The following is a 57,671-nucleotide window of genomic DNA, read 5'->3' as shown; positions in this document are numbered from 1 at the left end:
CCCAAGCAAACTACATTCCCTACTAATGACCGCAAGTCTATAATCACTTAAGATTTGAGCTTGAAAATCATCAAAAGAAATATCTGTGCTTGTCTTAGGGTCAGTTTTCATGAAGTGAATTAGATTTTGTGCAAAAGTACAAAAAACGAAGCTTTTATACTAGTCCTTAAAATTTGTTTTATTAATAAAACCACAAAAAAATGTTATAAATAAAAAGAATATATAAAAAAAATGATGTGAACAGCGATTTATTTTGTTGATTCAATAATTAAAACCATCTACGTGTAAACAGTCCGGTAAGAGTTCTTGGACTGATGGTAACGACAAAACGAATGGTATTAGCATAGTTAGGTTGGGCTACTTCCCATCCATTATTGGAATAAATAGGAAAGTATAACTCGAAGTAATCAGTGACCAAGTTTAGGCGTACCCCCGAATCATAAACAAAACGTGCATTTTCACTTCTATCCCCAATAAAACCAATATCGCCATAAAGTTCGACCCAACGCCAAAGATTAAAACTTGCATTGGTTGTAGCAATCCAATCACTTCCGAATTGGTCTTCAAATTGCGATTTGAACCCCCCCTCGGCAATGATAATTTGTTGACTGGTTAAACCACTATCTTCTGAACGTCCTAAATAGCCTAGATCAAACATATAGTCTGTAGGTCTATCTAAAGCAAAACTGAAAAAATCAGAATTCGTTTTATTTCTTAAAAACTTACCTGCATAAAACCTCAAATTTAGTTGGCGGTTACTCTCGTAAAGTTTTCTATACTCCAACTCTAACGACAATTTGGTAAACTCACTAGAATGCTGAAAATCTAAAAGTGAAGATTTATAATTTATAATGTTATTGTCAAAATTTCTATAGCGAATATTAAAAACGCTATAATCAGGATTGTTTGCCAAATCTAAATCAATACTCTGATCTGCCAAGACGCCCTCATCGATAGTTCTAAATACATTTCGATGTCTGAATAATAGGGATTGCCTTCTGTTAGAACGTAAATCATTAGGTCTCCATCCAAAACTTATGGCGGGAGTAATGGTAGTAAAACGAGAGTTTTCTTGAAAATGTGATGTGCTTCCTCCAATAGAATAATTTGAAACGTAAAGCCCACTTTTTCCATGGTACTTTCGATATCGAACACTTGCACTGCCCACAAGGGTACGCTCTAAAAAAGAGTAGGTCGGAGAAATATCGTAATTGAACTGTCGCTCTAAAAAAGTTTTATTATAAATACGCATACCTGGGGTAATGCCGTCGTAAATATTGAAGTTAACTATTGGAACATAAAATACTTGGGTATAATATGGGTCTTCAGTATCCTTAAAAAACCGAAATTGAAGCTTTTTATTACTTGAAAAAAAACCGTTCAAGGTTTTCCAATTATCTCTTTGATTGAATTCAGGAATTTTTTGGTCATAATTTAATACCAGTCTGTCTTCTCCAGAACGCGGTATGGTATAGGTTTTTGAGCTGTCAATATCTGAAAACCAGTATTTGGAGACCACACTATCTTTCTGAAGTCCAAATAAAGAAATAGGCACATTGGTACCTCTTTTATTTTTTAAAGTAAACGTAATGGAATCTTCAGTCTTTTCAATTTTTTTGATTTTAAAGTCTATTTTTTTCCTAGTCCCAACATACTCGTCAAAAAACCAGTCAATTTCATCATCAGCGCACTGTTTTAAGACCTCTCTGAAATCAGATACATTAGTCTTTGGAACTAATTTTTGGACATTATAAAAATCAATAATAGTACTGTCAACCCTTTCTTTACCTATATAATCAGCCAAATAGGCCAATCCAAGTCCAGCTTTATATCGATTAGCGATTTTTTGATTAAAAATTATCAAAGAGTCATTGGGTGTGTTTAGTGATTGATCAATATTTCTTCTAGCGGAAAGCATCTGTAAAAGATAGTATTGCTCATTGAAATCCATCTTCGCTAAATGAAATCCACGCACACCCCAAACATTAGAAAGTTTGCCAATTAATTTTTGCTCAGGATAATTTTTTTCCACATAATTAATCATCAAATAGTTAGCTATGGCATCGTTTACCCAACGTTCTTTACGAGGATCTAGAAAGAGGGTCTCTTGTAGAAAGCTATTCAAGGCTGTTTTTAAGAACATCATTTCAAATTGAAACTGTTCTTCATAAGGCCGAACAAAAGAAGGTAACTGATTAAGCCCATAGAGAGGACTTTTATTATAATCTAAGGCACTTACCAACAAATTTCGGTGCGGATAGCTTCCCAAATTTTCATTTAAGAATTTAGTTACCCTATTAATGGATATTCCTTGTGAAATATCATCATACTTTGAAGCATTTATATCGGTAGTTACTGTTAATTGGCTCGTAATATGTTTGGTGAACTGTTTTTGCGGAGTAATAATGATTTGACAACTTTTACGATTTTCACCTTTGAGAGTCATGCGCTGTCCTCCTGGAAATGTGGAAACGTTTGAATAGTCGAAGTTTGATGCTGCAAACAAACCCCTTGGAAAAATTAAATTGATATCGGTCTTGGCAATATCAGTATAAAGATCATCTAACCCTTTATTGGAATATAATAACCATTCACTTTTGAAAACAACTGGTGTTAAGTACCAATCTTTTAAATAAAACCCACCATCAGCCTTGTGCCCATATTTTGTGAATTTATCATTGGGTAACTGCAGTGTGTAGGTCAAAAAAAGCTCTACAGATTCATTAGGTGCTAAAGGCTTGCTGAGCTCTATTTTGATTATATCCTGACCAGATGTTCTTTCCCAATTTAATCCGCCATAAGAGTCATCAACAATACTGGTAATTATGGTAAACCCACGTTCTTTATTTTTAGCTAAATGTAAGCTTCGATTAAAATCTTCTCCAAAGCGTTTTGAAAGTGGAGTAGTATTGTTTGAATAAGCATTGTTCCAGTCGTAAAAGTAAAGAGAATTTAGGGTCGTTTTAGAGTTATTGACATAAACGAAACGCTGCTTTATTTCAATCTGATTTGATTCCCCATCAAGACTGGCAGTTAATTCATTTACGTGTTGGGCATGCAATGAAAAAGCAAACAAAAAGAACGTAATCTTTATAAGTAATCTTAAATGTCGGGCTTTTTCCAAAGAATTGAAATTAAAAATTAGGACTCATACTATGACCTTTGTAAAAAGCATCAATAATCGCGACTACTTCATTGCCGCTATCAACTAGCTTTATTAAGTCAAGATCTTTAGCGCTAATAGTACCGGCTTCTAGCATGGTGTTCTTTATCCAATCAAACAATCCGCCCCAAAAATCAGAGCCTACCAAAATGATAGGAAACGTACCGATTTTATTTGTTTGAATCAATGTGATAGCTTCAAAAAGTTCATCTAAAGTTCCAAACCCTCCGGGCATAACCACAAATCCTTGTGAGTATTTTACGAACATGACCTTACGTACAAAGAAGTAATCAAAATCCAAACTTTTATCTGGGTCGATATATGGGTTGTCATGCTGCTCAAAGGGCAAGTCTATATTTAAACCTACGGAAGTTCCGCCTGCAAGGTTTGCACCTTTATTACCTGCTTCCATAATTCCAGGACCACCACCAGTAATAACACCATAACCAGCTTTTGCAATTGCTTCAGCAACTTCAACAGCCATTTCGTAATATTGCTCTCCTGGTTTTGTTCTTGCAGAACCAAAAATAGAAACACATGGCCCAATTTGACTCATACGCTCAAAACCATTTACAAATTCTCCCATTATTTTAAAAATGGCCCAAGAATCGTTCGTTTTAATTTCGTTCCAGCCTTTGTGATGTTGTTCTTTTCGCATATAACTACTATTTAAACAGCGTTTTTAAGTTGCTTATTACCTGCTTCTAGTTCTTTTTTCAAAAACTTTGCAGTATAACTTTTAGAATCTTTTGCCACCAATTCTGGAGTGCCTTGAGCAACGATCATGCCCCCACCACGGCCACCTTCATAACCAACATCAATAATATGGTCAACCATTTTAATAACATCCATATTGTGTTCAATTACTAGAACGGTATTGCCTTTGTCAACCAATTTATTCAAAACTTCCATTAAAACTCGTATATCTTCAAAATGAAGACCGGTTGTGGGTTCGTCCAAGATATAAAAGGTATTTCCAGTATCACGTTTTGATAGTTCTGTTGCCAGTTTCACCCGTTGTGCTTCTCCGCCAGATAAAGTTGTTGACTGCTGCCCTAATGATATATAGCCCAGACCGACATCAACTATTGTTTTAAGCTTTCTGTGGATTTTTGGAATGTTTTCAAAGAAATCAACGGCTTCGTTCATCGTCATTTCCAACACATCAGCAATAGATTTTCCTTTATATCTGATTTCCAAGGTTTCTCTATTAAAACGTTTGCCATTACAGGTTTCACATTCCACATAAACATCAGGTAAAAAGTTCATTTCAATGACTTTAAGTCCACCACCCATGCAGGTTTCACAACGACCGCCTTGTACATTGAAACTAAAACGTCCTGGTTTATAACCTCGGATTGTGGCTTCAGTTGTCTTTGCAAACAATGAACGAATTTCACTAAAAGTTCCGGTGTAGGTCGCTGGATTTGATCTAGGAGTCCGTCCAATAGGAGATTGATTAATATCGATGACCTTATCAATATGTGTTAACCCTTTAATCTTTTTATAGGGCATTGGTCTTTTGACCCCATTGAAATAATGAGCATTCATAATAGGGTAGAGGGTTTCATTGATTAAGGTGGACTTACCACTACCAGATACGCCCGTTACGCCAATCATTTTACCCAACGGGAATTCAACGGTCACGTTTTTTAAATTATTACCAGTGCATCCAGATAATACTAATTTTTTACCGGTACCTTTTCTTCTCTTTTCAGGAACTTCAATCGCTTTATGCCCAGTAATGTAATCAGCAGTAAGCGTGTCGTAGTCTTTCAAAAGGGAGGGTGGTCCCTCAGAAATTATGGTTCCACCGTGTTTTCCAGCTTTAGGGCCTATATCAATGACATGATCTGCGGCCTCAATCATATCGCGATCATGTTCTACCACGATGACTGAATTACCAATATCGCGAAGTGATGCCAAAGAATTGATCAAGCGCTTATTGTCTCGCTGATGCAGCCCAATACTGGGTTCATCTAAAATATATAGAACCCCCACCAATTGTGAACCAATTTGTGTGGCCAAACGAATTCGTTGTGCCTCACCACCTGATAAAGATTTTGAACTTCTATTAAGAGAAAGGTAATCTAGACCAACGTCTAGTAGAAAACGTATTCTAGTCCGAATTTCTTTTACGATTTCTTCCGCAATCTTTTTTTGGTTGCCTTCTAGCTTTGCATCGAGATTATCAAAAAAATCAGCTAGTTCTGCAATATCCAAATGCGCGAGCTCTGCAATGTTTTTTTCATCAATTTTAAAGTAGAGCGATTCTTTTCTTAAACGCGAACCATCACAGGTAGGGCATTCAATTTTATTCATGTAATCCTTTGCCCAACGTTTTATTGATGTAGAATTCGCCTCATCAAACTGCGATTTGATAAAGTTGGAAATCCCTTCATAATCAATACGGTACTCACGTTTTACCCCAAGAGACTTAGAATCAACGGTAAAACTGTCTTTACCGCCTTGCAAGATAACGCTCATCGCCTCTTCAGAAATCTTTTCAATGGGGGTTTCCATGTCAAAATCGTAGCGCTGCCCTATGGTTTCCAATTGTTTAAAAGCCCAAGATTTTTTGTATTCACCAAGGGGGGCAATACCACCAGCCTTGATTGATAGTTTTTTATTCGGGAATATTTTCGATTCGTTAACCTCATAAACATGCCCTAAGCCATTGCAATGCGGACACATTCCCTTAGGAGAATTGAATGAAAATGTATTTGGTTCAGAGGTGGGATAGGAGATTCCTGAAGAGGGACACATTAAGTCACGACTAAAATAACGTGGGATTTTTTCGCCCTCTTCTAAAACCATTAATACATTATTACCGCTATACATGGCCGTATTTATGGTTTCAGAAAGGCGTTTGTCAAAATCATCACCTGCGCCCACTTTTAAACGGTCTATAACAATTTCAATATCATGGGTTTTATACCGGTCGACTTTCATTCCCTTGGTGATATCTACAATTACACCATCAACTCGAACTTTCACAAAACCTTGTTTCCCAATTTGCTCAAAAAGTTCTCTATAATGCCCTTTTCTTGATTTAATGATGGGGGCAAGCACATTAATTTTCTTACCAATGTAAGATTCAATGATTAGCTGCTTGATTTGCTCATCACTATAGCTGACCATTTTTTCGCCTGTATTATAGCTATAGGCATCACCAGCACGTGCAAAGAGCAATCGTAAAAAATCATAAACCTCGGTAATGGTGCCTACCGTTGACCGTGGGGATTTTGAAGTAGTTTTTTGTTCAATAGCAATAACGGGAGAAAGTCCGTCTATTTTATCTACATCAGGTCTTTCTAGACCTCCTAGAAATTGCCTAGCGTAAGCAGAAAAGGTTTCTATGTATCGGCGTTGTCCTTCAGCATAGATTGTGTCAAAAGCCAATGACGATTTACCACTACCCGATAAGCCCGTAATAACAACAAGTTTTTCTCTAGGTATAGTGACATCAATATCTTTGAGGTTGTGAACGCGAGCACCCCGTACCTCAATATTTTCTTCGTAGTTAATCATAGCACAAGCTGCTAAAGTACGCAATTGGACTTTAAAAATGAAGCAAGGTTTAGTTGCATTTTTGTTAAGTGATACGTTATTTTTGAAATTATTATTATCAATTAAATATATCATGAAAATACTAGGTATCGGTTCGCGAATTAATCATTCAGAATATGGAAAAGGTGTGATTACCAATCTCTCATCCATTCATTATTGGGTAACCTTTATGGATAAGGGCTTAGAAACTATTGCCATTGATTCTGAATTCGAAGTAATTGAGGCCCTAGAAGATGATGTAGATTCCGTTAGTTTTTTTGATGTGGAAAGTTCTTTGGTCAAGATTTTAGAAAAGTGGAGTGATACCCATGAAAAAGTGGCTATCGCAGACAAATGGCGCAAAGGAAAGTTAGTTTTGGAATCTGGTGATACTACAGCGAGCAAAGAAATGCCCATTGACACTTTCTTTCATAAAATTGTAATGGTTCGTGACCGTATCCGTGTGATGGAACAAAAAATCAATAGTAGTAAGAATCTTGACGACCAAGAGAAGATTGATCTGCAGCAATACATCACGCGTATTTATGGTTCTTTGACCAGTTTTAATGTGCTTTTTAAGACTAAGAGTGATCATTTTGTTGGGGAGCGAGGGAAGCAAAACTTCTAGTTTTAAGAACTCTCCTTTTATCACTTAAATACTTCCTTACATTTAGGTACATGCCAGGGACAACTTTCTATTGACTTGTAATTTGTATCGCCCAATCATCATTGGCCTTTAATAAGTTTCGAATCGCATGTTTAATAATCCACTTTCGTTGTTTAGTAGCATTGACCGACCAATTTTCAATAAGTTCTTTACCCGTTTCCAGGTTATCTTTTAAAATATCGTTGATACAGTTTGCAACAGATTTTTGCACATACTTACTAGAATCATCCTTTAAATTTTCTAAAATCGGTAGGATAGGGGTAGGGTCCTTAATGAACAAATCTAATTTAGAGGCCCAAGGCAACCTTGGACGAACTCCTTCACTGGATAACCTACGTACATGTTTATTGGAATTCTTTGACCATCCTTCCATTATGGCAAAGGTTTGTTCAGGATACTTTTCCAAATATGGTCTTATGGTAAATTCGCCCGTGTTTCTTTTTGTAATTTCATAAATGGCATTCATAGAAGTTTCAAAATGCGCTAAGCCATATTTCTCTACATATTTGGCTATGGGCATTACCCAATAGTATTCTTTGAACATGCCAGTTTCTTTCTCATTCTCTGGGCCTAGAATTGGTATCAATTGCTGTATGGCAACGGCATAATCCTCATCAAGGTATGTTCGTAGTCCATCTGCAATAAATTCTACACGATCTTTTAACTCCAATGCACCGACACCATTTTCAACCAAGGCAACAAAGGCTTTTCTATCGAATTGTACGTTGTTTGCCAACAACTTAGTGGAAAGCTTTATTGCCAAATCTTTATCAAACCAAAGTTTTAACTGTTTGTGTGCCATTTTAAAAAATTAAACCGCTTGCTTTTTCTCACTAAGATACTTCCAATACCGTTTGGGTACATGTTGTGTGTGTAGTTTTCTATTGATGCGCGATTTGATATTGGTGCTTTGAAAATAGTTGTTCCAAAGCTCTTGGTAATCATATTCCCCTTCCGTAAAAGCTTTACTCTTTCTGGTGCGGTTAAAATGTATTTCTGATAGGTCTAAAGAAACCAGTTCTACACTATCTAAATTATAAAAGATACCATAGTTGCGTTTTACATCATAAATCAGCCATTGCTGGTCAGCATAACGGTTACGAAAATGCTTTGAGATAAGGGGAAGTACATCATAATCTGGTTCGATATTCGCAAAGTAGATGTCATCTTTGGTCAGTTGAAATCGCACAAAAGCTTCCATGCGATGTTTTTCACGCCCTACCTTACGCGCCAATTGCGAAATGTACAAGACTGTTTCATCAGAGAAGTCAGCTTGTTTTTTATCCTTGGTCGCCATCAGCTTTTTAATGTAATTAAATAGCATGGGTTCAATGCCCTCTGCTTCACTCAAAAAAGCAAAATAAATATTGGTAATGGCATTATGGCTTTTTGCCCGTACACCGTTCCATACCCGTTTGGCTTTGTTCACATTGGTGAAAATGGTTTCCGTTTCTGAGAACAATCCATTTTGGGCATGACCATTCTTTTGAACGTCAGCTACTTCAATTTTTTCTTCAAAAGCTATAAAAACTGCAGTTAGAAAGCCATTAAAGCTTCCGTCATAAATAAGGGTTTTTGATTTTTTCATTGTTATATTTTTTAGTGTCGGTTTGAGTGATTCGATGGAATCTAGATTTCTCAGTCGTAAACTTCTTCGAAATGACCTACGTTTTTTTGTATAATTTTTTTTAGTGTTCGTAACGATTTTTTTGATCTGCTTCTAAATTTGACATACTCATACCCCAAGTTTAAAATGGCTTGACGTTTGCGTTCTAGATAGTTTTGTTTTTCTAGTGTTTTTTCCATGCTCCTTAATTTATGTTATTAGTTCGAGTAATTCCTAACATTTAGGAATCGTATCGAGAACAAACTTTTCTTAAGATTATATTCTCAACACAATTTTCTATGCCTCGACTTCGCTCAGCATTGCGAAAACCAATCGAATTGACAAATCTTTCCATATTAGTTAAACAATGACAATTGTTGACTGTACTGATTCCTGAACTTACCACTTGAAGTCTGTAGAATCATTCCTTTGATTTTCTCCGCATCCAAATCACGGCTTTCCCAATTGCGGGAGTCACAAACCATAAAATACTTGGCACGGTTGAGGGCCACCCCAATCTTTTTAAGATGGTCCCAGTTCAGTTTTCTAAATCTTCGAGCCTGTAAAATCTTGCCTACTGATAACATGCCCAAACCTGGTATTCTGGCCAACATTTGTTTATCCGCTTTGTTGACGTCTACGGGAAAATGGCTCATATTTCGAAGGGCCCATGAGAGTTTGGGGTCAATATCAACATCAAGGTTTGGGTGGTCGTCGTTTACAATTTCGTTTACGGCAAAACCGTAAAAACGCAATAACCAGTCGGTTTGATACAATCTATTTTCCCGCAACATGGGTACTTGAGATCCAATGGAAGGTAATCGGCTATCTTCGGCCACGGGTACATAGCCCGAATAATACACCCTTTTCATGTGATACTTTTTGTAATAGTAGGTAGCTGAATACATGATGTCTTTGTCACTTTCGCCTGTAGCACCAATAATCATTTGGGTACTTTGTCCAGCTGGAGCGTATTTGGGAGTGCTTTTGATTATTTTACGTTCATTTTTGTAACGTAACAGCTCATTCTTCACCTTTAGCATAGGCTTGGTAAAGTCTTCATGTTTTTTATCAGGAGCCAATAATTTGAGGCCAGATACGGTGGGGACTTCTATGTTGACCGAAAGACGGTCTGCATACAATCCGGCCTCATACATTAACTCATCACTACATCCAGGGATAGACTTTAAGTGGATATAACCATTAAAATTTTCTTCGTCGCGCAGCTTTTTTGCTACAGCGATCAAGCGTTCCATGGTATGGTCAGGGCTTTTGAATATTCCTGAGCTTAAAAAAAGCCCTTCAATATAGTTTCTACGATAAAAATTGATTGTCAAATCAACAACCTCTTGAATTTTAAAAGCGGCACGCTTTACATCATTACTTTTTCTAGTGACACAATAGGCGCAATCAAAAATGCAATGATTGGTCAAAAGGATTTTTAACAGAGAAACACATCTGCCATCTTCCGTATAACTATGGCAAATGCCCATTTTTGAAGCATCTCCTAAGCCCTTGTTCTTGTTTTTACGATTACTACCACTACTAGAGCATGAGACATCGTATTTAGCGGCGTCTGCAAGGATATTCAGTTTTTCTTTTACTCTTTCAAAATTCATGATTGGAATTATTCCATTCAAAAATATGGAAATATTCCAATTATTGGAAATATTCCATAAAATATTTTGGAAATAATCCAAATTAGTTATATTTGAGTATGGAAAATGAGCTTACATTAAAAAGATTTATTGAAGTTCGGCGCGATTTGGGCCATACACAGGCAGAGTTTGCCAAACTATTGGGTATTTCTAGTACTACCGCCGATATTGAACGTGGGCGTACCAAACTTTCAGGTAAAGTTGTCGCCGAACTATTGCGTCAATTTAAAATAAACCCGCTATGGTTATTTGGCGAAAATGAGGCAAAGCATTTAGAAACTTCTCATACTAACGTGATTCCTAAAGTGGTAACAGTAGATAGTGCCGAACAAGATAATATGGTTTTGGTAAATGCTAAGGCGGCGGCTGGTTATCCGCAAAATATAGCAGATACAAGCTGGTACCAACAATTGCCTGCATTTGATTTGCCCATTCCTGAGTTTCGAAATGCGACCTATAGAGGTTTTCAGGTAGAAGGTGATAGTATGTTACCCAATTTGCACCCTGGAGAATGGGTGCTCGCTAGGGCAGTTGAACATGTTGACCATGTAAGTGCCAATAAAATGTACGTGGTGGTGCTACAAGATTCAGTTATGGTCAAGAAGATTGAAAAACGTCCAAACTCCAATAATATTACTTTGGTATCTTTGAACGAAACCTTTCCACCATATGATATCAAGCCCTTTCAAGTTCAAGAAATATGGGAAGTAAGCAGTAAATTGACTTTTAATGTAGATGCGACCACAGAGACCGGATTGTTACGTCAGCTTCAGGCATCTATGGAGGAATTAAAAAGACAGGTAGGGCAGGTCAAAAATTAAGAGCTATGGGTTATCTTTAAGACTTAAACCAACCCTTTACCGAAAATGTCAAGACTATTACCACTAGTCCTAATTTTGTTGAGCTTTCAACAGCACTTCTCTCAGGTTTCTGCCGACACCCTTAGAGTTGGTTTTACCAAAGCACCACCTTTTATTATTCAAGAAGATGGTTTATTGGAAGGAATTAACATTTGGCTGTGGAAACAGGTGGCCGATGACCTCAATTTAAATTATGAATTAGTACAATTGGATTTTGCCGATATGCTCGATTCCTTAAAACAAGGAAAATTAGATGTTAGCATTAATCCCTTGACAATAACTGGCGAGCGGAGCAAAGAAATGGAATTCACCCATTCTTTTTTTGCTTCTCATTCCACAATTGCCGTCGCACAAAAATCATCATTACAGCGCGTAAAACATTTTTTTGGCGCTTTTTTCCATATTAATTTTTTACGCGGGTTTTTACTATTGCTCATAATGTTATTGTTTTTTGGTCTAATTACGTGGTTGGCCGAACATAAAGGAAATCCTGAACACTTTCGACCAGGTTGGCGCGGCATATGGGATGGTCTTTGGTGGTCAATGGTCACGTTATCGACCGTTGGGTATGGGGATAAAGCGCCGAAAACACGAATGGGAAAAATTGCTGCTTTAGGACTGATGTTCAGTGGTTTATTGTTTGTTTCTGGCTTAACGGCTAGTATCGCTTCAAGCTTAACCGTTAACCAATTGGCCAATAGTACGGAAGATTTTAGTTCCTTCAAAAAAAGACGCGTTGGAACTGTCAAAAGATCTGAGGCAGATGCTTTTTTAAAGAGCCATTTTTTTAGAGATGTTAGTTTATATAAAGGCGTTTTACCTGGCTTGCAAGATTTAAGTGACCATAAAATCGATGGTTTTATTTATGATGAACCTATTTTACAATATCGGATTCGAAAAGACTCTTCCTTGAATAAAGTAGAATTATTGCCAATGAAATTTGATGTTCAGTTTTATGCCTTTGGGATTAAAAAGGATTCTGTTTTATTAGAACAAGCGATTTCACAGCGTATTCTTGAAATTATAGAAACCCAAGAATGGGAGGTAGTGTTATCAGAATTTGGATTAACTGAATTATAAATGCTTTCGGAATAGTAATAATCCCTCCTTAGCTCTAGTGATTTTTTCCTGACTTAGGAATCCTATCTTTTTTAAAAGATTAATAGAGGCTTTATTGCCTTCTGCTGTAATGGCTTCAACACTTTGAATTTGTAGATTTTTCTTTGCGTGCTTTAATATGGCATTTGAAGCCTCTAGGGTAAAGCCTTTTTTTGCAAATTCAGGAAGAATGGCAAACCCTAAATCTGGATGTTTTAAATAGTCACGCTGTAACAGTCCGCAAATACCAATGGGTTCGCGGTTATCTTTTAGAATCATTTTATACAAACCAAAACCATGCCTGGTATAGGAAGGAAGAATATTGTTTAAAATATAATTTTCTGCATCTTCTTCATTTTTGATGCCACGATTACCAATGAATTCAAGCCAACCAGCACTATTCATTAACCTAAACATAAATTGCGCATCACCTTTGCGAAGCTCTTTTATATTGAGTCTTTTAGTTTCTATATTTTCCATAAAAAGTTAAGGGTCAGTATTAGTGGAATATTATATGGCAAAGCAATAATGAAAGTAACAACCCGAAACCAAACCATTTTACTTGCTTACTGCCAAATTGCACATATTCATGTATTGGTTTAAATCCATTCTTGGCCATTGTGGGCACGGCAACCAATAAAATTCCAATACAGATGATTATTAGCGCTCGTATCAAATAATTCATATCTGGGTATAGCCATCTTGTAATTAAATTGACCGGAAGCGTAGCCATAAAGCCAATTAATGCCAACTTCTTTTTAGGGAAAACTAGAAACACTGCCACACAAATAATGACAACAAAGCCTGTATTAAAAATGTAGCGTAAGTCATTTAATGCATGGGTGAAGGCGGATTCTGCATTAGATATTTTATAGGATATTAAAAAAACAGCAGTTATGATACCAGTGAATAAACCCACTAAAATGGTTTTTCTGCCTGTAGCCACCACTTGCTGATCCGTGGCATCTTTTTTCAAGATACCTTTATAAATATCAATAGAAAATAGGGTTGCCAACGAATTAAATACAGAATCAATGGTACTCATTAAAGATGCGAAAATTGCACAAAGCATGATTCCTCGTAATCCAGTCGGTAAAAAATTCGTAACGATATAAGAAAACGCTTGATCAGGTTCATTTGCAAGCGCCTCTGGGCCTAGGATTCCTGCCAGCGCAATACCAGGAATTATTACGATCAATGCCATTAAATATTTCATGACCCCGCCGATCATCAGTCCGGTTTGAGCATCTTTTAAACTTCGGGCGGCTAAACTGCGCTGAATTACGGATTGATTGGCACACCAGTAATTTATATTTAAAAAGAACAAACCCAACATTCCAAGCCACGGTAGCTGTGGATGGTCAATAGGCAGATGAAGATGCATTAAATCAGGCGTTTTTTCATAGAGTTGTTCAAAGCCACCTAGTCTTTTGATGGAAACCCATAGAATCATAATTCCGCCCAAGGTCAAAATCCCAAATTGCAAAATATCGGTTCGTACTACAGCGGCCAAACCTCCAAAATAGGTATAGATAGCCGAGAAAACACCAAGAAAAATAATAAGGACAATCAATCGGGTCAACCTATTTGAGCTAATGAAGAGCAACTCATCTTGAAATACCAATTCAGCAACATAAGCTCCCCACATTAATGCAATACCTATTCCTAAAAAGGCGAACATCACTATGTTGGCGATAGAGTAGGTAAGAGAGACAGTTTTACCTAATTTGTTTTTAATGAATTGCGAAATGGTAACAACCTTATCTTTTAAATAGAGCGGCACAAAAATAAATGCAGCCATCCAGAGCCCTTGTATCGCGTTGATTTCAAAATTGGCCTGGGCTAAACCGAATAAGTAGGCAGATCCCATCATACCTAAAAATTGATAGCCATGAACGTTAGTGGCAATAGTTGAAAATGCTATCGAATACCACCTTAAATTCCGAGAGCCGAGAAAGTAATCGTCAATAGTGGCATCTTTATCTTGACGGCCTCTGAGTGCAATCACCATTACAAGAACAAAATAGATACCAACTACGACTAAATCCATAATTAACTCGATAATCGAGATTTAAATATTCCGACACTTGTGTCGAAATCTTAATTAAAGTTCCTTTCAATGCCTCAAGGGTTTGACCCGAGGCAGTTTATTTTCTTTTTCCATTTGCCAAGGGCGTTGAAGGAGCAGTTTTCGGTCTTCTACCATAGGCCTCAGGCAAGGAAACAGTTTTTAACCTAGGCAAAACATGTTTAGCGAATAGTCGACATTCTTCATAATGCGGATAACCTGAGAAGATAAAGCTCCGTATACCCATAGCAATATATCCTTGAATTTTTTCATATATCTGATCAGGATTACCGACCAAAGCAGCCCCACAACCAGAACGAGCTTTACCAATGCCTGTCCATAAATTGGGTTCTATAAATCCATCCATGTCCGCCGAGTTACGCATTTCAGCTTGTCTAGCGACACCTAAGGACTTTGAGTCCAAAGCTCTATCACGGATTTTATCACCTGATTGTGAATCAATTTTTGACATGATTTTTTTGGCATGTGCTTTGGCCTCTTCTTCGGTTTCTCTAACAATCATATGAATACGCAAGCCAAAATCTACAGTACGCCCTTTTTCAGCTGCTTTATCGCTCATATTTTGCATGAGCTCTTGAAGCCTTGACTTGCTTTCGGGCCACATTAAATAGACATCGCAATATTCTGCACAAAGTGTAACACCTGCAGGAGAGTACCCTCCAAAATAGAGTAGTGGCCCTCCGTTCTGCTGATAGGGTTTAATGGGATCGGTTTTTAAGCCATTAAGACTGTAAAAATCACCTTCGAAATTAATTTCTTCTTGAGTCCAGGCTTGTTTTAAAATTTGAATTACTTCTTTTGAGCGCTGGTATCTATTGGTCGAATCTAAATCTTCACCAGGTAAATTGGAAGAAATAATGTTAATGGTCAAACGGCCTTCAAGAATATGATCTAAGGTTGCAATGGCTCGCGCAAGCATTGGTGGATAGACTTCGCCACAGCGTATGGCAGCTAACAGGTTAATATTTTTAGTTTTAGGTGCTATTGCAGAAGCGAAAGTCATGGTGTCTTGCCCAACTTGATACGAACTTGGGCATAGCATATTCCGATACCCTAATTTATCAGCTGTTTTGACAATGGCAGAAGTGTTTTTCCAATTGCTTTTTAAATGGTCATCAAACTGACCCATATATTCAAAGTCTCCATTGCATATCGGAGCAAACCATGAAATTTCAGTACCCTCTAAGTCTTCTGAAGTAATTTTAATTTTACTCATTGTATCCTTTTACCTGACCCATTTCCAATTTTATAGGTCCAAATTCATGTGATTTTGGTAGAAAAGCACCACTTTCCACTACTACCCAATCATCCCAGCTCGCCTCAATACCGCCGATAGGAATTGTAGAAACCCACATTTTATAACTGTTCGGAAATCCATTTTCATTTAAAATCCATAGATAACTATCTCCGGGAGTATCACCACCTGAGGTATAGGTGACCAACAAGCCTTTGCTACCATCCTCTAAATCAACTATACTTCTCTCCGTTCCTTTATCAAAGACCTTATATGGTGCTACCAACCAAAAAGAATCATTATTAAAATATTTTAGGGCTTTTTTAATGATGTTCTTCTTTTTATTTTTTGTCAATACTGAGCCATTTTTGAACACTTTGCTTTTGTTGGGACTATTTAGATTAAAGCTACCTCATAACCATCCCATTTAACCTTGCAAATTCCCAAGACCTTATCCCAAAAAAAATGGTTTGCGCCACTTCTAAAGGTCCATTCTAGAAAGCGCGTGTTTTTATAGCGTTCCATATTAATGGTGGCAAGCATTTTTTGAGCAAGCGCATCAGCTTCTGGACCCTTATTTCCTTCAGGTAAAGGTTCGCTTTTGACCCATGCAAATAGGAGAAAGAACAGTATCCCTAAACCCAATACTAAGCTCGTAATTTTTAAGAACCTCTTCATGCAAACAACTTTTCCTTAATGCACATGGCAAATATGTTGACAGCTTTAGGGTACAATCTAAACCATAACTCTGGTTCAAAAATTTCTAATTCGGCTAATGCAAGATTTTCTTCATTGTCCTTGAAAATATCAACTCGCGCATAGATGGGTTTTTCTGGACAAGCGTTGACGACTGATTCCGCAAAATCAATTTGTTCTTTAGTAGATTGGTACAGCGCAACGGTACCACCGTAATCGTCTTGAACCCTAAAATCACCTTTTTTTGCTTTTTTGATAACCGCATGAGTGAACTGACCATTAAAAAGCATCATGGAAATTTCACCTTGATCAACAATGTTTTTTTGAAATTCTTGAAGCATTATGGTTTCTTTAGAAATGAGTTCTTGAAAAATAGCATCATGTTTTTTCCATTCAGAATAATGGAATTTGTAGGTATGTCTCGCCCCAGCAGCAATGCAGGGTTTTAACACGAATTCATCAGAATTGAATTCAAATTCTTCCATAGCTTTTTGAATGGCCTGTAAAAGACTTAGCTTTTCATCAGGTTCAACGAACAGTGTTTTTGGAATGTGAATACCTTTAGCCCTTAATTCCTGAAGATAGTGCTTGTCAATATTCCAACCAATTAATGACTTTGAATTAATAAAAGTGGTTTGTTGGGAAGTTTTTTCTACCCAATTATTAAACTTATCATAGTGTTCAAAATAATCCCAAGTAGTTCTGAAAAGGGCGTATTTTGTAGAAGTCCAATCAAAATAGGGGTCATTCCAAGCTACACGAATTACCCTTAAACCTATTATCTTAAAGGCATCTTCTAACAATTTGTCTTCTAGAAGTATATTGCGATTATAAGCATTAATTTCTTCAGGATTAATATACTTAGATTCTGTAAGAATTGTAATATCGAACATTGAATTGGAAACTATATTGGTGAAGATGGCTTAGTATCCGACTGCTTTGTCATCTCCTCTTTTATCAGCACCGCCTTCTAAACGACCATCAGGTAATACTTTTATAGCATCTACTTTGCCACCAATACGTGCTGGGCCTTCAAAAATATTATACCCTTTTTGCTTTAAGGTGGTCTTAAGCTCATCAGAAAAACCAACAGTTTCGAACATGATGATGTCAGGTAGCCATTGATGGTGAAAACGTGGGGCATTGACCGCATCTTGCATGCTCAAATCAAACTCGTGTACATTTAGTATGGTTTGGGCCACAAAATTTATAATCGTAGAACCCCCAGGAGTACCTACAACCATATAAAGTGAACCATCTTTTTCGACAATTGTCGGTGTCATAGAGCTCAACATTCTTTTTTCTGGTTCGATACTATTGGCCTCAGCACCAATTAGTCCGAACATATTGGGAACACCGGCTTTAGCGCTAAAATCATCCATTTCGTTGTTTAAAAAGATGCCTAATTCTTCGGAATACAGTTTTGAGCCGTAACCGCCATTCAGCGTGGTTGTAGCAGAAACGGCATTTCCTTTGCTATCAACAATAGAGTAGTGGGTGGTTTCCGTACTTTCCACGATTTCCACATTACCATTTGAAACGCTATCTGAAGAAGTCGCTTTATCAAAAGAAAAATCGGAAAAACGCTCCTCCAAATACGATTGGTTCAATAGCTCATCTAGGGGTATATCGGTAAAATCAGGATCTCCTAAGAAATAATTTCTATCCGCGTAGGCTCTTCTTGCCGCTTCGGTAAAAAGTTGGATAGCCTCGGCAGAGTTATGATCATATTGACCAATGTCATGTGATTCCATCATTTTAAACATTTGATTCATGGTCACACCACCACTGCTTGGAGGGCTCATAGAAATAATCTTCAAATCTTTATACGTAAAGGTGACGGGTTCACGCCATTTTGCTTTATACTTTTCTAGATCTTCTTCTGTTATAAAGCCTCCTTTTTCTTGAATGAATGAAGCCAATTTTTGAGCAGTTTCGCCTTTATAAAAGCCATCACGTCCCTCATTCATTATTTTGGTAAGCGTTTTTGCCAATTCTGGATACTTTATGGTGTCACCAGGTTGAAACCCTTGTGCAAATTTAGTGCTATCCCCGTTGACCTCAATAAAACGTTCTTTGTAACTCTCTATGCGCTTGGCCTGTTTTTCTGTGACTATAACGCCTTTGTTCGCCAAATCTATAACGGGCTGTAAAATTTCTTCCAAGGTCAAGGAACCGTGTTTTTTATGGACTTCGATTATTCCTGCAACTGTACCTGGCACCCCTATTGCGGTAGCGCCAACGGTACTCATATTCGGAATTACTTCACCTAAAGAATCTAAATACATATCTCTATGTGCTGATAAAGGGGCTTTTTCACGATAATCTAGCCCACCAATAGCACCATCCGCTTTACGATAAACTATAAAACCACCACCACCTAAATTACCTGCAAAAGGAAATGCCACAGCTAGTGCCATTTCAGTGGCAACCATTGCATCAAAGGCATTTCCTCCTTTTTGCATGATTTCAACGCCAATTTTAGAAGCTTCTTCCCTTGCGGAAACTACCATAGCCTTTTCGGCTATTTCTCCGGTTGGAATTACGGGAGCCTTTTTACAATTGATAAAGGGAATTAAAAATAAAAATAGTATTAGTTTTCGCATAGTGAGTTATATTTATGTTTGGAAAAGGTAATTAATTCTTCAAAAAAAGCGGTAAACTCGTTCTCAAAATCTGAATAGTGCTCTTCTAAGTCAACAATGGCAAAATTCATTTTTGATTTGTTTTTTGTTCTGCGGTTCATTCCATCCAGCACTCTTGAAATACCGGCTAAGTTTGCGTAATTGTACAACCAATTATCGGCAATCATATAGGGCATCATACGTTTCGTTCCTAATGGAAGGATTTCATAATTATCTTCCAATAAATCGTAAAAAGCGTCAACATAGTTGTCTAAAGGCACGTTAGAGTATCTGTTCCAATTTTTGGCTAAGAAATGGTCGTAGAAAATATCAACAATAACACGACTGTAATGGCTATAGTTCTTATGCAATCGTTTACTACTCTTTTTAGGAATAGAATGGGCATCGGTATAAGTGTCAATCTCACGATGCAATAGAATGCCCTTTTGAACGGTATCCGGTAAATGTTTGTATTTATTACCTCTTATGTGGTCGGCAAAAAAATTACCAAGCGTAATCTCAGGATTATCAAATGAGAGATAAATATGAGCCAAAAAATTCATTGACTCAATTTACAAATTCGAAACACGAATTAAGAACCATCAATCTATATTTGCAAAAACTTTTTAAACAATATGGCACTAATAAAATCAATTTCAGGAATCCGAGGAACTATTGGAGGCACTACTGGCAATAACCTAACACCCATTGATGCAGTGAAGTTTGCGGCATCTTACGGCACTTGGCTTAAAGGCTACGCGAATAAAGACAAACTAACTGTAGTTATTGGTCGTGATGCTAGATTATCTGGCGAAATGATTCAAAATTTAGTAGTTTCTACTTTTATTGGATTAGGAATTGATATTATTGATTTGGGACTTTCGACCACGCCCACCGTGGAGATTGCTGTTCCTTTAGAAAAAGCTGATGGTGGAATTATCTTGACCGCAAGCCATAATCCAAAACAATGGAACGCTCTAAAGTTATTGAATGAAAAAGGGGAATTTTTAGATGCGGCTCAAGGAGCAATTATTTTAGAGTTGGCCGAGAAGGAAGATTTTGATTTTGCAGAAGTTGATGATTTGGGCATTATTACTAAAAACGATGCTTATATAGATGTTCATATTGATGAGGTATTAGACTTGTCATTAGTAAATGCAGATGTCATTCGTGAAAAGAAATTCAAAGTGGTGGTTGATGGTGTCAATTCTACAGGGGGAATTGCTATTCCTAAATTACTAAAAGAACTAGGTGTTGAGGTCGTAGAACTCTATTGTGAACCAACAGGGCATTTTCCGCATAATCCAGAGCCTTTAAAGGAACATTTAGGTGATATATGTGATTTAGTCGTTAAAGAAAACGCTGATTTTGGTATCGTCGTAGATCCTGACGTGGACCGATTGGCTTTTATTAGTAATGATGGCGAAATGTTTGGCGAAGAATATACACTTGTTGCTTGTGCTGATTATGTCTTAGGAAAAACAAAAGGGGACACTGTTTCTAACTTATCTTCTTCGAGAGCACTTAGGGATATTACCCAAAAGCACGGCGGCACTTATGAAGCTGCTGCGGTAGGTGAGGTAAATGTGGTGACCAAAATGAAAGCTAACAATGCCGTAATTGGAGGTGAAGGAAATGGCGGTATTATTTACCCTGAAAGTCATTATGGCCGTGATTCTTTGGTAGGAACAGCCTTGTTTTTAATGCTGATGGCAGAAAATGGAGGTACCGTTGCAGATTTGCGTGCGAGCTACCCTAGTTACTTTATGAGCAAAAAGAAAATTCAATTAACTCCGGAATTGGATGTTGACGGAATTCTTACTGCAATGGCTAAAAAGTATGAAAATGAAGATCTTTCAACCATTGATGGAGTAAAAATAGATTTTGCGGAAAATTGGGTGCATTTGCGTAAATCAAACACAGAGCCTATTATTAGAATTTATACCGAAGCAAAGAGTCAACAAGAAGCTGATGGATTGGCAGATGCGATTATTGGAGAGATCAATGCGGTTGCAGGAATATAAATTATTTGCCCAAGCGATAAACAATTTTCTGGTTTTCGAATTCATTCTTGGAAATGTCGATTCTTTTATCGACATCAAGAAACAACTTCCATGTACCATCAATTTTCCTCAATCCTATATTAAATTTCCCGTAACCTCTTACTACTAAATTTTCGTCATTTTTGTTTTTACTGCTAAACTCATAATAACCAGTTTGATAGACTAAATCCCCAATATCGTTAATGGCAGTTGTCAATAGGGAGAAGGCAATACCTAACTGCCCACCATCTTTTTCAACTTGGTTCAAGAACCCACCGAATTCATCAAGATAAGGCAGACCAGATTTAACCGTGTTGTTGTCGGTGGTTACCCTAAAAATATCTGTGGTATGGATGGATTTCAGTTTTTCTGAATCCAATTCTGCATATGATTCCATAAAAGGAATCCAAACATCCACCTTAATGGAATCAACAAGAGTTTTCGATATTTCTCGCTTTTGCGATTGCAAAATCAAAGATATTGGGAGAAGTACAAGGAATAAAAATGTTCTCATGATAGTGATTTAATTACACTCTTTTCAGAGATTTAGAATAATCCGCTAATTACCCCATTTTCATCAATATCGATATTTTCAGATGCAGGATGAGCTGGTAAGCCAGGCATCCGCATAATGTTTCCCGTGATTGGGACTAGAAAACCTGCTCCAGCCGCGATTTCAATTTCGCGAACCGTAATGATAAAGTCTTTCGGTCTTCCTAATAATTTGGGGTTGTCTGAAAGTGATTTTTGTGTCTTGGCAATACAAATGGCCAAGTGTTCAAGGCCTAAGTCATTGATCTTTTTAAGGTCTCTTTTGGCCTGAACCGAATAATCCACATGTTTTGCACCATAGATTTTGGTGGCAATAGTTTCAATTTTCTCTTTTACCGATGATTTCCATTCATACATGGGAGTAAAATCTTCTGATGCGTTTTCTGCAATATCGATGACTTTTTTAGCTAACTCTAGAGCACCTTCTCCGCCTTTTTCCCAAACATTTGCAATGGCCACGTCAACCTCAAGCCTTTTTGCGACATCTTGGATAATTTTAATTTCTTCATCCGCATCGGTAAGAAACCTGTTAATTGAAATTACGGGCCTTACATTAAATTGCTTAATGTTTTCAACATGTTTCTCTAAGTTAGGAATGCCTTTTAACAGGGCTTGAGTATCGACAGTCTTTAAATCACTCAAAGGCGAACCACCATGATATTTTAAAGCACGAATCGTAGTCGTTAAGACCACAGCTTTTGGCGATAACCCAGCACTTTGGCATTTGATGTCAAAGAATTTTTCTGCGCCTAGGTCAAATCCAAAACCGGCTTCAGTGACCACATAATCTGAAAATGTCATACCCATACGGGTGGCAATCACAGAATTTGTCCCTTGTGCAATGTTTGCAAAGGGCCCACCATGAATTATCGCTGGATTACCTTCAATGGTCTGAACTAGATTCGGTTGTACTGCATCTTTTAATAGAGCGGTCATTGCTCCTTCAGCTTTTAAATCTCTTGCGTAGATAGGGGATTTATCGAAAGTATAGCCAATGAAAATGTTGCCCAGTCGTTTTTTTAAGTCCATGAGGTCTTCTGCTAAACACAAAATTGCCATAATTTCAGATGCTGCTGTGATATCAAATCCAGTCTCCCTGGGAATTCCATAGCCGGTTCCGCCAAGGCCAACGATTATTTGCCTGAGCGATCTATCGTTCATATCTACCACGCGCTTCCATGAAATTGTTCTCGGGTCAAGATTCAAAGAATTGGTTTTGCTCTGAATATTATTGTCTATTAGGGCAGAAAGTAAGTTGTGAGCTTTTTCAATGGCTGCAAAATCACCAGTAAAATGAAGATTGATATCTTCCATGGGCAATACTTGAGAGTAACCTCCACCTGTGGCACCGCCCTTTATACCAAATACAGGGCCTAAAGACGGTTCTCTTAAAACAACGGTTGTTTTTTTGCCTAATCGGTTTAAGCCTTCAGTCAATCCAATAGACATGGTCGTCTTTCCTTCTCCGGCTGGAGTGGGGGAGATTGCAGAAACTAAAATGAGATTAGCCCTGTTTGCTTTTTTCTTATCAATTAGTGATAGTGGTAGTTTGGCTTTGTATTTTCCGTAAGGTTCTAAAGCCTCTTCTCTAATATCAAGTTTTTTGGCAATTTTGGTAATAGGTTTTAGAGCAACTCTACGCGCTATTTGAAGGTCATTCATGGTATAAAGAATAGAATGGTCAATGTACAAAATATCATCCTATTGTTTGTTGGAAAAGAGGTATTGTCTTAATCTTTTAGCAGCCATTCCAATAAGGTTTTCTTAATGAGTTTTTCCCTATCCCAGACAATAAAGTGTCTCTCATTTTCAAGACTTATGGTCTCAATAGAATTTACATTAGTAAACTCATTTTGCATGAAATCGACATTTTGATAAGGTACTAGTTTATCGGCGGCACCATGTATAATCATGACATTTTGCGAAAGAGAAGCTAATTCGGGTTTCATTGCCATTAAGTCATCCTTCAACATCCAAAGCTCATCATTTGATGGCTTTAATGCGCCTGGGACCAAATACTTTAAAGGCACCCATGTCAAAGGTTTTCTCCATTTTTCTGGTTTTTCAGCTGCGGGGTCCAACGCACCTGCCAAAATCATTAAATTTTCATACAAAGTTGGTTGTTTCAATCCCATTTTTACAATCAATGGTCCACCGTATGAATGCCCAATTAGCGTAATGGGTTGGCCATTATCTATTTTTTTTACTAGTGAATTCAGTAGGTCAGCTTGTGGTTCAAGAGCCAAACTTGATCTAAAATCACTATGCCCAAACCCGGGCCTATCAACGGCAACCATTCTAAAGTTTTGCAATAAAATTGAATCTGTCAAATAGGCTTTCCAAGCATCCCAACTTCCTGGTGAACCATGTACAAAAACCAATGTTTGCTTTGAATCTTGTCCAGTTTTTATGTAATGAAGATTATCATCTTGTAGGTTAACAGTTTTGTTTTCATAGACAACTTCTTTTTCAGAAAAATATTCTTCAGTTTTTTTAACTGAAGTACGCATTGTCATACATGAATGGGCAAATATCAGATAGCTTATTAGAAAAAAATAAATGAAATAACGCTTTTTAAACTTCATTTAGCAGCTGTGCTTTTATACTCAGTCGGAACATCATTTCGATGCTTCCATCTTCTATGCGTCCAGAAATAATATTCTGGAGCCTCCCTTATTGATTTTTCGGTTTCTCGTAAAAAAGCATCCGTTATATGATAATTAGGAGTGTTATTAATATCTTCAGCGAGTAATTTAAACGTGGCCTCATAATAGCCACGTTTTACTTTTTTGACTTTTAAATAGAGCGGTGCTAAATTGTGTTGCTTGGCCAGTTCTTCTCCGCCAATGTGAACAGGTACCATGATGCCCATGAACTTTGCCCAATGTCGCGCCCGATTTAACATCGGGGACTGATCGCTAATGATGCCGACTGAAAATAATGATTTTTTTGCCTTGGCGTCTTTAATGATTTTTCGACTTTCATTGGTTACTATTAAAGTGGTTCCGAACTTACTTCTAATATCACGCACTAGTTTGTCGAAGTATTTGTTTTGTATTTTCAGGTAAATTCCATATCCTTTGGAATTGTTCTGCGCGTTTAATGAAAAAACCCATTCCCAACTTGCATAATGCGGAAGCATTATAATTGTATTCTTATTTTCCTTTTCTAATCTGTGATAGAGTTCAATGTTGGTAAAAACATATCTTTTACTGACTTCGCTGTTTGTTATCCCGATTGTTTTAATCATTTCCAAAAACATATCGCACAGGTGTCGATAAAATTTCTTTTGGATATTGATTAGCTCCAATTCTGTTTTTTCTGGGAAAACCAAAGCCAGATTATTGTAGACTACTTTTTTCCGATAACCAATTATATAATACAAAAGGTAATAAACACCATCTGCAATAAGATATAAGAGTCGAAAAGGAAGTTTAGAAATGACCCAAAGAAGGGGATAAACCAATAGGTAAACTAGCAACTGCATGTAAAAATCGTATGCACAAATATAGCTATATTTGAAACCAAACTTACTCTTGTATGTACAATTTACATGTCGCTACAATTGCCATAATTGCTGCCAATATTTTGGTTTCTTTACGTGGGTTTAGTGACACCACTTTTTTTGAGCGGTATAAGTTTAGTATTGGTGGAATTAAAGCAGGTCAAAGAGAACGCACAATAACATCAGGCTTCTTGCATGTTGATTTTTCACACTTGCTCTTTAACATGTTCACTTTATACTTTTTTGCCGATGTAGTAATTTCTTGGTTTGGTCCCTCTAAATTCTTGATTTTATATTTGATAAGTTTACTAGCTGGAAGTTTATTGGCCTTATTTTTTCATAAAGATGAACCCTACTATAGTGCTGTAGGTGCAAGTGGCGCAGTTACTGGGGTTTTGTATTCTGCAATTTTATTAAACCCTAATATGACCTTAGCCTTATTCTTTATTCCAATTCCTTTACCTGCTTATGTATTAGGTATTGGGTATCTCTTATATTCAATTTATGGAATGAAAAAGCGACTGGGAAATATTGGACATACGGCCCACTTTGGTGGTGCCATTGGCGGTTATGCGGTAACACTTTTATTTATGCCAAGTTTATTGAGTACAGATACCTTGGTAGTTGTGTTACTAGCTGTTCCAATTATAATTCTTTTCATTTTAGAAAAATTAGGGAAAATCTAAAATCATTAACATATTTTGTAAGAATATTCTTATTTATTTAGAATATTTCAATGAATTGATGTATTTCATCGAATTTATAGTACTATTCATATAAGATGTAGGTTTTTACGTCGTTTAACCAAAACCAAACTAATTAAAGACCTACCCCCATGAAAAGAATTTTACTTTATTCCCTTCTCATTTCGTTATTTATTTTTTCATGTTCAGATAGCACTACAATATTTGAAGAAGAATCTACTAATTTTGATAATGAAATCGATGCTTCAGTTTTGACCAACAGTATTGTTTACGATAAAAGTGGCGTGATGGAAATATATGAAGATGCTAGAGAAGGAGCAATTCAAGGTCGATTCGTAAATGAACAGGCAGGGGATTATCCTTTATCATTGGTCGCACAGGTTTCTCCGCCTTCTTTTAGAGGAGGAGAGAATTTAACTGCTACAGATGTGCATTTAGATGGTGATTTTGCATACATCTCATACAATACTCCTGGAGCGGATTATAAAGGAGCAGTCGATGTGGTAAACATTAGCGATCCGGCTTCCCCTCGTCTTACAGGTAGAGCATATTCTTATGACAAAGACTTAAATGCTATCCATTATGATAACGGTTATGGATATATCGTAGGAGGTATGGATGCTGAAAAATCAGCTCTGGCGACAGCAAACTCTGTAATAATTAAAGTAGCCATAAATAACGGTCGATTTAATACTTCTGATTTGGCCTACAATTATCAAGAAGGTTTTAATGCAAACGATGCTCTTGTCAGCGGTAACAGCTTGTTTGTAACAAGCGGTAAAGATGGTTATGTCACCGAATTTGATAAAAACAGTCTTGAGATTATCAATGAAGCACCTTTTGAAGATTTACGTTCAGTAGTCATTAAAGATGGTAAATATTTGGTTTTAGATGCGAGTATCGGTGTACGTATTCTGAATGCACAACTGGAAGAAACTTCACAAATACAAATAGATTCAGATTTTAGAGTTGCCGATAAAAGAACATTGGACCTTATGGGTGATAAAGTTGTTGTCTCTGAAGGAGAGAATGGGGCTGGAATTTATGATATTGCCACGGGGACTTTTCAAGAATATATTCCGATAACGGTAAACCCTGCAAATGTCGCTGAAAGTGATATTGTAACTAATGCAACCGCATTTAATGAAGGAGCGATTTTGATGGCCAATGGCGGAGGTGGTTTATGTCTATCAGAAGATAATAATGGCACTTTAAGTACAGTTGGTGTAATAGAATTGGATGGCTCTATTAATTATGTAGCCTCTAGAGGCGATTATATTTTTGCAGCGTCAGGTCGTGAAGGACTTCAAATCATTAAAATGAACAAGCCATCTGAGGACTTAGCAGCTAAGTGTTCAGGAACACCAACTTATTCTGGGAGTAACACTCTAAATGTAACGGCATCTCAAACGCTTGCCTATAGTGGATCTAAGCGTTTTAGAACTATTGATGTTGCTGGTGAGTTGTTGTTATGTGGTACTTGGACGGTGAACCTAGAAGTTGATGTTTTTGACAATGCTCTTTTCGAAATGCGAGGTACGTTTATTGTTGCTAGAAACAATAGAAGAAGAAATCTTACTGTTGGAGAAAACGCAACTTTACGAATCGAAGGAAACCTTACCGTTTACGGTGATTTAATCCTTGAAGACAATGCTACTATAGAGTTTGTTGGCGAGAACTCTCGTGTAAATATTTTTGGAGATGTCGATAGTGCAGCCAGTGCTAATGTACTTGGAAGCTTTGATGATATTCAGGATAAATTTTAGATAAAATATATAAAACACTCAGCTTAATTAAGTAATTCAGATACTTTCTGCTCCAAAGCTGGTCCTCTTAGGTCTTTGGCAACAATTACCCCATTTTCATCCAAAAGAAATGCCGCTGGTATAGCGTTTATATTGTACAATTGTGCAATTGGTCCCTTAAAATACTGCAGGTTACTAATATGGTTCCATTCTAAGCCATCGGCTTCAATTGCTTTAAGCCAATCTTCTTCTTTTCGGTCCAATGAAACACTTACCACATTCAATCCCTTGTCTTTATATTTTTCGTAAACGGAGACAATATTTGGGTTTTCAGCACGACAAGGCTTGCACCATGCAGCCCAAAAATCAATGAGGGTCAGTTTTCCTTTAACATCATTCAATGCCAATAGTTCACCGCTAGGGGTTGGTCCTGAAAATTCAGGTGCTTGAGATCCAATAGCGGTTCCCTTAGCTTTTTTTAATTCTTCTTCAACACGTTTTCCTGGTTCTGTAGCCTTTATCTCTGGCGCCAATGCACCATAAAGTGATTCTACTTCATTTAAAGGCAATGTTTTAGTGGCTATTATGCGCTCTAGAATCAAGACTGCGATTAGTGCGCTTGGATTCTCTTCTATAAAGTCGATTTCATAAGACTTCGCCTCTTCCTGAAAATCAAGGTATTCTGCCCTTAAAGCCTCCATATTAGCTGTATCTTTTGCCATCCTGGCTTTTGAAAATTCGTCGTTCATGGATTTTGACATAGATCTCAGCCTTCTTGATTCCACTAAAAACTCCATGAACATATCATTTTGTGCAGTTCCTTTTACTTTTGAAAAAGCTAGACTGTCTTTTTGAGCTTTAAAGGATATTGTGCCATTTTCTAAAATCAGTGGCGCATTACCTTGAACCCCATCAAAAAACAAGTAATGAACCCCTAATTCATCTATTTCACCAGTAAAGGTAAATTGATTGTTTTCAATAGTAGTTGTATCAATATCGATTAATCCTCTTGCAAGAGAATCCGTTGTTTTTAAAAATACTTGAGTGCCATTTTCCAGTTCACCTCTAAGTTCTCCATCAATAGTATAGCCACTTGGATTTGAATTACATGCGACTATTAGAAGTGCGAACAATGAAAAAATTGATAACTTTCTTATCATGAAATTAATTTTTCCCAAAGGTAGCGATATTGATGAGCAAAAAAAAAGTGCTTGAAAGTTCAAACACTTTTTAAATTGAAATTTTGTGATTTTTAGAATTGATAGCGCAAACCTAGAGCGATATCAAATAAGAAATCATTATCAAACTCATTAAAACCCAAGAGGCCTATTTCTGGTCTAATATCCAATGAAATTAATAATGGAATATCAAAGTCATATTCAATTCCTAAATTACCAGCTGCAAAGACAAACAAACCATCATCGCGATCTCTGTTGGGTACTGGTTCAAAATCAGAATTGCCTACTCCACCTCCGAAACCATAATACCAATTGAATCCGCCATCAATATTGCGTACCCATTGATATACTCCCGCAAGTTTAAAAGCGTCAAATTCTCGACTATCTCTCCAACCAAGATTGAACTCTGCCCTATTATATCTCCCAATGGATTTTTGATACGATATTTCAGCTCCAAAACCATCACTATCGCCTAAACGAAGACCTAAGGTGTGTTCAGAAATACTCTGAGCTGTAACACCCATTGTTGCAAATACTAAAAGACAGGTAAAAATTGTGGTAATCTTCATAAGTTGTTCTTTAAATTGAAAATTAAGAATAGCTTTGTTATAACTATTGTATTTTAACTCTACTTGGTAGTCAAAAATTGTTCCAAATTGGATAAATCTTCACTTTTAAACCTAAATAGACAACTAGAAGGCGAGTTATTCTTTGACGATTTAACAAGGGCACTATATGCCACTGATGCTTCTGTATATAGAAAAACTCCCTTGGCAATTGCATACCCAAAACATGCTGATGATCTTAAATTTTTAATTGATTTTGCTACAAAACACAGTATTGGATTGGTGCCCAGAACTGCTGGAACATCTTTAGCAGGACAATGCGTGGGGGAGGGCATCATAGTCGATACATCCAGACATTTTACAAAGATTTTACATCTTGACGAGAAAAAAGGACAGGTTGTTGTGCAACCGGGTGTTATACGCGATGAGCTCAATCGATATTTAAAACCGTACGGTCTTTTTTTTGGGCCTAATACTTCAACATCCAACCGCTGTATGATTGGTGGAATGGTCGGTAACAATTCCTCTGGGACAACTTCAATTCAATATGGTGTAACCAGAGACAAGGTTGTTGCCATAAAAACGATACTTTCAGATGGTAGTGAGGTTCATTTTGGCGATATTTCTAAAGCAACATTCGAGTCAAAGACCAAAGAACCTTCATTAGAAGGCAAACTTTATTCAGCTTTAAAGAAAGAACTGTCTAATGTTGAAATTCAACAAGATATTTTAAAGGAGTTCCCTAAAGAAAATATTCATAGAAGAAATACGGGCTACGCTGTTGACGAACTCTTAAAAAATCAAGTTTTTGGTATTGATGAACCAGCATTCAATATGTGCAAGCTTCTTAGTGGAAGTGAAGGTACTTTGGCTTTTTCAACTGAACTCACCCTACAATTAGATGTGTTACCACCCGAACATGCTGCTATGGTGGCTACACACTACAAAAACCTTCAAGATTGCCTAAGCGATGTCGCTCCAGTTATGAAACATAATTTACATCTATGTGAAATGATGGATAAGGTGATTTTAGACTGTACTAAAAACAATCGACAGCAATTGGCTAATCGGTTTTTTGTAAAAGATGACCCTGCGGCCATTTTAATGTTAGAAGTGAAAGCTGAAAGTGAATCAAAACTTGAAAAAGAGATTAATGCTTTACAAAAGACTATTTCAAAATCAGGTCTTAGCTATGCAAGTCCTGTTTTATATGGTGATGATATAAAAAAAGCAATCGAATTGCGAAAAGCTGGACTTGGGCTTTTAGGCAATATGGTTGGCGATAAAAAGGCAGTTGCGTGTATTGAAGATACTGCCGTCGCTTTAGAAGATTTAAAGGATTTTATTGGTGAGTTTACTGAGATTATGGATGGTTATCAACAGAATGCTGTCTATTATGCCCATGCCGGAGCAGGGGAACTGCATTTACGGCCTATTTTAAATCTTAAAAAATCAGAAGATGTCAAACTTTTTAGGAAGATTACTACTGATGTTGCCAAATTGACTAAAAAATACAAAGGTAGTTTTAGTGGAGAGCATGGTGATGGTATCGTACGAGCCGAGTTTATCCCACTCATGATTGGGGATAAGAACTATGAACTTCTTAAACGAATAAAAACCTATTTTGATCCTAATAACATTTTTAATCCGGGTAAAATAGTCGACGCGTATCCAATGGATGAATCATTGCGCTATGTTATCGATGGAAAAGAACCTAAAATAAAGACCTTACTAAATTTTTCTGATAGCGAGGGGATTTTAAAAGCTGCTGAAAAGTGCAATGGCAGTGGCGATTGCAGAAAAACGCATCACATGCCAGGAGGTATGTGCCCAAGTTACCATGCAACCAGAAATGAAAAAGATACTACCCGAGGACGTGCAAATGCGCTTCGTGAATTTCTGACAAATTCTGATAAAACGAATCAGTTTGATCATAAAGAACTGAAAGATGTTTTTGATTTGTGTTTAAGCTGTAAGGCATGCGCTAGTGAATGTCCAAGCAATGTTGATGTTGCCACTTTAAAAGCAGAATTTCAATACCAATATCAAGAGATAAACGGGTATTCCACCAGGAGCAAGCTATTTGCTTACAATACCAAAATAAATGCCCTTGCTAGCAAAGTATCGAAACTCACTAATATCGTATACGATTCTTCTTTGGGAAGTTTGCTAAAAAAAGCGTCAGGTGTGGCTGCAGATAGAAGCTTACCTAAAGTATATGACTTTAATTTTAAGAAATATCTAAAAGAAGACACGACTTCAACACCTACAAAAAGAAAAGTTGTTCTTTATATCGATGAGTTTACAAAATATTTGGATGTTGAAGTTGGAAAAGATGCTATCACCCTTTTAAAAGGATTAGGATATGATGTAGAATTGTACTTTGGAGAAAGTGGGCGCACCTATCTTTCCAAAGGTTTCCTAAAGCAAGCAAGGGCCTTAGCCAACAAAAACATGCCTTTCCTAGAAGAGTTCACTCGTAAAGGATTGCCCATTATAGGATTAGAGCCTTCAGCTATCTTATCTTTCAGGGACGAATATAAAAGACTTCTTGATAATCAAAAGAGTGCAGATAAAATTGCGCAAAATTGTTTTTTAATTGAAGAATTTCTTTCTCAAGAGATAGCAAATGGGATTATTGATTCTAGTCTATTTACTTCAGATAAAAAACAAGTTAAAATTCATAACCACTGCCACCAAAAGGCACTTTCAAACCAAAAGGTGACTTTTGATGTACTAAACCTTCCAAAAAATTATGAAGTCACAATTATTGCTTCTGGGTGTTGTGGTATGGCCGGTTCTTTCGGATATGAGAAGGAGCATTACAAAACAAGTATGGAGATTGGAGAGTTAAAATTGTTCCCTGCTGTACGCAAAGCATCTGACCAGACTCTAATTGCTGCCAACGGAACCAGTTGTCGACATCAAATTTTTGATGGAACAAAAAGGAAAGCGTTACATCCCGTCAGTATCTTGAGACAGGCCTTGCTTATCAACTGATGAAGGATTTTCTTCTTCTGACGTTTGTACCTCAATATCACCAATATCATTTTTATCAGTTATGGAGGCTATCAATTCATTCATGTCCATTTCTTTTAAATCTTCATCCATAAAGAAAGGCGACAGCTTATCATGGTTGTATTGATATATTTTCCAACGTTTGAAAGAATATTCCAGTGCTGTTAGATTTTCTACCCAGTCCCCTGAATTTAAATACATGGTTTTACCATGTTTATTTTCATAGAGTTCTTTTTTTGGTTGGTGGATGTGGCCGCAAATGACATAGTCATAATTGTTTTCTATAGCTAAATCCCCTGCTGTTTCTTCAAAATCATTAATGTATTTGATAGCACCCTTAACACTATTCTTAATTTTTTTGGAAAGTGAATACTTTTCTCGGCCCAACTTAGTTAAGCACCAATTCACAAAACTGTTTATCAAAATAAGAAGGTCATAACCATATCCGCCTAGTTTTGCCAACCACTTTGCATTTTGGATAGAAACATCAAATACATCCCCATGAAATATCCAGGCCTTTTTGCCATCTAAGTTTAGTACAAGTTTATTGGCAATTTTAAAGTTGCCCATAGAAGTGTAAGCGAATTTTCGTAACATTTCATCATGGTTCCCCGTAATATAGAAAACCTCCGTGCCTTTTGAGGCCATTCCAATAATCTTCTTTAGTACCTTTAGATGTGATGGCGGAAAGTAACGTTTTTTAAACTGCCATATGTCAATAATATCACCGTTTAATACCAACTTTTTTGGCTGTATACTGTTCAAATAGGTCATCAACTCATCTGCATGGCAGCCGTATGTTCCAAGATGAACATCTGAAATTACGGCTAACTCTATCTTCCTCTTCTTCAATACAAAATAGTTTAATTGCAAAGTAAGGGTGTAGGAATAAACTTAAACTTAATTTGAAGTCAAGTATTTATGAGGTAATTGTTAAAAAAACATTACGGTATATTTTTTTTGTTTCAAAATCATTAAGTAACTAAGTTTCTTTTTTTAAATATATTTTAAAATTACCTTTGATTTCTACCTAAAACCAACATATGGCTGGCAACTCTTTCGGTACTTTATTTAGTTTAACAACGTTTGGCGAATCCCATGGTAGGGCTTTAGGCGGGGTTTTAGATGGATGCCCGGCGGGAATAGAACTTGATATTGAGGCGATTCAACACGAAATGAATCGCCGTAAACCAGGGCAATCAGCTATAGTCACACAGCGTAAAGAGCCCGATATCATTGAAATATATTCTGGTGTCTTTGAAGGTAAGACCACAGGAACACCCATTGGTTTTGCCATTCATAACACCAATCAGAAATCAAAGGATTATTCTCATATTAAAGATTCATACCGTCCATCACATGCGGATTATGTGTATGACAAAAAATATGGATTTCGTGATTACCGTGGCGGAGGTCGAAGTTCAGCCAGGGAAACGGCAAGCAGGGTAGTCGCTGGAGCTATTGCCAAACAATTTTTAAAGGATATCAAAATCAATGCCTTTGTCTCGCAGGTTGGAACTTTAAAGCTAGAGATTCCATATCAAAAGCTCGACTTTAATCAAATTGAATCCAATGCAGTTCGTTGTCCAGATGAGGCTACAGCTGAAAAGATGGAAGCGTATATAAAATCAATTAAAAAAGAAGGTGATACCATAGGTGGTGTCATTACATGCGTGGCCAAAAACGTACCCATTGGTTTAGGTGAACCTGTTTTTGATAAACTACATGCGGAACTAGGGAAGGCGATGTTATCCATCAATGCGGTTAAAGGTTTTGAATATGGCAGTGGTTTTGCAGGTATTGAAATGAAAGGAAGTCAACATAATGACCAATTTAATTCAGATGGCACGACCAAAACCAATTTAAGTGGTGGTGTACAAGGGGGCATCAGTAATGGTATGGACATTTATTTCAATGTTGCTTTTAAACCCGTGGCAACCGTACTACAGTCATATGAGACCATTGATAAAGAAGGTAATAAAGTTACAACGCAAGGAAAAGGAAGACATGATCCCTGTGTTGTACCTAGAGCGGTACCCATTGTCGAAGCGATGACGGCACTGGTCTTGGCAGACTTTACACTCTTATCCCGTACTAATAAAATCTAATGATTTCTCATTAGTGGTTTTCCGTTCAAAATAGTATCTTACTGCGCAAATATTCAATATGCGTAAATTAGAATTACATTGGCAAATCATGATCGGTATGTTATTGGGACTGGTGTTCGGTTTCGGTATGACCTATTTGGCTGGTGGTAAAGAAATCGTTACCAACTGGATAGCGCCTTTTGGGACCATTTTCATTAAGTTGCTTAAGCTTATAGCCGTTCCGCTTATTTTGGCTTCTTTGATTAAAGGGATATCCGATTTAAAGGATATTTCCAAATTTAGAAACATTGGTTTAAGAACTATAGGTATCTACGTTGGTACCACTACAGTAGCAATAATATTAGGACTTGTTTTGGTTAACCTCATAGAACCTGGTAATGGCGTTTCAGAAGAAACTATTGAGAAATTAACTTCTACCTACGCTAATGATGAAGGGGTGACCGCTAAACTTGAAGAGGCAACCCGACAAAAAGAGAGTGGTCCCTTAAAATTTTTAGAAGATATGGTTCCTGATAATGCCGTAAGCGCCTTGGGAAACAATCAACTGATGTTGCAGGTAATTTTCTTCACCATTTTTATGGGGATATCTATGTTGCTCATTGGTGAGGATAAAGCTAAACCATTGAAAAAGTTTTTTGATTCCCTAAACGACGTAGTGCTTAAAATGGTGGACTTAATAATGTTAACGGCGCCATTTGCGGTATTTGCGCTCTTAGCAAATGTGGTTGTCTCTTCCAGTGATCCTGAAATTTTATTGGCACTACTGAAATATGCAGGTGTAGTGGTATTAGGGTTGTTCTTAATGATTGTTTTTTATAGCATATTAGTTTCAATTTTCGCCAAGAAGAATCCATTTTGGTTCTTAAAACAACTAAGTCCGGCACAGTTATTGGCCTTTTCCACCAGTTCAAGTGCTGCGACTTTACCGGTTACTATGGAACGTGTGGAAGAGCATATTGGAGTTGACAAAGAAGTATCAAGTTTTGTGCTTCCGGTAGGTGCAACCGTAAATATGGATGGAACCAGTTTATATCAAGGGATTGCTGCTGTATTTATTGCACAGGCATTGAGTTTCGACCTTCCTTTAGGTGCGCAACTTACCATCGTTCTCACTGCATTATTGGCCTCAATCGGTACGGCCGCAGTACCAGGGGCGGGCATGGTCATGCTGGTTATTGTTTTAGAATCCGTTGGTTTTCCCCCAGAGAAATATGCTATTGGTCTCGCGTTGATTTTCGCGGTAGATCGACCTTTAGACATGCTTAGGACTGTCGTTAATATTACAGGCGATGCTACGGTCGCTACTATTGTGGCCAAATCAGTCGATAAATTACACAAGCCAAAACCAAAAAATTGGGATGACCATTACGATGAAGTAAAATAACCAATCAAAAATACAAGAGCATGAACATCTGTTTTTTAATGTACCCATGGGAGGAAATCGACCCAGAAAACGACACTAGTCTAGCATTGATTCATGAATGTGTAAAACGTGGTCATGGTGTGGCACTTTGTAGTCCTGCAAACTTGACCATTCGAAACAGTGTTACCAATGCTTTTTGTACGGTGGTGAACCGAATGGAAAAAGTGTCAAGCAACCTAAAGACTTTTTATAAACAAGCTAGTTTAAGAGAAGAAATGCTTCCTTTGGCAGGATTTGATGTCATTTTTATGCGTGCTAATCCACCGTTAGACCCTATCATGCTGAATTTTTTAGATTCCGTTAAAGATGACGTGTTCATTATGAATTCGCTTCAGGGCCTTCGTGAAGCGAATAACAAATTATATACAGCTGCTTTTGGTGATAGTCACAGTAATATTATTCCAGCGACACATGTGTCAAAAAATAAAAATTATCTAGTTCGACAAATCAAAGAATCAACTGCTGATAAAATGATTTTAAAGCCATTAAATGGTTTTGGTGGCTCAGGGGTAATACTTATTGAAAAATCTGCAATGAGTAATATAAAATCGTTACTTGATTTTTATGTAACTAACTCAGATGGAAGCTCTAATTATGTTATACTTCAAGAATATATTGAAGGTGCGGATCAAGGCGATGTTCGCATTCTTTTGTTGAATGGAGAACCCATCGGCGCCATGAAAAGAGTGCCAGGTTCTGATGATCATCGATCCAATGTGTCTGCTGGTGGATCAGTGGCAAAGCATAGTATGACCAAGCAAGAAAAAGCACTCTGTAAGCAAATAGGGCCAAAATTGGTAAAAGACGGGTTGTTTTTTGTTGGAATTGATGTTATTGGCGGAAAATTGGTTGAGGTAAATGTGATGTCACCTGGTGGCGTAACCTATATGAACAAGGTCTACAAGACAAAAATTCAATGTAAGGTCATTGATTTTGTTGAAAGTAAGGTTTTAGATAAGTTAGAGGCTTTTAATAGACGTTCTCGCCTGCGTAACGAAGTTCAAAATGCTTAGGTTATCAGTTCCTGAAATCATTCAAAAAATAGATTCAGCGGATATTTTTGAAGCAGTATCTGATGACTATTCTTTCACCCTAAAAGTTGACGATTACACTCCCTACATCTGTGGAGCTGTCCATGATGGACATCAATTTCGAAAATCCTTATGGGAAAATTGTATCCATACATCATATGAACGATGGTATGAAGAAGACCCCTGCACCAAACAAATTGTGCAATCGCAACCGATAGTACTGGCAGGTTGTGACAGCCGATTTGAATATGATTTGAACCGCCCGCCAGAAACGGCAATTTTTGATACTGCGTGGGGCAAACAGCTGTGGAAGAATCCACTGGATGAAAAAGAAAAGAAGCATAGCTTATCAAAACACGTTAATTTTTATAAAGTAGTACATGCATTAGTTGGAAAGATTGAATCGATTCATGGAAAAGCAATAGTCTACGACATGCACAGTTACAATTGGAAACGGTGGGATAGGGCAGTGCCCACATGGAATTTGGGCACATCGAATATTGATAATGAGCGCTTTGGGAAGATAGCTGAGGCTTGGAGGATAAAATTAAAAGGCATTAAGTTACCTCATAACCTGCCTCAAACCTCTTTAATAAACGATACTTTCCAAGGGAATGGGTACTTTTTGAAATACATTACCCACAATTTTAAAAATACCTTGGTTTTGGCCACAGAAATCTCGAAAATATACTGTGATGAGTTAACTGGCGTTATTTATCCTGAGGTAGTAAAGACTGTTGAGGAACAATTAAAACAATTGATACCTTTGCAGACTGAAGAATTTCTGCAGCAAATATGATTCCAGTAAAACAGCAAATCGATTTACAAGAGCAATACCCTGCTTTGTTTGACATTGATTCTAATTTGAATCGCTTGGTCAAACGGATTGAATTACTGAGCTATGTGAATCCATTGAATATTGAAAAGGAAAAACAGCGTTTTTTTTCTTCGAAATATGTTGCTGAACCAGCATTCAAATACCCCAAGTTAAAGTTTGATTCTTATAAGTTGCAACGATTGTTCTTTTCACAGCGACTAGAACGAATTCAAGATGAGACCATCAGAAAGTTTTACCAAGATGTAGTGTACTATTACGCCAATATGATTCAATGTATTGAAACCATAGGTAGGGGTAAAAAGTTCTATTACAATTCTTTACGAGTGTATGGTACTCCAACTGAGAAAGATGTGGATAACGCTAAGTTTATTTTACATTACAGTGATGAACCATTGGGTTCTGATATGGATAAGGTCTACACAGCTGAAGAAGCAAAAGCATACTTTGAAAAGTTTGCAGCTCAGTATGAATTTCCGTTGAATGTGAAATTTTCAGTTCATATTTCGGCAGATGCAATGGTCAGTAATGCCACAAGAACTCTTTTCATTAAAAAGAACACCAAATTCAGTAAGAATCAATTACTGACCTTAGCACATCATGAAATTGGAGTACATTTAGTAACAACATACAACGGATTGCAACAGCCCTTGAGCATTTTCTCCAATGGCCTGCCCAAAAATGTAGAAACGCAAGAAGGTCTTGCTGTATTGAGTGAATATATGGGTGGCGCCCTAACACTCAAACGTTTAAAAGAGTTGGCGTACCGTGTTATGGCGGCAGATAGTTTAATAAAAGGCTATTCCTTCGCAGATACCTTTGATTTGATTCATGGGCACTATAAATTGAATAGAGAAGAGGCTTTTGCTATAACCCTCCGAGCGCATCGCGGCGGCGGATTTACTAAAGACCGCCTGTATTTAAGTGGTTTGCGTAAGATTTATCAGCGCTACAAAAATGAAGAATCTTTGGATGTTTTATTGACTGGAAAAGTAGCTTTGGATAGTGAGCAGTCCATACATTATATGAAACAATTGGGTTTAGTGCATCCTATTGCCTATAAGAGCCATTCTTTTCATCAGAAATTAAACACCAATACTACTTTAGATTTTATACTGAATAATTTGAAGTAATAGAACTTTGTCACTTCGAGTAATTTTTGATGGAGCGAAGCGAAATAAAAGTTGTATCGAGAAGCTAGCCCAAAAACTTCGCTTGCAACTCAGGGGTCGGGATCATACAGGCATCTTGCTTACCGTACCATTTATATCGGTTACGGGCCACAAAATCATAAATCAGATTTCTTAACCCTACTGGAAATACTTTAAAAAAATTGGAAAGTGTTCGATATCCTTTCAGATCTTTACCGATTTCAAGTGCGGCATCAGATTTCGTATAATAGGCTACACCTGGGTCGATTAAGATAATAGAATCAATCTGAGTAGTGTCAATACCGCGTTCTAAGATCAATTCTCGACCTACCTCGCTTTGCAACGCGGCATATCTGAAAACATCATCTGTATCATGTTTTATTACAAACTGAATGGAGGAGTTACAAAGGTTGCAGACCCCATCAAACAGAATTATTTTTTTACCATCTTCCACGATACAAAGATACGGTAGGGTAGGGTGATAGCATATTTTTTATAAGGTATTTAAGAAACTACCTAAACTAGAGTTTCAAAATTTATGTGTTTTTGACATTTTCAATCTTTAATAGTACTTTATGGGGTGTTTTTATGCTTAAATAGGTTCTTATAAAAAGTGGTATTTTTAAAAGACTTTACTTCCGCCAACCAATTATGAAATACGTTATCAATGTAATGGTATTCTTTAGTATCTGTTTTTTGGTACCAAGCTATGCCCAAGTTGAACGTGAAATAGATAGCATTCTTAAAACTATACCCTCGCAAAAAGACTCGCTATTGGCCGATGCGTTTACCAAGCTACACTACAGATATAGAAATATAGGGGATTTAGAGACGGCTGAGAAGTATTCAGATTCTTTAGGAGCTCTTGCCTATGCACTGGACAATCCATGGCTTAAAGGGGATTACCATCATGCGAAAGGCGGTTACTATATAAATACCTCTAATTTTCAAGAAGCCTTAAAAGAAACTCTTTTGGCTAAAGATTTTTATACCCTAGCAAACGATCAATATTGGTTAGCGCAATGTTATAACCATTTGGGTATTATTTATAAGTATCTGGGTCAAACCGGTCTGGCCTTGGAATCTTATCTGAATTCCCTAAAAATAAAAGAGGACTTAGGACAAACGGATCCAAAAAGCTTAATGAATATAGGGGTACTTTATGCAGAATTGGACAATTTGGAGGTATCCAACGACTACTATAAGAGGGTAGAAGCCATATGCCTTGAAGAGGATATTCCTTATGGTCTGGCCTTAACACGATCCAATTTAGCCACCAACCTAGTCAAAATGGGAGATTATTCGGAGGCCTTACGATTATACAAAGAAGGCCTGTTATTTTTCAAGGAGAATGAGCTAAAAAATGATCTTGGTGAGCAATATAACTTAATGGCCGCTGCCTATATTGCATTGGACTCATTGGGAACAGCGAAAAGATATCTCGAATTGGCCCTTAACACAAATGAAGAGACAGGCGAATTAAAAGAAATTGGCCATACTAACCGCTATTTAGGAGACATCGATTATAAACTGGGAAAATATAATACTGCTTTGCGGTTTTTTCAGAAGAGTCTTGAAATTGCGGGAGAGTCATCCAATACTTTAGATGCTGTTAAGGACTACTTGAAAATTTCTGACACCTATGAAAAACTTGGCAATCTCTCAAAAGCCTATGAGTACCGCAAGAAATACTATGCATTAAACGATACCGTATTCAATCAAAAGAACAAACAAAAAATCAGCGCCCTAGAATTACAGTTTCAGGCGGAAAAGAGTCAACAGGAAATTGAATTACAGAATAAAGAGATTGCACTGCTTGAGGAAAAACAAAAGGCGAGTAGAATTCAACGTATTGCACTTATTGCTGGCTTAATAGCTACCGTATTGATATTTGGGATAGGGATTTATGCATTGCGACAGAAAATGAAACGAAATAGGCTGGAGCGAGAACGTGTTAAAACTGAACTCGATTTTAAAAAGAAAGAACTAACTACTCATGCTTTACAGCTAGCGAAAAAGAATGAAGTATTGGAAGGTGTAAAACAAAAAGCTTTAGAACTAAAGAACGGACAAGGCGATGGAAGGTCATATCAAGATTTGATAACCACCATTAATTTTGATCAACAAGGTGATAAGGTTTGGGAAAATTTTACACTCTACTTTGAAGCCGTTCACAAAGATTTTGAGAAAGATGCACTTTCAAAGTATCCGGATATTACCAGAAATGAATTGCGTTTAATGGCGCTTATAAAAATGAATCTCTCTTCTAAAGAAGTCGCCAATATTTTGAATATTTCTTCTGATGGGGTTAAAAAAGCGAGGCAACGACTTCGAAAAAAAATGCAGCTCGCGCCGGAGGAATCCCTCGATACGACCATAATGGCAATATAATTGCTTTAGAATAGAGCTGTAACACCTAGTAAAATTAAGGGTTTAGAGGGTGTACCCCAATTGTACCCCCCAGTAGAAGACCCTGTACCCCTTTCGTACCCCCCGTTTTTTTTTACCCTCAGTTTTCAACTTTTAGGTTTGTGCTGTCATTAAGTTGATAACCAAATTTTTGTGGAGTCTTGCACTGGTTAGGCTGCAGACTAAACCGGTCGCAAGTAACTCCAAAATTCAGTTTAATCCACAAATTTAAATCGTATGAAAACTCCAAGAATTTTTTATGTAGTCGTATTATTATCTGTTTTATTCGCCGGTACCTCCTGTGAAAAAACGGAAGCCTGTGAAGAAGCGAACAGTGGCACCATAACCCTTCAAAACCTAGGTACTGAAGGGAATGTACACTTGTATATCAACCCAGTGCGGATAGGTTCCAACACCCCTGGTGATCTGTCCGTTGCGCCTGGTGAAACAAAGAGTATCGATCTTGCGGCCGGGGTGCCCAACATTTTAGTTCGAAGAATTACGTCCTCGTGTGTAGGTGATCGTTGTCAAATACGAAGTACCACCCTGGAAGAAAGAACCTTAGATATTTCCGCTTGTGAGACGATCAATATGGCGTATTAAACCATAGAATGTAGCAAAAGATGAAAACAAGAATTTTAAAAACAACCGTTATTTTGTTTAGCTTATTGCTCGCAACGTCGTGTATATCCTCAAAGAACTACGCGAACAGGGTCAGTACATGGAAAGGAAGTAATGTAAATAACTTGATTTCTTCGTGGGGTCCTCCAGGCGATGTATATACCATGCCCAATGGCAATACCATGTATACCTGGTTATATACCAGTGATGGGTATGTAACCAAGCGCTTCAATGAATATACAGATCAGATCGTAGAGCGCAATAATAGTTCCTATTGCCGAACAACATTTACGGCCAATCAAGATGACATTATCATCAATTGGCAGTTCAAAGGCAATGCATGTGTGTCTTTCAAATAGCCAATCTCTGAGCGAAGCACTACCTAAAAAGGGCCGCTATAAGCGGCCCTTTTTTATAGGGTATTTAAGAAACCTGTTAGATCGGTTTCCTTTTTCAATCCCAATTTCTTTTTCAGACGGTATTTTGACTTTAAAATACTATCAGGCAATACATTTAAGGTAGCTGCAATCTCTTTAGTGGTCAGGTTCATTCTAAGAAAAGCGGCCAAACGAATTTCCTTTTCTGAAATATCGGAGGATAACGTTTTTAGTTTTTGGTCAAAGTCATTATGCACTTCTGCGAAGTAGGTTTTAAATACCTCCCAGTCTTTGTCGGAGGCATTTTCTTTCTTCAATAACATGACGATACGTCGAAACTCGGTTTTAAACTTGTCCGGAGAGTTTTTCACATTCTCCAAGTTTTCCATAAGCTCCTGAATAAAGGTGTTTTTTTGTACTAAGTGCAAAGTCTGACTGGTTAACTCTTTTTGTTTGTGCTCTATTTCTTTTTTTAAAATCTCCTCTTGTTTTTCTCTTTCGACCTTGTTTTTCTTCATACGTTGTCTAAACCCAAAGAATAGTAATCCAGACAAAGCCAGCCCAGAAATGGCGCCACCTGCATAAAGCCCCTTAGTAAGTTTGTCGTTTTTAGCCTTTTCATTAAGAGTCTTTATTTCTTCCTCTTGCAGGGCGATTTCGGCTTCTTTCTTTTCTGTTTCGTAGATAGTTTGAAGTTCGGCCATACGCTGACCGTTATTGATGTTATAAATGCTGTCATTGTATTTTTTAAACAGTTTATGGTTAACTAACGCCTGCTCTTTATTTCCTGACTGCTCATTTGCCTGAGATAAAATTTTGAAGGCTTTAACCTGATTTTCTAAAAATTCCTTATTCTTTGCCAGTTCAAGAACTTCGTTTGCTATGTAAATTGCTTTGTTATAATTCTTTTCAGTAATTGCTATTTCAGAAAGTAATATTTGGTTGTCTATGATATTTGCTTTTTGTTTCAAAGAGTCAGCTAAAGCTAATGAGCGTTTTAACCTTTTTTTCGCTTCATTATAATTCTTCTGTTTTTTGTAATAATAACCTAATCCATAATTTGCCATAATTAGACCGCTTGGGTTTTTCATTTCTTTTGCAATTGACTCGCTCTCAAGAAGCATTCTTTTAGCTTCTTCAGAATTATTGGTATTGTCTGAATTAATTTGGCCGATAAGAAATAGGTTATATAAAAGGCCATGCTTATCGTTCTGTTCTTTATGGATTGCTAACCCTTTATTTAAGTAATCAATTGCCAAAAGGGTATCCTGCATTTTAAGATAATTTCTAGCAATTTTTGTCATCATACTTACTTCTCCTTTTCTAGCTCTATAATGATCATATTTATGATAAGTATTCATAGCTTCAATTGCATACTCAAGGGATAAACGATATTGACCTTTTGTAAAATATACATTAGAAATAAGACTTTGGCACCCTGCATACCCTAAAGAATCGTTCCACTTTAAAAATGCTGGAATTGCCTGTTTTGCATGATATATGGTGCTATCTTCTTGGTTTAAGATGTTATGATTCGTTGCTATATTTAAATGCATTACGGCAATACAACTATAATCCTGTTTATCTATGCTAAGTTTTAAACCTTTTCTATAATATTTATTAGATGTTTCATAATCATCGGTATAGGAGTAGGCTATACCCATACGTTGATATCCGGTATATTCAGCGGGCACATGATTTAAGTCTTTTCCAAGTTTAATGATTTCACCGGCATACATAAAGGCACTATCAATATTGTTGTCAATATGTGCTCTCCATAGATTTGTTAATATGGATGTATGCGTTGTGTCTCTTTTTGTGTTTTCTAAAAGATTTTTTAGACTATCAATTTGTTGAGGGGTAGCATCATATTGACCTATTGCCTGTACATGAATTAATAATGATAGAACCAGACCTAAATAACTTATAACTTTCATACTTATTCGATAACTATTGAATACTAAGATAGTTTATTATGCAGTTGAGTACCATAGTTTGAGATTAGGCAGTATAAGTATTGTCCATGCATAGTCTATATAATTTTTATATATTATCGAATCATTATTCGATTTAAAATATTGATAAACAGTTATTTAAAACCATATATTTTTTTTGGTTAAAAATTCCTGTCCATGATGTATTAAGGGTAAATATATGTTACTTGTCCATACTTTGTCCATGGACAAAATTAGGTTTGAGCTGGTTCCGCTTCTAGTTTTGAGGTGTTGAATCTTAAAAACCAGAAATTATGAAAACAAATCGATTACAAACCAAAAGCTTATTGAGGATTACGTATTTATGTGCTCTCATGCTTTTTTTTGCCTGTAGTAAGGATGAAAATATCGAACCTATAGGCGGTTCGGATGACGATGATCCCATATCTCAGGGAGGAGATGAAAATTTTAATAGTCAACTTGCTCAATTGCAAGCATTTTCACAGCCAGATGAAATTCCAGCACCTGAGCTTTTAGCGGAGGAAGATCCGAAACGTGATTTGGACTATGAATGTACAGTAAGGCGCTATAAAGCCGCACCAGGTTTTGATGAAATGCTTGCCTTAGATCCATCCACAGATGTAATTTACCCTGGAGCAATGTTAAAGGGAGAATCTATCCCCACTGGAGAATATATAGGAATCAATGGTGGACGCGCTCCTATTACCTTATCCATTTCGTTGGAAAACATTGATGGTAGTGCATCTGTGGAAATTGATGAACCCGATTTGGATGGCGTGAGAAATGGCTTGAATGAATTACTTAATCAAGGTGTAAATGGTGCAACTCCTGCTGAATTAAATTTTACGGTTGAGGAGGTATATTCAGAAGAACATTTGGATATTGCCTTAGGTGCCAATTACCGTTCCAAAAACAAAGATGTTTCGGCCTCTTTCGATTTTTCAAATTCCACATACAGATATAAGTATGTAGTGAAGTTTTTTCAGGAATACTATACCATTGATATGACCTTGCCTCCGAATGAAGACCCTGGCTCACTTTTCACAACATTGCCGAATTTTAATGGAACAAGTCCGGTCATTGTGTCTTCCGCTATGTATGGTCGAATGGTCTTATATACGGTAGAATCGGATTACTCTTATTTAGAGGTGAAATCCGCCTTTGGTCTTTCCTTTAGCCAAGGGCAATCGAGCGGAGAAGGAGGAGTTGACGTAGACTATGAGAAGATCGTAAGTAGTTCTAAAGTTGAGGCGTTGGTTATCGGTGGATCTGCTGAAGATGCAGTTGGTGTGATAACAGGTCCTGATGGTGTGTATAGCTACATTATAAATGGGGGCAATTACTCTAAAGAATCCCCTGGAAAGTTATTGGCCTACAAGCTACGCTATATTAAAAAAGATATGCCCGTTGCTAGGGTAGTATTGGCTTCGGAATACCCTGTTCGCTCCTGTGAAGAGGCATGGTTTAAATACAAAGTGACGATTGAAGAGATTTCTAGAACAGGAATCGCGGAAAAAGAAATTTTTGGTAATATCACTGCTGGAATACGAAAAAGCGGAAGTACTGATTACACGGGGGGCTCTGCTTCTTGGTCAAAGAACGATGACAATCATGTTGATGTTTCCCCAACGGATCCAAAAACGATAAATACATCAAAAGAAATTGAACTCTATAGGCCTAATCTAAGCTCTGATGAGGTCTACCTTTATGCTCATCTGAAGGATAAAAATTTTATTGGATATGATGATTTAGGGGATGATAGCTTATCCATTGCACTGGAGGATATTGGATATGTCCCCGTATTGACAATAATTGACAACCCAGATGGCACAAAAGGTCCTAACCGCAATTATTCACATTCCTTGGATTCTTTTGAAGATAAGATGAAGGTCACTTTTACGGTAAAAAGAGTGGAATATGAATAACAAATGAAATACAGTCGGCCGCTCAGGTTCGGTTCAACAACTTGATGCCGGCTGTTATCTTTAAAAAAGTGGACCTTATATAGTCCACTTTTTTAATTGAATAATAGCAGGTGTTTCTTATTGTATACTATCGATTGCCTTATTTAAAAGTGCCAAGGTAGCAGCGATTCCTTCTTCTTCAGAAAGAACATTACCTTCATATTCGATACCGATATACCCTTTGAAGCCTGAATCTTTCACAATTTTCAACATTTTGTAGAAATCGGTATGGATTTCATTTCCTTGCTCGTCAAAATCGTGTGATTTCGCACTTACCCCTTTGGCGTACGGCATTAATTCAGACATTCCTTTATAGCGATCGTATTCGTTAGCACAACCATCAGAACTGCGCTCAATACAAAAATTACCATAATCTGGAAGTGTGCCCACATTGTCCATGTTCACTTCGGCCATGATTCCAGCCAACCAAGTGCCATTTGAAGAATACCCTCCATGGTTTTCGACAATAATGTTGATACCCTGGGTAGCCCCATATTCCCCTAATTGTTTTAGACCGTCGACTGCGTTTGCGGCCACTTCTTCAGCACTTCCTTCACCAGCAGCATTTACGCGAATGGAATGCGCCCCTAAAAATTTTGCAATATCCACCCATTTATGATGGTTTTCCACAGTTCTTTTTCTCGCTTCGGGGTCGGCATCCCCAAGATTACCCAATACATCACACATGATCAATCCAACCGTTACGCCAGCTGCATCACAACGTTTTTTAAAATCTTCCCAAAAGGCTTGGTCATCTGCTTTTCCATAATAGAAGGTATTTACCAATTCAATGGAATTGATACCAAACTTTGCGGCCATTTCTGGAAAGTCCTTTGGGTCAGCTTCTCCTAATAATATATCATCAGGTGATTCTTGTAGCGTTTTCATAAACCAATCCCAATTTCCTTCTTTCAGAGTTCCTAAATATGCTTTATGAAAAGACCATTGGGCCAATGAAATTTGAAAGTCTGGTGTCTGAACTTCCATTTCTTGGGAAGTTTCAGTTATAGTATCTGACTCTGAATTGGACGCTGACTTCGTACGGCAAGAAATGATAAATAAGAGACTTACTGCGGCAATGATGATGCTTTGTTTCATTGGAAAATGATTTAATAGTGAGTAAAATAGTATAAAATTCGTTTCCTCAGATTTTTATCTAAAAATAATAAGTTCTTAATTGAATCCCATTATATTTTAAGATAGAACTGTTCAAAAAGGATAAATGATTACTTTTTAGCTTCCACCAAATCTAACTGTTCCACACTCACATTTGTGGTAAAAAGGCCATAGTTTACTACTGCTTTATTTTTTTCTAATTTATCAATAGTTCCAACAGCTTTGCCATCAAAAAGACGTACTCGATCACCAACTTTGAAGACAGGCCTGGGTTTTGCCTTTTCAGCTTGAACCGCCTTTTTCTTTTTGATAACTTTCTCTTTACGGACCTTAACTATTTTTTGCTCGAGTTCGTTTGCTACCTGTTTCTTTTGTGCTTTCTTAGCTTTGGCCTGTTTTGCTGTGGTCTTTTTACGTTTGCTATTCTCCGTTTCAACAATGCGGAGCAATTCTGAAATCAAGGGGCGTTTTTTATGATCTAGAAAATATTTTTCGGCGATATCATTTAGTTTATTTCCTAAATAGATCATGCGTTGGTTATGATCATATTGTTCTTGATAATTTTCAAGCTTACTCTTAACCTTGGCATTCAAAGCTTCTAAACGCTTTGTTTCTTCTCTGGCTTTGGTTTCCTCATCTTGTAAACGAGAACCTGTTTTCGCCATTTTACTACGTTCTTGTTGCAGTTTGGAAATGGTCGCGTCAAAACGAACTTTGCCGCGGTCAATTTTTTTCTTCGCTTTATTGATTAAGGAGTAAGGGATGCCATTTTTTTGAGCTACCTCAAAGGTAAATGAGCTCCCAGCTTCGCCCAGTATCAATTGAAAAGTGGGTTGCAAGGTTTTATTGTCAAAACGCATATTGGCATTGGTGGCATGAGGCAGTTCATTGGCCAATAATTTTAAGTTGGCATAATGGGTCGTAATCACGCCATAGGCGCCACGTTCGTAAAAAACCTCTAAAAAACTCTCTGCCAAAGCACCGCCCAGCTCTGGATCAGAACCCGTACCAAACTCATCAATCAAAAAAAGTGTTTTGTTATTGCACTTCTTTAAAAATTGATTCATGTTTTTTAAGCGATAACTATAGGTGCTGAGGTGGTTTTCGATGGATTGGTTGTCACCGATATCCGTTAAAACCTTATTGAAAAAACACACTGTACTGCGCTCATGAACGGGTATCAACAAACCACTTTGCAGCATCACTTGTAAAAGCCCTATGGTCTTTAGGGTAATACTTTTACCACCAGCATTGGGTCCAGAAATTACTATGATTCTATTTTCGGCATGTAATTCAATAGTCTGTGGCCACGTTTTTTCCTTTTTCTGTTTATTATTTAAATACAGCAGCGGGTGATAGGCATCTCTTAAAAACAAACGGCGTTCTTCACTGATTTCAGGAAGAATGGCATTCATTTCATTGGCATATTTTGCTTTTGCCGAAGTAATATCAATATGGGTAAGGTATTCTTGATAGGCTGATAGTACTTCTTGAAAAGGGCGAATACTATTGGTCAACTCATTAAGAATACGCTGGATTTCTTCTTTTTCATCAAATTCAAGATTACTTAATTCTGAACTAAACCGTAGCGTGGCCTCTGGAACTATATAGGCGATACTGCCTGTTTTTGAGGTTCCCATAACGGTACCATGCACTTTCTTTCGATACATGGCCTTAACAGCCAAAACTCGGCGGTTGTCTACAACAGATTCCCTTATCTCGTCTAAAAATTCAGAAGCCTGATATCGGGTTAATGCTACCCCAAAGCTTTGATTGATTTTTCCGCGTACTTGATTGATTTGATGCCTGATTTGTTTCAAGTCTAGAGAGGCATCATCTCTTATTTCACCAAACTTGTCAATGACATTGTCAATACTTTCGGGAATGGAAGAATTCTGTTCGACAGTTTCTGAAAATGCAAAAAGAAGCGGGTAATATTCTTTAAATTTTTTGAAGAACTTTTTATGGATGATGATGGTATTGCAAATCTGTTTGATGCGTCGGAACCCAGAAAGCTCTAAAGTGGTATTTTCGATTTTGAGCAATTTTAACTCTCCATCTATGGTGTCAAAACCATGGTTTGGTATACGGTTATCATTTTCAAAAGATGCCAGATATTCAGAAGTTTGCTTTAATAGGGTCAGCACCTTGTCTTCATCATTGACAGGCGATAAGGTTACTACATGTTCCTTACCCATCTCCGTATTGCAACGCGCTTTGAGTTGCTCTAAAACAGTTGGGAATTCTAAATCTTGAAGGGTTTTCGAATTGATTTGCTGCATGTTCTTTTTATAGCAGGGCAAAGATAACTATTCTTTAATCGCCTATTTTGACATGTTTGCTCTCAAAGTTATTTGTAAAACTGTAGCATCGCATTATCAATAGCATCAATGACCTCATCAACATTATTCTTAGTGAAACACAAGGGAGGTTTTGTTTTTAAAACACTATCGTCTGGACCATCCGTACTAATTAAAATATTTTGGTTTCGCAATTCATTTTTTAAGTACTGCGCAAGTTGATGATTGGTATTTTTAGTTTCAGGATGTACCATATCAATACCAATAAAAAGACCGGCACCTCGAACATCTCCAATTACAGGATACTTTCGCTGTAGCTTTCTAAGTTCTTTTTGATAGTAATTACCAACCTCTTCAGCTTGTTGTTGCAAGCCTTCCTCTTCAATCACTTCTAAAACGGTCAAGCCAACTGCACAAGAAACGGGATTGCCGCCAAATGAACTAAAGAACTCTACGCCTTTTTCAAATGAAGCTGCAATTTCATCGGTAACCACTACCGCACCAATGGGGTGCCCGTTGCCCATAGGCTTGCCCAAAACCACAATATCAGGTATGACTTCATGCATTTCAAATCCCCAGAAGTACTTTCCCAATCGGCTAAATCCTGTTTGTACTTCATCACTAATACATACCCCACCTTGTTTACGGACAGCCGGGTAGATTTCTTTTAAATAACCATCCGCTAGCGGTACTTGACCACCGCAACCAACAATAGGTTCTGCTATAAATGCAGCAATTGATTCATTAGTGCTTTCTAACTCATTGATGGCATCTTTGGCAAATAGTACTCCTGCATCCGTAGTTGTGTATTTACCGCGATAACTATCTGGGATAGATGTCTTTAAAATATACTCCTTTTGTCCTTGTCCTTTTTTATTGCTGAATTTATAGTCGCTAATGTCTATGGAGGTTTGGGTATTGCCATGATAACCATGCTCCATGACCATAATATGCTGTCTTTTGGTATGTGTCTTTGCCATTCTAATCGCCAAATCACTAGCAGCACTACCCGAATTCACAAAAAATACTTTGTTTAAAGGCTTTGGAAATTTTGACAGTAGCTTTTCGGCATATTCACCAAGCACATCATAAACATAACGCGTATTGGTGTTTAGTTTTGACATTTGTCTTTGACCCGCAGCTACTACTTTTGGATGTGAATGACCAACATGTGGAATGTTATTATAGGCATCTAAAAAAGTATTTCCACTAGTATCATACATATACTGGAAAGCAGCAGCTTCCATTTGAATAGGTTTTTGATAACTAATTGAAAGAATCGGGCTTATGTGCTGAAACCTTTTTGCCAATGCCCTATCTAGGGCTAGTTGCTCAATTGGAGAGAAACCAACCGCTTGCCTAAATTCATTTTTTACTTGAATAGGGTTTAAACGAATCCATTTTCTTAATGTTTTCCAAGCGTTTACTTCGCTTATGGAGGCATAATTATTCTCAGGGTCCGTTTTTTTAGAATGTGCAGAATTACAAACACTGGTGCAGAGCCGGGCAGCTATTAAATAATATAACAGATCAATTTCTTCTTCTAAAACAGGGTTGACACTATGGTAACCTTTCAATAGTGCTATGACCCAGTTCAGCGGCTTTTCCTTATCATAGGCAATATAGGTTATGGCAATGGCCAATTCATTGACCAATGGTGAATAGGCTATATCTCCAAAATCAATAATACCTGTTACCTCATTGTTTTTGACTAGAATATTCCACTCATTCGCGTCATTATGAATGATTTGTTTTCTTAATGTGGGTAAAACGGGAACTATACTTTTTTCAAAGTGCTGAAAAAAGTATAAAACCAGATTACGGTCTTTTGAATCTGTAATTGCAGAAAGGTACTTTTTGTTCAGTGGAAAATATTGTAAGTCCCATTCCCATTTACGTGCGCGCAAGACATAATTCTCAAGAGAATTTAATTTCTTGTTCATATTGGCCACAAACGCACCAATAGCATTTGCGATTTCCATGGTTGGCGTAGTATCTCCTACAAATTCCCCTTCTAAGAATGTGAGCAGCCTAATGATAATCTGTTCTTTGTTGTGAGAAATATTTTTAATAAAAGATCCATCAAGAAAAGCAATAGGGCTTGGTACTGTATCTAATCCAGAGTCTTTAAGTGCAATTAGCACCTTGTTTTCTGAGCCTAATACGTCCCATAAGTATTGGGAATAATGATATGTTTTTAAAATGTAACGTGAGTTATTCTCAGTAACTAGGTAGTTCTTGTTGTCATATCCAACCAGTTTCTTGATTTTTTGGGACTTAAAACCAAATTCTTTTGTTAGAAGTTGTTCTAAATTCAAAATAGCTAGTTTGAGAGTAGGGCGTTAACTAATAAATCGGTTCCAATCCTGACCACATCTGTGGTAGGCAATTGCGTCAATTTGGCAATGTCATCCATTTTTATTGCTGCCAGTTCATCGTTTAATCCATTGGTATTCAAAGCTATTCCAATGGTTTTGGCTTTGCTGTGACTACCACAGACTTCGGCAACGCTTTCATTTAATCGAATAAACTCATCAAGAGGTGGTATCGGTATATGGGAAACCGGATAACGAAGATGGGTGTGTGCTGCTTTATGGCATAAAATCATATGAGTGGGTTGAGAACCACGGATCAAAGGTAGGGTAGCGGTACTACCAGGGTGCGCTAAGGAACCCTGTCCTTCAATTATGATAATATCATTGTCAGATTGTTCTAAAACAGCCTGTTCAACGGCCCCAGCTGCTTGGTCTACTTTTATGGCATCTAAGGGAATACCTTTACCCATAAGTGTTATTCCGATTTGACCAGTTGGCACAAACCCCACTTTGATTCCCTGTTCTTTAAGTGCTGCATAAAGCTCTAACCCTGCGGTCATTTTGCCTGCAGCCATATCAGTACCGACCATTAATACACGTTTGTTCTTCAATTGGGCTGCTTTAGCTGTTGCAATGGGGTAGGAGTGTTCGGGTTTTCGTACATCCCAAATGACTTGTCCCTGTCTTGATAACAAATGACCTAACCTAGCATTCAAATCATCATGCAGACCATTAACCAAAGATAAGCCTGATTTTAAAGCTGTTGAAATAGGCTCATCCCATTCAGAAGGAAAACGACCGCCTGAAGGGGCAATGCCCAATGCAATAATTTCACTACCCCGTTTTATGGTATCTTCTACTGTTTCAAAAACAGGAATGTCATATGGTAAGCCCACTGCTTCACTAACGGTTTTTCCAGCAAATTTTGAATCAATGACTCCAATAATTGGGTGTTTTGAAAATCGCATGAGGCCAAAACCCATTTTACCAGAATCATTATCAAGCGCACCTTCCATATAAATGCACATTTTTTGAGAGGCATCAAACATAATCAGGAATTTAAGATTTGAATTTTCCCCCATGACCAGAAATATCCAAAGGCATGGTAATTTCGTTGATTAAAGGAGCTCCCTCACATGGGTCGGGATTCAGATTTAAATGGGAGTCTAAATCAATATGGTCCAAAACCCCAGAAACTGCAGCACCTGCCGCAATGGAAATAGAAGATTCACCCATGCAGCCAATCATAGTTTGTAAATTGAATGCTTTGGCCGTTGCAATTATGCTTAACGCACCAGTTATTCCTCCGCACTTCATCAATTTCATGTTGACACCATCGACAGCGTTTGCCCATTTTGGAATATCAGTGGCCAATCTACAAGATTCATCTACAAAAATCGGTAATGGTCTATTCTCATAAAGCTGAGGTAAATCAAGTTCTTGCCCTTCTTTTAATGGTTGCTCTACATAGTCGCAATTACGTTCTGCCAACCATTGCATCATATGTTTGGCCTCATCTAATGTCCAACCTCCATTGGCATCGACTCGTATGGCCAAAGGATATTTTTTGTGATATTCCAAAACCTCATTATACATGGCTTTATCAGCTTCGATACCATCATTATTACCCAATTTCACTTTTAAGGTGCGAATATCCATATTTTCTAAAATCAAAGGAAGGCGGACCTTTGCTTCCTCGGGGCTCATAATCCCCAAAGTGATTGATGTGGCATGCTTTGGTTTTGGAAAACCTAATAAATGATAAAGCGGTAAACCGGCTTTTTTTGCCAAGAGATCCCAAAGTGCAATATCGAGAGCTGCGAGCGCACATGGTGCCAGTCCAAAAGATATAGCTGCATCATAGGTTTGGAATGGCGAATTAAGATTTGGGCTGGTCGCTAAAAAGGACTCCAATTGCTTTTGAGCTTCTTCAGGTGAAGCGGCACCTTCTGATTGCCCTGGTGATGTTTCTCCCCAGCCCGTATAGCCATTATCGGTAACAGATAAGTATAAATTCGACTGCCCATCGCGTACGCCACGACTAATTCGCAAAGGGAACAATTTTTTTAAGTAAACAATTTTATAGTCTATTTTCATTTTAGAAGATTACAGCACATAACTCATCTAAAATAACCATTATCACTATAAATACACAGATAAAGTAAGCATTAGTATTCCTAAAATTGCAATGATGCAGACTAGGGGCCATACAAACTTGAGCCATTTATCATAGCCTATGTTCACAATAGCTAAGGAAGCCAAAATAATACCGGTTGGATTAATAAATTTAAATAGTCCGGTACCATATTGATAGGCGTTTACCATGATAGATCTATCTATACCAGCGGTATCAGATAGTGGTGCCATAATTGGCATTGTTAGTACAGCCATACCTGATGATGATGGAATAAAAAATGTCAAGCCAGAATATAGTAAATAGGATACATTGATAAAAAGACCTTTTTCCATTCCTGAGGTAATTTGGCTTGTATAATAAAGTAGGGTATCGCTGATTTGACCATCTTCCATTAAAACAGTTACCCCTCTAGCAATACCAATAATAAAAGCCACACCCAACAAGTCTTTTGCTCCCGAGATGAATTCTTGTACAAACAACTTTTCGTTCATTCGCATAAGTACGCCAATGATTAAGGCTCCAGCCAAAAAAATGCTCGTCATTTCAAGAAACCACCAGTTTAATTGTGATACGCCATAGATCATGACAATAAAACAACTGGCGAATAGAAAAAGTACAAATTTTAATTTCCAATCAAGTTTGATAGTTTTAGTAAAGTCGATATCGGCAAATTTCTTTTCTATCGCTTCTTTTTGGCTATAGATAATGGAACTCCTAGGGTCTTTTTTTACTTTTTGAGCATACCTGATGATGTAAGCAATACAGATAATTAGCCCCAAAATGAGCATTAACAATCTGCCATATAAACCCTCGGTCCAATTTATTCCTGCAGCATCTGATGCAATGATACTGCTAAATGGGTTTACCGTTGAAGCCATTGTTCCAATAGATGATCCTATATAAATTGTGCCAATACAGACTAAAGCATCATATTTCGCCGCAAGAAAAATAGGGATTAAGATGGGGTAAAAGGCAATAGTTTCTTCTTCCAGTCCGAAAGTTGTGCCTCCTAGGGCAATCAAGGTCATCACTAAAATAATTAGAATATATTCTTTGCCCTGTAATTGGTTTCCCAACCAAGCGATACCTGCCTCAAAAGCTTTTGTGGCGTTTACAATTTGCACTAAACCCCCAATAATCAAAACGAGTAAAATAATATCAGCAGATTGCATAATACCTTTTAAGGGAGCTTGAATAAAATTTACCAAGTTTTGCGGACGACTAGATATGGATGTATAGCTATTAGGGATACTAATGGGTTTGGATAAAGCTCCCGAGGTAAACTTTTCTAGTGGTATTTGAATATCCAAATTTGTTAAGGTTGCTTGTGTTGCAGGTAACTCAATAATTTTATCTACAGAACTTCTAATGAACAAGTCATTTTTACTGTCGTACGCCAATCGTTCAAATTGGCCAGATGGAATCACCCATGTCAGTAAACTTACAATAGCTAAAATCAAGAAAAGCACAGTATGCGCAGTTGGAAATTTTATTTTTTTTAAAAATGGCATATGTTGATTTTTAATCTACAGATAAGAAAGATATTATATTTAGATTTATGCGAAGAATTTATATGAAATGAATGTTTCCATTGATCCATCTTGGAAAAAGCACTTAGGGGCAGAGTTTGAAAAACCCTATTTTAAATTACTGACCCAGTTCGTAAGAAATGAGTACCAGCAACATAAGTGTTATCCAAAAGGGACAGCCATTTTTTCAGCTTTTGACCATTGTCCTTTTCATGAAGCTAAGGTGGTAATCATTGGTCAAGACCCTTATCATGGTCCCAATCAAGCTAATGGACTTTGTTTCTCCGTTCAAGATGGTATTCCACATCCGCCTTCTTTGGTCAATATTTTCAAAGAAATTAAAACCGATATAGGAATACCCTATCCAGAAAGTGGCAATTTAGAGCGATGGGCATCTCAAGGTGTATTACTCTTGAACGCTACCTTGACTGTTAGGGCCCATACTGCCGGCAGCCACCAAAAAAAAGGCTGGGAGCAGTTCACGGACAGTGTAATACAAATACTTTCAAAGCATACAGAAGGCCTTGTGTTTTTGCTGTGGGGTGGATTTGCTAAAAAGAAAGCTGGTCTGATTGATGCTTCCAAGCACCACATTTTAACCTCTGGTCATCCTTCGCCATTAAGTGCCAATAGGGGATTGTGGTTTGGAAACCAACATTTTAGTAAAACCAACCAAATTTTGTCCAAAATGGATAAACCGTTAATAAGTTGGTGAATTACATTTTTTTTGAAACTGTTAAAACAATAAGAAAATTACTACGTTTGTTGATTAATAAGCTTTCAATAAAACCTAACGGGTGGGTAAATTAAAAACAGTTTTATTGGTTGATGATGATGATACAACCAATTTTTTGAATAAATTCTTTCTTAAGCAACTTGATGCAAACTTAGAAGTAAATGTTGCTCAAAATGGGAAAGAAGCAATTGATTTTTTGATTTTAAATGCAGTAGATATTACCCCATGTCTACTAATTTTAGATACGAATATGCCGATTATGAACGGTTGGGAGTTTTTGGAGGCTTTTGAAAATAAAATTGATGAAAAGACTAAGAAAAAAATAGTGATTGTAATGCTTACTGCTGTCGATACCGATTCGGTAGTTGCAAAAGCTATGGAAAACCCTAATGTTTCGGACACTTCTCAAAAACCACTTTCAGATTTAATATTCAGAACATTGATTGCCAAACATTTTTCTTAATCAATCTAACAGAAAAACTTCATTCTCTTTTATATCTGTTAAGAGCCCCAAAGAAATTAGTCGCATTTGAACATTGATTAAATCATCTTTCGAAATTTGCTTTTGGCCCCAGGTAGTTTTTGATAACCAGACTTTTACATCTTCCAATTGTTGGCCGTATCTATTGGCAATAGTTCTGTCGATACTAGGTATCATTTTAAACTCGGCGGTATACATATTTATAACTTCAAGAATATGCCGTAGCATCGATTTATTTTCTTGAACAAAGCAATCGGTTACGGCTATTACGAAACAAGGCCATGGAGTAGGGCAATCGCCCAACCTTCTAAAGGTCTTATTGTCTACCAATGGTTTCGTAGTAAAACGCTCCCACATAAAATAATCGGCATGGCCTGAGGTCAATCCTTCAATAGCGCCCTCCAAATCATTAATAACTTCAAATTTAAGGTCGTTAGTCTCCCAACCTTGGTTTTGCGCATTGACAAAAGCCATCAAATGACTGCCGCTACCGTATCGACTAATGGCAGCTGTAGTCGCTTTTAGTTCTGTAATGTTTTTGTAAGAACTGTCTTGGGCAACATGAATACCCCATAATAATGGTGATGCGATATATTCTTGGGCAATTTTTGTGGGGTTGCCTTCTGAGA

General features: G+C 37.3%; 49 protein-coding genes (2 of these 49 running past the window's edge). 18 read left to right on the top strand and 31 right to left on the bottom strand.

What is annotated here, in order from left to right; genetic code table 11:
- The 4 genes from RM706_RS11645 to uvrA form a co-directional block, all read right to left on the bottom strand.
- On the bottom strand, window positions 1–111 hold the 5' end (the start) of the coding sequence (locus RM706_RS11645; RefSeq protein WP_311351661.1) for an alpha-ketoacid dehydrogenase subunit alpha/beta. Its footprint begins 2,301 nt before the window's first position; the window shows 111 of its 2,412 coding nt (coding positions 1–111); its start codon is at window positions 109–111; the stop codon falls past the left edge of the window.
- A 157-nt stretch (window positions 112–268) separates the two neighbouring features.
- Window positions 269–3,124 carry a gluzincin family metallopeptidase gene (locus RM706_RS11640; RefSeq protein ID WP_311351659.1) on the bottom strand — a complete coding sequence of 952 codons (2,856 nt, stop codon included), beginning with the start codon at window positions 3,122–3,124 and terminating at the stop codon, window positions 269–271.
- A 10-nt stretch (window positions 3,125–3,134) separates the two neighbouring features.
- Entirely contained in the window at window positions 3,135–3,821 is a 687-nt protein-coding gene (locus tag RM706_RS11635) for an LOG family protein (protein WP_311351657.1), read from the bottom strand.
- A gap of 11 nt (window positions 3,822–3,832) precedes the next feature.
- A complete protein-coding gene (gene uvrA, locus RM706_RS11630; protein ID WP_311351654.1) occupies window positions 3,833–6,694 on the bottom strand; it encodes an excinuclease ABC subunit UvrA in 2,862 nt (953 codons plus the stop codon).
- Between the two features lie 112 nt (window positions 6,695–6,806).
- On the opposite strand from uvrA, the gene RM706_RS11625 reads away from it, so the two are divergent.
- Window positions 6,807–7,340 carry a DUF8685 domain-containing protein gene (locus RM706_RS11625; protein WP_311351652.1) on the top strand — a complete coding sequence of 178 codons (534 nt, stop codon included), beginning with the start codon at window positions 6,807–6,809 and terminating at the stop codon, window positions 7,338–7,340.
- A 67-nt stretch (window positions 7,341–7,407) separates the two neighbouring features.
- Here the strand turns inward: RM706_RS11625 and RM706_RS11620 are convergent, their stop codons facing one another.
- The 3 genes from RM706_RS11620 to RM706_RS11610 form a co-directional block, all read right to left on the bottom strand.
- Entirely contained in the window at window positions 7,408–8,181 is a 774-nt protein-coding gene (locus RM706_RS11620; protein WP_311351651.1) for a DNA alkylation repair protein, read from the bottom strand.
- 9 nt (window positions 8,182–8,190) lie between these two features.
- A complete protein-coding gene (locus tag RM706_RS11615; RefSeq protein ID WP_311351648.1) occupies window positions 8,191–8,967 on the bottom strand; it encodes a TIGR03915 family putative DNA repair protein in 777 nt (258 codons plus the stop codon).
- 374 nt (window positions 8,968–9,341) lie between these two features.
- Window positions 9,342–10,604 (bottom strand): putative DNA modification/repair radical SAM protein, encoded by a 1,263-nt coding sequence (locus tag RM706_RS11610; protein WP_311351646.1) that lies wholly within the window; start codon window positions 10,602–10,604, stop codon window positions 9,342–9,344.
- A 98-nt stretch (window positions 10,605–10,702) separates the two neighbouring features.
- Between RM706_RS11610 and RM706_RS11605 the strand changes: the two genes are divergently transcribed.
- Both RM706_RS11605 and RM706_RS11600 read left to right on the top strand, forming a co-directional pair.
- Entirely contained in the window at window positions 10,703–11,464 is a 762-nt protein-coding gene (locus RM706_RS11605) for an XRE family transcriptional regulator (protein WP_311351644.1), read from the top strand.
- A 45-nt stretch (window positions 11,465–11,509) separates the two neighbouring features.
- Complete coding sequence (locus tag RM706_RS11600; protein WP_311351641.1) at window positions 11,510–12,583, top strand: transporter substrate-binding domain-containing protein; 1,074 nt, start codon at window positions 11,510–11,512, stop codon at window positions 12,581–12,583.
- Here RM706_RS11600 and RM706_RS11595 read toward each other — a convergent pair.
- The 8 genes from RM706_RS11595 to RM706_RS11560 all read right to left on the bottom strand — a co-directional run bounded on the left by RM706_RS11595 (window position 12,578) and on the right by RM706_RS11560 (window position 19,807).
- On the bottom strand, window positions 12,578–13,081 hold the full coding sequence (locus RM706_RS11595) for a GNAT family N-acetyltransferase (protein ID WP_311351639.1): 504 nt from the start codon (window positions 13,079–13,081) through the stop codon (window positions 12,578–12,580). The genes RM706_RS11600 and RM706_RS11595 overlap by 6 nt on opposite strands.
- A gap of 19 nt (window positions 13,082–13,100) precedes the next feature.
- Window positions 13,101–14,651, bottom strand: a complete 1,551-nt coding sequence (locus tag RM706_RS11590) for an SLC5 family protein (protein ID WP_311351637.1) — start codon at window positions 14,649–14,651, stop codon at window positions 13,101–13,103.
- Between the two features lie 97 nt (window positions 14,652–14,748).
- A complete protein-coding gene (locus tag RM706_RS11585; protein WP_311351635.1) occupies window positions 14,749–15,906 on the bottom strand; it encodes an LLM class flavin-dependent oxidoreductase in 1,158 nt (385 codons plus the stop codon).
- Window positions 15,899–16,279, bottom strand: a complete 381-nt coding sequence (locus RM706_RS11580; protein ID WP_311351633.1) for a hypothetical protein — start codon at window positions 16,277–16,279, stop codon at window positions 15,899–15,901. Before RM706_RS11580 ends, RM706_RS11585 begins: the two co-directional genes overlap by 8 nt.
- 41 nt (window positions 16,280–16,320) lie before the next feature.
- Complete coding sequence (locus RM706_RS11575) at window positions 16,321–16,602, bottom strand: hypothetical protein (protein ID WP_311351631.1); 282 nt, start codon at window positions 16,600–16,602, stop codon at window positions 16,321–16,323.
- Window positions 16,599–17,513 (bottom strand): ATP-grasp domain-containing protein, encoded by a 915-nt coding sequence (locus tag RM706_RS11570; RefSeq protein ID WP_311351629.1) that lies wholly within the window; start codon window positions 17,511–17,513, stop codon window positions 16,599–16,601. Before RM706_RS11570 ends, RM706_RS11575 begins: the two co-directional genes overlap by 4 nt.
- A 30-nt stretch (window positions 17,514–17,543) precedes the next feature.
- Window positions 17,544–19,226, bottom strand: coding sequence for a gamma-glutamyltransferase (ggt, locus tag RM706_RS11565; RefSeq protein ID WP_311351626.1), 1,683 nt, complete (start codon window positions 19,224–19,226; stop codon window positions 17,544–17,546).
- Window positions 19,214–19,807 carry an acyl carrier protein phosphodiesterase gene (locus tag RM706_RS11560; protein WP_311351624.1) on the bottom strand — a complete coding sequence of 198 codons (594 nt, stop codon included), beginning with the start codon at window positions 19,805–19,807 and terminating at the stop codon, window positions 19,214–19,216. Before RM706_RS11560 ends, ggt begins: the two co-directional genes overlap by 13 nt.
- A 72-nt stretch (window positions 19,808–19,879) precedes the next feature.
- Here RM706_RS11560 and glmM point away from each other — a divergent pair, with 72 nt between their 5' ends.
- Entirely contained in the window at window positions 19,880–21,268 is a 1,389-nt protein-coding gene (glmM, locus tag RM706_RS11555; protein WP_311351622.1) for a phosphoglucosamine mutase, read from the top strand.
- A 1-nt stretch (window position 21,269) separates the two neighbouring features.
- Here the strand turns inward: glmM and RM706_RS11550 are convergent, their stop codons facing one another.
- The 4 genes from RM706_RS11550 to RM706_RS11535 all read right to left on the bottom strand — a co-directional run bounded on the left by RM706_RS11550 (window position 21,270) and on the right by RM706_RS11535 (window position 25,325).
- Window positions 21,270–21,800 carry a nuclear transport factor 2 family protein gene (locus tag RM706_RS11550; protein ID WP_311351620.1) on the bottom strand — a complete coding sequence of 177 codons (531 nt, stop codon included), beginning with the start codon at window positions 21,798–21,800 and terminating at the stop codon, window positions 21,270–21,272.
- Window positions 21,801–21,832: 32 nt separating this feature from the next.
- Window positions 21,833–23,500, bottom strand: a complete 1,668-nt coding sequence (locus RM706_RS11545; protein ID WP_311351618.1) for a formate--tetrahydrofolate ligase — start codon at window positions 23,498–23,500, stop codon at window positions 21,833–21,835.
- A 68-nt stretch (window positions 23,501–23,568) separates the two neighbouring features.
- The gene (locus tag RM706_RS11540) at window positions 23,569–24,348 is read right to left on the bottom strand and encodes an alpha/beta fold hydrolase (protein WP_311351616.1); all 780 of its coding nucleotides are present in this window, start codon (window positions 24,346–24,348) and stop codon (window positions 23,569–23,571) included.
- A 71-nt stretch (window positions 24,349–24,419) separates the two neighbouring features.
- Window positions 24,420–25,325, bottom strand: coding sequence for a lysophospholipid acyltransferase family protein (locus RM706_RS11535; protein ID WP_311351614.1), 906 nt, complete (start codon window positions 25,323–25,325; stop codon window positions 24,420–24,422).
- A 53-nt stretch (window positions 25,326–25,378) separates the two neighbouring features.
- On the opposite strand from RM706_RS11535, the gene RM706_RS11530 reads away from it, so the two are divergent.
- A complete protein-coding gene (locus tag RM706_RS11530) occupies window positions 25,379–26,029 on the top strand; it encodes a rhomboid family intramembrane serine protease (RefSeq protein WP_311351611.1) in 651 nt (216 codons plus the stop codon).
- 149 nt (window positions 26,030–26,178) lie between these two features.
- Window positions 26,179–27,813, top strand: a complete 1,635-nt coding sequence (locus RM706_RS11525; protein ID WP_311351610.1) for an LVIVD repeat-containing protein — start codon at window positions 26,179–26,181, stop codon at window positions 27,811–27,813.
- Between the two features lie 23 nt (window positions 27,814–27,836).
- On the opposite strand, the gene RM706_RS11520 is transcribed toward RM706_RS11525, so the two are convergent.
- Window positions 27,837–28,952, bottom strand: a complete 1,116-nt coding sequence (locus RM706_RS11520; protein ID WP_311351608.1) for a DUF4369 domain-containing protein — start codon at window positions 28,950–28,952, stop codon at window positions 27,837–27,839.
- 92 nt (window positions 28,953–29,044) lie between these two features.
- Window positions 29,045–29,539, bottom strand: coding sequence for a hypothetical protein (locus tag RM706_RS11515; RefSeq protein ID WP_311351606.1), 495 nt, complete (start codon window positions 29,537–29,539; stop codon window positions 29,045–29,047).
- 87 nt (window positions 29,540–29,626) lie between these two features.
- Here RM706_RS11515 and RM706_RS11510 point away from each other — a divergent pair, with 87 nt between their 5' ends.
- Window positions 29,627–32,536 carry an FAD-binding and (Fe-S)-binding domain-containing protein gene (locus RM706_RS11510; RefSeq protein WP_311351604.1) on the top strand — a complete coding sequence of 970 codons (2,910 nt, stop codon included), beginning with the start codon at window positions 29,627–29,629 and terminating at the stop codon, window positions 32,534–32,536.
- Here RM706_RS11510 and RM706_RS11505 read toward each other — a convergent pair.
- The gene (locus tag RM706_RS11505; protein WP_311351602.1) at window positions 32,492–33,406 is read right to left on the bottom strand and encodes a UDP-2,3-diacylglucosamine diphosphatase; all 915 of its coding nucleotides are present in this window, start codon (window positions 33,404–33,406) and stop codon (window positions 32,492–32,494) included. The genes RM706_RS11510 and RM706_RS11505 overlap by 45 nt on opposite strands.
- Before the next feature lie 191 nt (window positions 33,407–33,597).
- On the opposite strand from RM706_RS11505, the gene aroC reads away from it, so the two are divergent.
- From aroC to RM706_RS11480, 5 genes are read left to right on the top strand one after another with little or no spacing between them, the layout of a single operon-like run.
- Window positions 33,598–34,662 carry a chorismate synthase gene (gene aroC, locus RM706_RS11500; protein ID WP_311351600.1) on the top strand — a complete coding sequence of 355 codons (1,065 nt, stop codon included), beginning with the start codon at window positions 33,598–33,600 and terminating at the stop codon, window positions 34,660–34,662.
- Window positions 34,663–34,720: 58 nt separating this feature from the next.
- Window positions 34,721–36,046: a dicarboxylate/amino acid:cation symporter gene (locus RM706_RS11495; RefSeq protein ID WP_311351597.1), complete on the top strand. Its 1,326-nt coding sequence runs from the start codon at window positions 34,721–34,723 to the stop codon at window positions 36,044–36,046.
- A gap of 20 nt (window positions 36,047–36,066) precedes the next feature.
- Window positions 36,067–37,098 carry a glutathione synthase gene (gene gshB / locus RM706_RS11490; protein ID WP_311351595.1) on the top strand — a complete coding sequence of 344 codons (1,032 nt, stop codon included), beginning with the start codon at window positions 36,067–36,069 and terminating at the stop codon, window positions 37,096–37,098.
- A complete protein-coding gene (locus RM706_RS11485) occupies window positions 37,091–37,915 on the top strand; it encodes an N-formylglutamate amidohydrolase (RefSeq protein WP_311351593.1) in 825 nt (274 codons plus the stop codon). Before gshB ends, RM706_RS11485 begins: the two co-directional genes overlap by 8 nt.
- Window positions 37,912–39,084, top strand: coding sequence for a peptidase MATCAP family protein (locus RM706_RS11480; RefSeq protein WP_311351592.1), 1,173 nt, complete (start codon window positions 37,912–37,914; stop codon window positions 39,082–39,084). Before RM706_RS11485 ends, RM706_RS11480 begins: the two co-directional genes overlap by 4 nt.
- A 64-nt stretch (window positions 39,085–39,148) precedes the next feature.
- Here RM706_RS11480 and RM706_RS11475 read toward each other — a convergent pair whose 3' ends face one another.
- Window positions 39,149–39,556, bottom strand: coding sequence for a thiol-disulfide oxidoreductase DCC family protein (locus RM706_RS11475; protein WP_311351590.1), 408 nt, complete (start codon window positions 39,554–39,556; stop codon window positions 39,149–39,151).
- Window positions 39,557–39,753: 197 nt separating this feature from the next.
- Between RM706_RS11475 and RM706_RS11470 the strand changes: the two genes are divergently transcribed.
- The 3 genes from RM706_RS11470 (at window position 39,754) to RM706_RS11460 (ending at window position 42,491) form a co-directional block, all read left to right on the top strand.
- Window positions 39,754–41,493 (top strand): tetratricopeptide repeat protein, encoded by a 1,740-nt coding sequence (locus RM706_RS11470; RefSeq protein WP_311351588.1) that lies wholly within the window; start codon window positions 39,754–39,756, stop codon window positions 41,491–41,493.
- A 255-nt stretch (window positions 41,494–41,748) separates the two neighbouring features.
- Window positions 41,749–42,114: a hypothetical protein gene (locus RM706_RS11465; RefSeq protein ID WP_311351586.1), complete on the top strand. Its 366-nt coding sequence runs from the start codon at window positions 41,749–41,751 to the stop codon at window positions 42,112–42,114.
- A gap of 20 nt (window positions 42,115–42,134) precedes the next feature.
- A complete protein-coding gene (locus tag RM706_RS11460) occupies window positions 42,135–42,491 on the top strand; it encodes a hypothetical protein (protein ID WP_311351584.1) in 357 nt (118 codons plus the stop codon).
- A 53-nt stretch (window positions 42,492–42,544) separates the two neighbouring features.
- Here the strand turns inward: RM706_RS11460 and RM706_RS11455 are convergent, their stop codons facing one another.
- A complete protein-coding gene (locus tag RM706_RS11455) occupies window positions 42,545–44,446 on the bottom strand; it encodes a tetratricopeptide repeat protein (protein ID WP_311351582.1) in 1,902 nt (633 codons plus the stop codon).
- A gap of 311 nt (window positions 44,447–44,757) precedes the next feature.
- Between RM706_RS11455 and RM706_RS11450 the strand changes: the two genes are divergently transcribed.
- The gene (locus RM706_RS11450) at window positions 44,758–46,389 is read left to right on the top strand and encodes a thiol-activated cytolysin family protein (RefSeq protein WP_311351580.1); all 1,632 of its coding nucleotides are present in this window, start codon (window positions 44,758–44,760) and stop codon (window positions 46,387–46,389) included.
- 117 nt (window positions 46,390–46,506) lie between these two features.
- On the opposite strand, the gene RM706_RS11445 is transcribed toward RM706_RS11450, so the two are convergent.
- The 6 genes from RM706_RS11445 to RM706_RS11420 form a co-directional block, all read right to left on the bottom strand.
- Window positions 46,507–47,526, bottom strand: a complete 1,020-nt coding sequence (locus RM706_RS11445; RefSeq protein WP_311351578.1) for a sugar phosphate isomerase/epimerase family protein — start codon at window positions 47,524–47,526, stop codon at window positions 46,507–46,509.
- A 128-nt stretch (window positions 47,527–47,654) separates the two neighbouring features.
- On the bottom strand, window positions 47,655–49,826 hold the full coding sequence (locus RM706_RS11440; protein WP_311351575.1) for an endonuclease MutS2: 2,172 nt from the start codon (window positions 49,824–49,826) through the stop codon (window positions 47,655–47,657).
- A 68-nt stretch (window positions 49,827–49,894) separates the two neighbouring features.
- Window positions 49,895–52,162, bottom strand: coding sequence for an aminotransferase class III-fold pyridoxal phosphate-dependent enzyme (locus tag RM706_RS11435; protein WP_311351573.1), 2,268 nt, complete (start codon window positions 52,160–52,162; stop codon window positions 49,895–49,897).
- 5 nt (window positions 52,163–52,167) lie between these two features.
- Window positions 52,168–53,208, bottom strand: coding sequence for an N-acetyltransferase DgcN family protein (locus RM706_RS11430; RefSeq protein WP_311351572.1), 1,041 nt, complete (start codon window positions 53,206–53,208; stop codon window positions 52,168–52,170).
- Window positions 53,209–53,218: 10 nt separating this feature from the next.
- Entirely contained in the window at window positions 53,219–54,256 is a 1,038-nt protein-coding gene (locus tag RM706_RS11425) for a dipeptide epimerase (protein ID WP_311351570.1), read from the bottom strand.
- Window positions 54,257–54,301: 45 nt separating this feature from the next.
- On the bottom strand, window positions 54,302–55,807 hold the full coding sequence (locus tag RM706_RS11420; RefSeq protein ID WP_311351568.1) for a YfcC family protein: 1,506 nt from the start codon (window positions 55,805–55,807) through the stop codon (window positions 54,302–54,304).
- Window positions 55,808–55,874: 67 nt separating this feature from the next.
- Between RM706_RS11420 and ung the strand changes: the two genes are divergently transcribed.
- A complete protein-coding gene (gene ung / locus RM706_RS11415) occupies window positions 55,875–56,540 on the top strand; it encodes a uracil-DNA glycosylase (protein ID WP_311351566.1) in 666 nt (221 codons plus the stop codon).
- Between the two features lie 82 nt (window positions 56,541–56,622).
- Window positions 56,623–57,024, top strand: coding sequence for a response regulator (locus RM706_RS11410; RefSeq protein WP_311351564.1), 402 nt, complete (start codon window positions 56,623–56,625; stop codon window positions 57,022–57,024).
- Here the strand turns inward: RM706_RS11410 and RM706_RS11405 are convergent, their stop codons facing one another.
- Window positions 57,025–57,671, bottom strand: the 3' portion of a protein-coding gene (locus RM706_RS11405) for a substrate-binding domain-containing protein (RefSeq protein WP_311351562.1). The gene runs 202 nt beyond the window's last position; only the last 647 of its 849 coding nucleotides appear in the window; the start codon falls outside the window, past its right edge; its stop codon occupies window positions 57,025–57,027.

This window comes from Croceitalea rosinachiae (genome assembly GCF_031846445.1).
GTDB classification, from domain to species: domain Bacteria; phylum Bacteroidota; class Bacteroidia; order Flavobacteriales; family Flavobacteriaceae; genus Croceitalea; species Croceitalea rosinachiae.
The sequence above is the reverse complement of the archived record's forward strand: the minus strand, read 5'-3'. Positions and strand labels throughout refer to the sequence as shown.

What these genes read in the sequence shown, in the direction of transcription:
- RM706_RS11470 (WP_311351588.1), top strand. Translation starts at nt 39,754, where the DNA reads ATGAAATACGTTATCAATGTAATGGTATTCTTTAGTATCTGTTTTTTG.
- RM706_RS11595 (WP_311351639.1), bottom strand. Translation starts at nt 13,081, where the DNA reads ATGGAAAATATAGAAACTAAAAGACTCAATATAAAAGAGCTTCGCAAA.
- RM706_RS11545 (WP_311351618.1), bottom strand. Translation starts at nt 23,500, where the DNA reads ATGAATGACCTTCAAATAGCGCGTAGAGTTGCTCTAAAACCTATTACC.
- RM706_RS11520 (WP_311351608.1), bottom strand. Translation starts at nt 28,952, where the DNA reads ATGATAAGAAAGTTATCAATTTTTTCATTGTTCGCACTTCTAATAGTC.
- glmM (WP_311351622.1), top strand. Translation starts at nt 19,880, where the DNA reads ATGGCACTAATAAAATCAATTTCAGGAATCCGAGGAACTATTGGAGGC.
- RM706_RS11465 (WP_311351586.1), top strand. Translation starts at nt 41,749, where the DNA reads ATGAAAACTCCAAGAATTTTTTATGTAGTCGTATTATTATCTGTTTTA.
- RM706_RS11575 (WP_311351631.1), bottom strand. Translation starts at nt 16,602, where the DNA reads ATGAAGAGGTTCTTAAAAATTACGAGCTTAGTATTGGGTTTAGGGATA.
- RM706_RS11485 (WP_311351593.1), top strand. Translation starts at nt 37,091, where the DNA reads ATGCTTAGGTTATCAGTTCCTGAAATCATTCAAAAAATAGATTCAGCG.
- RM706_RS11480 (WP_311351592.1), top strand. Translation starts at nt 37,912, where the DNA reads ATGATTCCAGTAAAACAGCAAATCGATTTACAAGAGCAATACCCTGCT.
- uvrA (WP_311351654.1), bottom strand. Translation starts at nt 6,694, where the DNA reads ATGATTAACTACGAAGAAAATATTGAGGTACGGGGTGCTCGCGTTCAC.
- RM706_RS11440 (WP_311351575.1), bottom strand. Translation starts at nt 49,826, where the DNA reads ATGCAGCAAATCAATTCGAAAACCCTTCAAGATTTAGAATTCCCAACT.
- RM706_RS11425 (WP_311351570.1), bottom strand. Translation starts at nt 54,256, where the DNA reads ATGAAAATAGACTATAAAATTGTTTACTTAAAAAAATTGTTCCCTTTG.
- RM706_RS11525 (WP_311351610.1), top strand. Translation starts at nt 26,179, where the DNA reads ATGAAAAGAATTTTACTTTATTCCCTTCTCATTTCGTTATTTATTTTT.
- RM706_RS11445 (WP_311351578.1), bottom strand. Translation starts at nt 47,526, where the DNA reads ATGAAACAAAGCATCATCATTGCCGCAGTAAGTCTCTTATTTATCATT.
- RM706_RS11610 (WP_311351646.1), bottom strand. Translation starts at nt 10,604, where the DNA reads ATGAATTTTGAAAGAGTAAAAGAAAAACTGAATATCCTTGCAGACGCC.
- ung (WP_311351566.1), top strand. Translation starts at nt 55,875, where the DNA reads ATGAATGTTTCCATTGATCCATCTTGGAAAAAGCACTTAGGGGCAGAG.
- RM706_RS11605 (WP_311351644.1), top strand. Translation starts at nt 10,703, where the DNA reads ATGGAAAATGAGCTTACATTAAAAAGATTTATTGAAGTTCGGCGCGAT.
- RM706_RS11570 (WP_311351629.1), bottom strand. Translation starts at nt 17,513, where the DNA reads ATGTTCGATATTACAATTCTTACAGAATCTAAGTATATTAATCCTGAA.
- RM706_RS11615 (WP_311351648.1), bottom strand. Translation starts at nt 8,967, where the DNA reads ATGAAAAAATCAAAAACCCTTATTTATGACGGAAGCTTTAATGGCTTT.
- RM706_RS11515 (WP_311351606.1), bottom strand. Translation starts at nt 29,539, where the DNA reads ATGAAGATTACCACAATTTTTACCTGTCTTTTAGTATTTGCAACAATG.
- ggt (WP_311351626.1), bottom strand. Translation starts at nt 19,226, where the DNA reads ATGCGAAAACTAATACTATTTTTATTTTTAATTCCCTTTATCAATTGT.
- RM706_RS11530 (WP_311351611.1), top strand. Translation starts at nt 25,379, where the DNA reads ATGTACAATTTACATGTCGCTACAATTGCCATAATTGCTGCCAATATT.
- RM706_RS11585 (WP_311351635.1), bottom strand. Translation starts at nt 15,906, where the DNA reads ATGAGTAAAATTAAAATTACTTCAGAAGACTTAGAGGGTACTGAAATT.
- RM706_RS11455 (WP_311351582.1), bottom strand. Translation starts at nt 44,446, where the DNA reads ATGAAAGTTATAAGTTATTTAGGTCTGGTTCTATCATTATTAATTCAT.
- RM706_RS11600 (WP_311351641.1), top strand. Translation starts at nt 11,510, where the DNA reads ATGTCAAGACTATTACCACTAGTCCTAATTTTGTTGAGCTTTCAACAG.
- RM706_RS11540 (WP_311351616.1), bottom strand. Translation starts at nt 24,348, where the DNA reads ATGCGTACTTCAGTTAAAAAAACTGAAGAATATTTTTCTGAAAAAGAA.
- RM706_RS11620 (WP_311351651.1), bottom strand. Translation starts at nt 8,181, where the DNA reads ATGGCACACAAACAGTTAAAACTTTGGTTTGATAAAGATTTGGCAATA.
- RM706_RS11560 (WP_311351624.1), bottom strand. Translation starts at nt 19,807, where the DNA reads ATGAATTTTTTGGCTCATATTTATCTCTCATTTGATAATCCTGAGATT.
- RM706_RS11625 (WP_311351652.1), top strand. Translation starts at nt 6,807, where the DNA reads ATGAAAATACTAGGTATCGGTTCGCGAATTAATCATTCAGAATATGGA.
- RM706_RS11450 (WP_311351580.1), top strand. Translation starts at nt 44,758, where the DNA reads ATGAAAACAAATCGATTACAAACCAAAAGCTTATTGAGGATTACGTAT.
- RM706_RS11460 (WP_311351584.1), top strand. Translation starts at nt 42,135, where the DNA reads ATGAAAACAAGAATTTTAAAAACAACCGTTATTTTGTTTAGCTTATTG.
- RM706_RS11550 (WP_311351620.1), bottom strand. Translation starts at nt 21,800, where the DNA reads ATGAGAACATTTTTATTCCTTGTACTTCTCCCAATATCTTTGATTTTG.
- RM706_RS11420 (WP_311351568.1), bottom strand. Translation starts at nt 55,807, where the DNA reads ATGCCATTTTTAAAAAAAATAAAATTTCCAACTGCGCATACTGTGCTT.
- RM706_RS11535 (WP_311351614.1), bottom strand. Translation starts at nt 25,325, where the DNA reads ATGCAGTTGCTAGTTTACCTATTGGTTTATCCCCTTCTTTGGGTCATT.
- RM706_RS11430 (WP_311351572.1), bottom strand. Translation starts at nt 53,208, where the DNA reads ATGTTTGATGCCTCTCAAAAAATGTGCATTTATATGGAAGGTGCGCTT.
- RM706_RS11635 (WP_311351657.1), bottom strand. Translation starts at nt 3,821, where the DNA reads ATGCGAAAAGAACAACATCACAAAGGCTGGAACGAAATTAAAACGAAC.
- RM706_RS11590 (WP_311351637.1), bottom strand. Translation starts at nt 14,651, where the DNA reads ATGGATTTAGTCGTAGTTGGTATCTATTTTGTTCTTGTAATGGTGATT.
- gshB (WP_311351595.1), top strand. Translation starts at nt 36,067, where the DNA reads ATGAACATCTGTTTTTTAATGTACCCATGGGAGGAAATCGACCCAGAA.
- aroC (WP_311351600.1), top strand. Translation starts at nt 33,598, where the DNA reads ATGGCTGGCAACTCTTTCGGTACTTTATTTAGTTTAACAACGTTTGGC.
- RM706_RS11495 (WP_311351597.1), top strand. Translation starts at nt 34,721, where the DNA reads ATGCGTAAATTAGAATTACATTGGCAAATCATGATCGGTATGTTATTG.